This is a genomic window from Amycolatopsis xylanica, from assembly GCF_900107045.1.
Taxonomy (GTDB): Bacteria; Actinomycetota; Actinomycetes; order Mycobacteriales; family Pseudonocardiaceae; genus Amycolatopsis; species Amycolatopsis xylanica.
In genome coordinates this window covers 115,344-173,014 of the sequence record NZ_FNON01000011.1, presented here as the reverse complement: position 1 = coordinate 173,014, position 57,671 = coordinate 115,344, and the positions used below count along the sequence as shown (strand labels likewise).

Annotated in this window: 39 protein-coding genes (2 of these 39 cut by a window edge); 14 read left to right on the top strand and 25 right to left on the bottom strand. The window is 70.5% G+C overall.

Features of this window, described 5'->3' with window-relative positions:
- The 3 genes in view from BLV57_RS37225 to BLV57_RS37215 are tightly spaced (at most 14 nt apart) and all read left to right on the top strand, a layout consistent with a single transcriptional unit that may run on beyond the window.
- Positions 1 to 17,664 carry the 3' portion of a type I polyketide synthase gene (locus tag BLV57_RS37225; protein WP_176968984.1) on the top strand. 2,139 nt of this gene lie to the left of the window's left edge, so 17,664 of the gene's 19,803 nt are visible here — the last part of the coding sequence; its start codon lies off the left edge, out of view; its stop codon occupies positions 17,662 to 17,664.
- Between the two features lie 14 nt (positions 17,665 to 17,678).
- Positions 17,679 to 19,847, top strand: a complete 2,169-nt coding sequence (locus BLV57_RS37220; protein WP_218134965.1) for a thioester reductase domain-containing protein — start codon at positions 17,679 to 17,681, stop codon at positions 19,845 to 19,847.
- Positions 19,847 to 20,959: an alpha/beta hydrolase gene (locus BLV57_RS37215; RefSeq protein WP_091297873.1), complete on the top strand. Its 1,113-nt coding sequence runs from the start codon at positions 19,847 to 19,849 to the stop codon at positions 20,957 to 20,959. Before BLV57_RS37220 ends, BLV57_RS37215 begins: the two co-directional genes overlap by 1 nt.
- 131 nt (positions 20,960 to 21,090) lie before the next feature.
- Here the strand turns inward: BLV57_RS37215 and BLV57_RS37210 are convergent, their stop codons facing one another.
- Together BLV57_RS37210 and BLV57_RS37205 are read right to left on the bottom strand one after the other, a co-directional pair.
- On the bottom strand, positions 21,091 to 21,393 hold the full coding sequence (locus tag BLV57_RS37210; protein WP_091297872.1) for a hypothetical protein: 303 nt from the start codon (positions 21,391 to 21,393) through the stop codon (positions 21,091 to 21,093).
- 35 nt (positions 21,394 to 21,428) lie between these two features.
- Complete coding sequence (locus BLV57_RS37205) at positions 21,429 to 21,896, bottom strand: hypothetical protein (RefSeq protein WP_091297869.1); 468 nt, start codon at positions 21,894 to 21,896, stop codon at positions 21,429 to 21,431.
- 189 nt (positions 21,897 to 22,085) lie between these two features.
- On the opposite strand from BLV57_RS37205, the gene murJ reads away from it, so the two are divergent.
- Together murJ and BLV57_RS37195 are read left to right on the top strand one after the other, a co-directional pair.
- A complete protein-coding gene (gene murJ, locus BLV57_RS37200) occupies positions 22,086 to 23,861 on the top strand; it encodes a murein biosynthesis integral membrane protein MurJ (RefSeq protein WP_091297867.1) in 1,776 nt (591 codons plus the stop codon).
- A 44-nt stretch (positions 23,862 to 23,905) separates the two neighbouring features.
- The gene (locus BLV57_RS37195) at positions 23,906 to 24,229 is read left to right on the top strand and encodes a helix-turn-helix domain-containing protein (protein ID WP_091297864.1); all 324 of its coding nucleotides are present in this window, start codon (positions 23,906 to 23,908) and stop codon (positions 24,227 to 24,229) included.
- Here BLV57_RS37195 and BLV57_RS37190 read toward each other — a convergent pair whose 3' ends face one another.
- From BLV57_RS37190 to BLV57_RS37150, 10 genes are all read right to left on the bottom strand, one after another.
- Complete coding sequence (locus BLV57_RS37190) at positions 24,230 to 24,820, bottom strand: ClpP family protease (protein WP_091297863.1); 591 nt, start codon at positions 24,818 to 24,820, stop codon at positions 24,230 to 24,232.
- Positions 24,817 to 25,425 carry a ClpP family protease gene (locus BLV57_RS37185; protein WP_091297860.1) on the bottom strand — a complete coding sequence of 203 codons (609 nt, stop codon included), beginning with the start codon at positions 25,423 to 25,425 and terminating at the stop codon, positions 24,817 to 24,819. The genes BLV57_RS37190 and BLV57_RS37185 overlap by 4 nt, the downstream gene beginning before the upstream one ends.
- Before the next feature lie 97 nt (positions 25,426 to 25,522).
- Positions 25,523 to 26,464 (bottom strand): ornithine cyclodeaminase family protein, encoded by a 942-nt coding sequence (locus BLV57_RS37180; protein WP_091297857.1) that lies wholly within the window; start codon positions 26,462 to 26,464, stop codon positions 25,523 to 25,525.
- Complete coding sequence (locus BLV57_RS37175; protein WP_091297854.1) at positions 26,461 to 27,315, bottom strand: HpcH/HpaI aldolase/citrate lyase family protein; 855 nt, start codon at positions 27,313 to 27,315, stop codon at positions 26,461 to 26,463. Before BLV57_RS37175 ends, BLV57_RS37180 begins: the two co-directional genes overlap by 4 nt.
- Positions 27,312 to 28,541 carry an 8-amino-7-oxononanoate synthase family protein gene (locus BLV57_RS37170; RefSeq protein WP_091297852.1) on the bottom strand — a complete coding sequence of 410 codons (1,230 nt, stop codon included), beginning with the start codon at positions 28,539 to 28,541 and terminating at the stop codon, positions 27,312 to 27,314. Before BLV57_RS37170 ends, BLV57_RS37175 begins: the two co-directional genes overlap by 4 nt.
- On the bottom strand, positions 28,538 to 29,353 hold the full coding sequence (locus tag BLV57_RS37165; RefSeq protein ID WP_218134964.1) for a cupin-like domain-containing protein: 816 nt from the start codon (positions 29,351 to 29,353) through the stop codon (positions 28,538 to 28,540). Before BLV57_RS37165 ends, BLV57_RS37170 begins: the two co-directional genes overlap by 4 nt.
- Complete coding sequence (locus BLV57_RS37160; RefSeq protein WP_218134963.1) at positions 29,350 to 30,537, bottom strand: MFS transporter; 1,188 nt, start codon at positions 30,535 to 30,537, stop codon at positions 29,350 to 29,352. The genes BLV57_RS37165 and BLV57_RS37160 overlap by 4 nt, the downstream gene beginning before the upstream one ends.
- A 1,240-nt stretch (positions 30,538 to 31,777) precedes the next feature.
- Entirely contained in the window at positions 31,778 to 33,040 is a 1,263-nt protein-coding gene (locus tag BLV57_RS37155) for an HNH endonuclease signature motif containing protein (protein ID WP_091297850.1), read from the bottom strand.
- A gap of 524 nt (positions 33,041 to 33,564) precedes the next feature.
- Positions 33,565 to 33,720, bottom strand: a complete 156-nt coding sequence (locus BLV57_RS43520) for a hypothetical protein (RefSeq protein ID WP_176968983.1) — start codon at positions 33,718 to 33,720, stop codon at positions 33,565 to 33,567.
- Positions 33,721 to 33,739: 19 nt separating this feature from the next.
- Positions 33,740 to 34,162, bottom strand: coding sequence for a VOC family protein (locus BLV57_RS37150; RefSeq protein ID WP_176968982.1), 423 nt, complete (start codon positions 34,160 to 34,162; stop codon positions 33,740 to 33,742).
- Positions 34,163 to 34,280: 118 nt separating this feature from the next.
- Here BLV57_RS37150 and BLV57_RS37145 point away from each other — a divergent pair, with 118 nt between their 5' ends.
- A complete protein-coding gene (locus tag BLV57_RS37145; protein WP_091297847.1) occupies positions 34,281 to 36,986 on the top strand; it encodes a helix-turn-helix transcriptional regulator in 2,706 nt (901 codons plus the stop codon).
- Here BLV57_RS37145 and BLV57_RS37140 read toward each other — a convergent pair.
- Complete coding sequence (locus tag BLV57_RS37140; protein ID WP_091297845.1) at positions 36,962 to 37,888, bottom strand: helix-turn-helix transcriptional regulator; 927 nt, start codon at positions 37,886 to 37,888, stop codon at positions 36,962 to 36,964. The genes BLV57_RS37145 and BLV57_RS37140 overlap by 25 nt on opposite strands.
- Before the next feature lie 63 nt (positions 37,889 to 37,951).
- Between BLV57_RS37140 and BLV57_RS37135 the strand changes: the two genes are divergently transcribed.
- Positions 37,952 to 38,500: a DinB family protein gene (locus BLV57_RS37135; protein ID WP_091297842.1), complete on the top strand. Its 549-nt coding sequence runs from the start codon at positions 37,952 to 37,954 to the stop codon at positions 38,498 to 38,500.
- Between the two features lie 51 nt (positions 38,501 to 38,551).
- Positions 38,552 to 40,021 carry a M1 family metallopeptidase gene (locus BLV57_RS37130; RefSeq protein WP_091297841.1) on the top strand — a complete coding sequence of 490 codons (1,470 nt, stop codon included), beginning with the start codon at positions 38,552 to 38,554 and terminating at the stop codon, positions 40,019 to 40,021.
- A gap of 122 nt (positions 40,022 to 40,143) precedes the next feature.
- Here the strand turns inward: BLV57_RS37130 and BLV57_RS37125 are convergent, their stop codons facing one another.
- Together BLV57_RS37125 and BLV57_RS37120 are read right to left on the bottom strand one after the other, a co-directional pair.
- The gene (locus tag BLV57_RS37125; RefSeq protein WP_091297838.1) at positions 40,144 to 41,457 is read right to left on the bottom strand and encodes an alpha-lytic protease prodomain-containing protein; all 1,314 of its coding nucleotides are present in this window, start codon (positions 41,455 to 41,457) and stop codon (positions 40,144 to 40,146) included.
- 87 nt (positions 41,458 to 41,544) lie between these two features.
- Positions 41,545 to 42,525: a LysR family transcriptional regulator gene (locus BLV57_RS37120; protein WP_091297835.1), complete on the bottom strand. Its 981-nt coding sequence runs from the start codon at positions 42,523 to 42,525 to the stop codon at positions 41,545 to 41,547.
- A gap of 446 nt (positions 42,526 to 42,971) precedes the next feature.
- Between BLV57_RS37120 and BLV57_RS37115 the strand changes: the two genes are divergently transcribed.
- Positions 42,972 to 44,390 carry an alpha/beta hydrolase gene (locus BLV57_RS37115; protein WP_091297833.1) on the top strand — a complete coding sequence of 473 codons (1,419 nt, stop codon included), beginning with the start codon at positions 42,972 to 42,974 and terminating at the stop codon, positions 44,388 to 44,390.
- Here BLV57_RS37115 and BLV57_RS37110 read toward each other — a convergent pair.
- Genes BLV57_RS37110 through BLV57_RS37100 form a run of 3 tightly spaced genes read right to left on the bottom strand, consistent with a single transcriptional unit; the run spans position 44,368 to position 46,665 of the window.
- Positions 44,368 to 45,027, bottom strand: a complete 660-nt coding sequence (locus BLV57_RS37110) for a response regulator (RefSeq protein WP_091297831.1) — start codon at positions 45,025 to 45,027, stop codon at positions 44,368 to 44,370. The genes BLV57_RS37115 and BLV57_RS37110 overlap by 23 nt on opposite strands.
- Positions 45,024 to 46,124, bottom strand: coding sequence for a sensor histidine kinase (locus tag BLV57_RS37105; RefSeq protein ID WP_176968981.1), 1,101 nt, complete (start codon positions 46,122 to 46,124; stop codon positions 45,024 to 45,026). Before BLV57_RS37105 ends, BLV57_RS37110 begins: the two co-directional genes overlap by 4 nt.
- 7 nt (positions 46,125 to 46,131) lie before the next feature.
- On the bottom strand, positions 46,132 to 46,665 hold the full coding sequence (locus BLV57_RS37100; RefSeq protein WP_091297829.1) for an alpha/beta fold hydrolase: 534 nt from the start codon (positions 46,663 to 46,665) through the stop codon (positions 46,132 to 46,134).
- An 80-nt stretch (positions 46,666 to 46,745) separates the two neighbouring features.
- Here BLV57_RS37100 and BLV57_RS37095 point away from each other — a divergent pair, with 80 nt between their 5' ends.
- The 3 genes from BLV57_RS37095 to BLV57_RS37085 all read left to right on the top strand — a co-directional run bounded on the left by BLV57_RS37095 (position 46,746) and on the right by BLV57_RS37085 (position 49,778).
- Entirely contained in the window at positions 46,746 to 47,348 is a 603-nt protein-coding gene (locus BLV57_RS37095) for a TetR/AcrR family transcriptional regulator (RefSeq protein WP_091297827.1), read from the top strand.
- A 115-nt stretch (positions 47,349 to 47,463) separates the two neighbouring features.
- Complete coding sequence (locus BLV57_RS37090; protein WP_091297824.1) at positions 47,464 to 48,795, top strand: serine hydrolase domain-containing protein; 1,332 nt, start codon at positions 47,464 to 47,466, stop codon at positions 48,793 to 48,795.
- Between the two features lie 95 nt (positions 48,796 to 48,890).
- A complete protein-coding gene (locus tag BLV57_RS37085) occupies positions 48,891 to 49,778 on the top strand; it encodes an endo-beta-N-acetylglucosaminidase H (protein ID WP_091297821.1) in 888 nt (295 codons plus the stop codon).
- On the opposite strand, the gene BLV57_RS37080 is transcribed toward BLV57_RS37085, so the two are convergent.
- The 5 genes from BLV57_RS37080 to BLV57_RS37060 are packed head-to-tail and all read right to left on the bottom strand — an operon-like array spanning position 49,775 to position 53,883.
- Positions 49,775 to 51,010, bottom strand: coding sequence for a ComEA family DNA-binding protein (locus tag BLV57_RS37080; RefSeq protein ID WP_091297819.1), 1,236 nt, complete (start codon positions 51,008 to 51,010; stop codon positions 49,775 to 49,777). The genes BLV57_RS37085 and BLV57_RS37080 overlap by 4 nt on opposite strands.
- The gene (locus BLV57_RS37075; RefSeq protein ID WP_091297816.1) at positions 51,007 to 51,456 is read right to left on the bottom strand and encodes a hypothetical protein; all 450 of its coding nucleotides are present in this window, start codon (positions 51,454 to 51,456) and stop codon (positions 51,007 to 51,009) included. Before BLV57_RS37075 ends, BLV57_RS37080 begins: the two co-directional genes overlap by 4 nt.
- Positions 51,453 to 52,055, bottom strand: a complete 603-nt coding sequence (locus tag BLV57_RS37070) for a 4Fe-4S single cluster domain-containing protein (protein ID WP_091297815.1) — start codon at positions 52,053 to 52,055, stop codon at positions 51,453 to 51,455. Before BLV57_RS37070 ends, BLV57_RS37075 begins: the two co-directional genes overlap by 4 nt.
- Positions 52,043 to 52,258 (bottom strand): DUF2997 domain-containing protein, encoded by a 216-nt coding sequence (locus BLV57_RS37065; RefSeq protein WP_091297813.1) that lies wholly within the window; start codon positions 52,256 to 52,258, stop codon positions 52,043 to 52,045. The genes BLV57_RS37070 and BLV57_RS37065 overlap by 13 nt, the downstream gene beginning before the upstream one ends.
- Positions 52,255 to 53,883, bottom strand: coding sequence for an AAA family ATPase (locus BLV57_RS37060; RefSeq protein WP_091297809.1), 1,629 nt, complete (start codon positions 53,881 to 53,883; stop codon positions 52,255 to 52,257). The genes BLV57_RS37065 and BLV57_RS37060 overlap by 4 nt, the downstream gene beginning before the upstream one ends.
- Before the next feature lie 148 nt (positions 53,884 to 54,031).
- On the opposite strand from BLV57_RS37060, the gene BLV57_RS43515 reads away from it, so the two are divergent.
- On the top strand, positions 54,032 to 54,190 hold the full coding sequence (locus BLV57_RS43515; protein ID WP_176968980.1) for a hypothetical protein: 159 nt from the start codon (positions 54,032 to 54,034) through the stop codon (positions 54,188 to 54,190).
- Here the strand turns inward: BLV57_RS43515 and BLV57_RS37055 are convergent.
- The gene (locus BLV57_RS37055) at positions 54,143 to 56,872 is read right to left on the bottom strand and encodes an AfsR/SARP family transcriptional regulator (RefSeq protein ID WP_091297806.1); all 2,730 of its coding nucleotides are present in this window, start codon (positions 56,870 to 56,872) and stop codon (positions 54,143 to 54,145) included. The genes BLV57_RS43515 and BLV57_RS37055 overlap by 48 nt on opposite strands.
- Positions 56,873 to 56,972: 100 nt before the next feature.
- On the opposite strand from BLV57_RS37055, the gene BLV57_RS37050 reads away from it, so the two are divergent.
- Positions 56,973 to 57,557 (top strand): LuxR C-terminal-related transcriptional regulator, encoded by a 585-nt coding sequence (locus tag BLV57_RS37050; RefSeq protein WP_245757668.1) that lies wholly within the window; start codon positions 56,973 to 56,975, stop codon positions 57,555 to 57,557.
- A gap of 3 nt (positions 57,558 to 57,560) precedes the next feature.
- On the opposite strand, the gene BLV57_RS37045 is transcribed toward BLV57_RS37050, so the two are convergent.
- Positions 57,561 to 57,671, bottom strand: the 3' portion of a protein-coding gene (locus tag BLV57_RS37045; RefSeq protein ID WP_091297803.1) for a TauD/TfdA dioxygenase family protein. Its footprint extends 816 nt past the window's final position; only the last 111 of its 927 coding nucleotides appear in the window; its start codon lies off the right edge, out of view — the gene reads right to left on this strand; the stop codon is at positions 57,561 to 57,563.

The window sequence follows — 57,671 nt, the reverse complement described above, 5'->3', positions numbered from 1 at the left end:
TTCGGCATCTCCCCGCGCGAGGCGCTGACCACCGACCCGCAGCAGCGGCTGCTGCTGACCACTGCCTGGGAGGCGTTCGAGAGCGCGGGCATCGATCCGGCGTCCGTGCGGGGCAGCCGGACGGCGGTGTTCGCGGGCACACTCAACCACGACTACATGCCCAGGGTGCACACCGTCCCCAAAGGACTCGAAGGCCACCTGATCACCGGAAACACCTCCAGCGTGGTGTCCGGGCGGCTCTCGTACTTCTTCGACTTCCGCGGGCCCGCGATCACGGTCGACTCGGCGTGCTCGTCTTCGCTGGTCGCGATGCACTTGGCGACCCAGTCGCTGCTGCGTGGCGAATGCTCGCTGGCGCTGGCTGGCGGCGTGACGGTCATGGCGACGCCGGAGATGTTCATCGAGTTCTCGCGGATGCGGGGGCTTTCGCCGGACGGCCGGTGCAAGCCGTTCGCGGCCGCCGCGAACGGCACCGCCTGGGCCGAAGGCGCCGGGCTGCTCGTGCTGGAGCGGTTGTCGGACGCCGAGCGCAACGGGCACCGGGTGCTCGCCATCGTGCGCGGCTCGGCCGTCACCCAGGACGGCGCGTCCAACGGCATTTCCGCGCCGAGCGGGCCCGCGCAGGAACGGGTCATCCGCGACGCGCTCGACAGCGCCGGGCTGACCCCGGCCGACGTCGACGCGGTCGAGGCGCACGGCACCGGGACCCCGCTCGGCGACCCGATCGAAGCGCAGGCACTGCTCGCCACCTACGGCCAGGACCGCGAGCGCCCGCTCCTGCTCGGCTCGCTCAAGGCCAACATCGGGCACGCCCAGGCCGCGGCCGGGGTGGGCGGTGTGATCAAGATGGTGCAGGCGATGCGGTACGGGCTGCTGCCCAAGATCCTGCATTTCGACGCGCCGAGCCCGCACGTCGACTGGGCGAGCGGGCAGGTCGCGCCGCTCGCCGAGCACACCCCGTGGCCGAAGTCCGATCGGCCGCGCCGCGCGGCGGTGTCGTCGTTCGGCATCAGCGGCACCAACGCGCACGTGATCCTCGAACAGCCGCCCGCCGAACCACAGCCCACGCGCCGGGTGCTGCCGCTGGTGCTCTCGGCCAAGACCGAGGTCGCGGTCCGCGAGCAGGCGGCCCAACTCGGCGAATGGCTCGAAGGCGACCCGGAACTCGACCTCGCCGACGCCGGGTTCACGCTGGTGACCGGCCGGGCGAGGTTCGACCACCGCGCGGCCGTCGTCGGCCGGGACCGTGACGAGTTCCTCGCGGGATTGCGCGCGATCGCCGCGGGCAAGGCGGCGGCCGGTACCGCGGTCGGCCGGGCCCACGGGAGCAGCAGTCCGGTGCTCGTCTTTCCCGGGCAGGGCACGCAATGGGTGGGCATGGCGGTGGACCTGCTGCGCACCAGTCCGGTCTTCGCCGAGCAGATGGCCGCCTGCGAGCGGGCGCTGGGTGAGTTCGTCGACTGGTCGCTGACCGAGGTGCTCGCCGACGAGACCGCACTGGAGCGGGTCGACGTCGTCCAGCCCGCGCTGTGGGCGGTGATGGTCTCGCTGGCCGCCACCTGGCGGGCGCACGGTGTCACGCCTGTTGCGGTCGTCGGGCACTCGCAGGGTGAGATCGCGGCCGCGACCGTCGCGGGTGGACTGTCGCTTTCGGACGGTGCGCGAGTGGTCGCGTTGCGGAGCAAGGCGATTCGCGCGTTGTCTGGCCAAGGAGGCATGGCTTCGGTCGGCCTTTCCCGGGCTGAGGTCGATGCCAAGATCGAGCGATGGGCGCCACGGCTGTCCGTCGCGGCGGCCAACGGCCCGGCGTCCACTGTGGTCTCCGGCGAGCCGACGGCGCTGGACGAGTTCGCCGAGGCGCTGGCGGCCGACGGCGTGCGGGTGCACCGGCTGCCGGTGGACTACGCGTCGCATTCGCCGCAGGTGGAGCAGCTGCACGAGGTGTTGCTGCGTGAGCTGGGCCCGATCGTGCCGCGCACGAGCGAGGTGCCGTTCCACTCCACGCTGACCGGTGAGCTGATCGACACCGCCGGGCTGGACGCCGAGTACTGGTACCGGAACCTGCGCAATCCGGTGGAACTGCACCGGGTGCTCGGGGCGCTCGCCGAGAAGCACGCGTTGTTCGTCGAATGCAGCCCGCACCCGGTGCTCACCGTCGGCGTGCAGCAGATCCTCGAAGAGAAGGCACGCGACGGGCACGCGCTCGGCACGCTGCGGCGCGGCGATGGCGGCCTCGACCGCTTGCTGCTGTCGCTGGCCACCGCGCACGCGCATGGCGCGAACGTCGACTGGGGCACGGTGTTCCCGAGCGGCAGGCAGATCGACCTGCCCACCTACCCGTTCCAGGTCGAGCGGTTCTGGATGGTGCCGACGCCCGCGGCGGCCGCGGGCACCTCGGAGCACCCGCTGCTCGACACCGTGATCCCGCTCGCGGGCACCGAGGGCTTGGTGTGCGCGGGCAAGCTGTCGCGGCAGAGCGCTCCCTGGCTGACCGACCACGCGGTGACCGGGACGGCCCTGCTGCCGGGAACCGGGTTCGTCGAGCTGGCACTGCACGCCGGTGAGCTGACCGGCTGCGCGACGGTCGAGGATCTCGTGCTCGAACACCCGCTGCGGATCCCCGAGCGGGGTGCGGTCGAATTGCAGGTGGTCGTCGGCGGACCGGCCGCCGACGGCAGGCGGGACGTGACCGTCCACTCGCGACTGGACGACGAGCCGTGGACCCGGCACGCGACCGGGACACTCGCCCCGGCGGTTACGGCAGGGGATGCGCTGACCGCCTGGCCGCCGCCGGGCGAGGTGGTCGCGCTCGACGACGCCTACGAAACGCTCGCCGACCTCGGTTACGAGTACGGTCCGGCGTTCCAGGGACTGCGCGCGATGTGGCGCGACGGCGACGACTTGTACGCGGAGATCGCACTGCCGCCGGAAGCGGGCGACGCCGAGCGGTTCGCGATCCACCCGGCGCTGCTCGACGCCGCGCTCCACCCGGTCATCATCGCCGCGCCCGATGAGCTGCGGCTGCCGTTCTCCTTCGCGGACGTGTCGCTGCACGCACGCGAAGCGACCATGCTGCGGGTGCGCTTGTCCGCTGTAGGTGGGGCTTTCGCGATCACGGCGGCGGATGGGGCCGGGGCGCCCGTGTTCAGCGCGCGGTCGCTCGCGCTGCGGCCGATCTCGGCGGAGCAGCTGGGTTCGGCGGAGCGTGGCCATCTGCGATCGTTGTTCAAGGTCGAATGGAAGCCGGTGTCCAGCACCGGCGATTCCGAGGGCGATGTGGTGATCGCGCACGTTCCCGCTGAAGGCGAGGTACGCGACCGCGTCGGGCATGTGCTCGGGCTCGTGCAGGATTGGCTCAACGACAAGGGTTCCGACTCGAAGAAGCTCGTCGTGGTGACCAGTCGCGCGGTCGCGACGGACGACGTCGACCTGGCGAGCGCGCCGGTCTGGGGACTGCTGCGCACCGCCCAGTCGGAGAACCCAGGCCGGTTCGTGCTCGTCGATCTCGAGGAACCGGCGCCCGAACTGCTGCGTGCGGCCGTGGCCACGGGGGAGCCGCAGGTAGCCGTGCGCGACGAGCGGCTGCTCGCCCCGCGCCTGGTCAGGGCGGCCGTCCCGGACGACGCGGCGCCGACGGCGCTCGACCCGGCCGGAACCGCGCTGATCACGGGCGGGATCGGCACGCTGGGCCGGTTGTTCGCGCGGCACCTCGTCACCCGATACGGCGTGCGGCACCTGGTGCTGACCGGCAGGCGCGGGCGTGACACCGAGGGCGCGGCCGAGCTGGAAGCGGAGCTGACCGGCCTCGGCGCGCAGGTGACGATCGCGGCGTGTGACGTCGCGGACGCCAACCAGCTGGCCGGGGTCCTGTCCGGTCTCGAACACCCGTTGACCGTGGTGATCCACGCGGCGGGCGTGCTCGACGACAGCACGGTCGCCGCGCTCGACGCGGAGCGGTTGGACACCGTGCTGCGCCCGAAGGCCGACGGCGCCTGGAATCTGCACAAGCTGACCGAGCACCTCGATCTCGGCGCGTTCGTGCTGTTCTCGTCGGTCGCCGGGATCGTCGGCAACCCGGGGCAGGCCAACTACGCCGCCGCCAACACCTACCTCGACGCGCTGGCCGCTCACCGGCGGGCGGCCGGGCTGCCCGCGACGACACTGGCGTGGGGGTTGTGGGCGCAGGACACCGGCATGACCGGGCATCTGAGCGCGCTCGACCGGACGCGGATGGCCCGCAACGGCCTGGTCCCGATGGACGCGGAACTCGGCCTCGCGCTGTTCGACGCCGCGCTCGCCTTGGACGAGGCGCTGGTGGTGCCCGTCCGGCTCGACCTGGGCGCGCTGCGGGAGGCGGCCAAGTCCGGCACACGGCCGCCGCTGTTCACGGAACTGCTGGGCACCGTCCGTGCGCCCGCCGCGGGGCAGGCGGCGTTGACCCCGGTCCGTGACGAGAAGGCGATGCTGGACCTTGTCCGCGCGACGACGGCCACCGTGCTCGGGCACGGCCCGTCGGACTCGGTGAGCGACGATCAGGCGTTCGGCGAGGCGGGCATCAACTCGTTGTCCGCGCTGGAATTGCGCAACGAACTCAATGCCGCGACCGGACTGCGGCTTCCGGCGACCGCGGTGTTCGACTACCCGACTCCGGCCGCGCTGGCGAGCTATCTCGCCGACCAGACTTGGGGATCCGCACCCGCTGTCGTGGCGGAGCGGCCGCGCGCGTCCACTTCGGACGAACCGATCGCGGTCGTGTCCATGGCTTGCCGGTTGCCGGGTGGAGTGTCCGATCCAGACGGTCTGTGGCGGCTGGTGGCGGAGGGCCGGGACGCGGTGGGGCCGTTCCCGGCCGGACGCTGGGACGTGGAGTCGCTCTACGATCCGGATCCGGACGCGCCGGGGAAGTCGTATGCGCGGCATGGCGGGTTCCTGGATGACATCGAGTCGTTCGACGCGGGCTTCTTCGGTATCACGCCGAAAGAGGCCGCCGCGATGGATCCGCAGCAGCGGTTGCTGATGGAGACGACGTGGGAGGCGCTGGAGCGAGCCGGGATCGTGCCCGCGTCGCTCGCGGGCAGTGGGACCGGTGTGTATGTCGGCATGATGGCCAGCGATTACCTGGTCGGCTCGCGGCTGGATCAGCTGGACGGGTATGTCGGCACCGGGTCCGCGCTGAGCGTGGCTTCTGGGCGGTTGGCGTATGCGCTGGGGCTTCATGGGCCCGCGTTGACGGTGGACACGGCGTGTTCGTCGTCGCTGGTGGCGGTGCAGTTGGCGGCGCAGGCTCTGCGGTCCGGGGAATGCGATCTGGCGCTTGCCGGTGGTGTGACGGTCATGGTCACGCCGCAGCTGTTCGTCGAGTTCAGCCGGTTGCGTGGGTTGTCGCCGACGGGGCGTTGCCGGTCGTTCTCGGATGACGCTGACGGCGCTGTCTGGGCTGAGGGCGCGGGAATGGTCGTGCTCAAGCGGTTGAGTGACGCCCAGCGAGACGGTGACCCGATTCTGGCTGTGTTGCGCGGGATCGCGGTCAATCAGGATGGCCGGAGTCAGGGGCTGTCGGCGCCGAATGGGCCCGCGCAGGAGCAGGTGATCCGGCGGGCGTTGGCGCAGTCCGGATTGGAGCCGGGTGATCTCGACTACGTGGAGGCGCACGGGACGGGCACGCCGTTGGGTGATCCGATCGAGGCGAACGCGCTGGCGCAGGTCTTCGGCGACCGGGAGCGGCCGCTGTACGTCGGCTCGCTGAAGTCGAACCTCGGGCATGCCCAGGCGGCGGCGGGTATCGCGGGGCTGATCAAGGTGGTGCAGTCGCTGCGCCACGAGACATTGCCCGCGAGCTTGCACGCCGAGACGCTGAGCCAGCACGTGGATTGGGACGGCAGCGGTCTGCACGTTCTCCGGGAGGCGACCGCGTGGCCTGCGTCCGGCCGGGTCCGGAGGGCTGGGCTCAGCTCGTTCGGGATCAGCGGCACCAACGCGCACCTGGTCATCGAAGAGGCGCCCGAAGTGACGGCCGGGTCGGTGCCGGACTCGCCGGTGACCCTGTTCCCGTTGTCCGGACGTACTCTTCCCGCTCTGCGAGGGCAGGCGAGGCGGCTTCGCGAGTTCCTGGAAAGCAGGCCTGAGCTGGCGTTGTCTACGGTCGCGGCGACGTTGGCCCATCGCCGGACCCACTTTGACCACCGCATCGTGGTGCGGGCGTCCAGCCGGGACGAGTTGCTGGCGGGCTTGCGGGAGCTGGCCGACGGGGGAGCCGACGACTCGATCGGGACCATCCGGCAGCCGGGCAAGATCGCGTTTGTTTTCCCCGGTCAGGGCGCGCAGTGGGCCGGGATGGGCCGGGACTTGCTCGAGACCGACGCCGTCTTCGCGGAGACGGTCGAGCGCTGCGATGCCGCGTTGAGTTCCTTTGTGGACTGGTCGGTGCGGGCCGTGCTGCGGGGTGACGCAGGCGCACCGTCGTTGGAACGCGTGGACGTCGTCCAGCCCGTGCTGTTCACGGTGATGGTGTCGCTGGCCGCGGTGTGGCGGGCCCGTGGGATCGAGCCGGAGGCCGTGGTCGGGCACAGCCAGGGCGAGGTCGCCGCGGCCTGTGTCGCCGACGCGCTGAGCCTGGAGGACGCGGCGGCGGTCGTCGCCGTGCGCAGCCGGGCGTTGACCGAGTTGTCGGGCACGGGCGGCATGGCCGTGGTCGCGCTGTCCCGTGCCGAAGTCGAGTCCCGGCTCGCCGGGCGGGCGTCGATCGCCGCCGTGAACAGCGGCCGGGCGACCGTGATCGCCGGGGACGACGAGTCGCTGGCGGAGCTGCTCGCCGAGTTCGCGCGGGACGAGATCTTCGCGCGCCGGGTCGACGTCGACTATGCCTCCCACAGCCCGCTGGTCGAGCCGGTCCGCGACCGGATCACCGCCGAACTCGATGGCATCGCCCTGTCCGCGCCAGAGATCGCCTGGTACTCCACGGTGACCGGCGAGCAGGTCGCCGGGGACTCGGACGGCTACTGGTACGAGAATCTGCGTCAGCCTGTCCTTTTTGGACCGACCGTCGAACGGATGGTCGCCGAGGGCTACCGCCACTTCGTCGAGCTGAGCCCGCATCCGGCGTTGCTGACCGCGCTGGAGACCATCGACGACGAGCTGGTCGCCGTCGGTTCGCTCCGCCGCGATGAGGACGGCATGGCCTGCCTGGACCGCGCGCTCGCTGAGCTTCACGTGCAGGGACTCGCGATTGACTGGCGGCGCTTGGTTCCTGAAACGGGCACCGTGGATCTGCCGACCTACGCCTGGGACGGCCAGCGCCACTGGCTCGAACCCGAGGCGGCCGCTGACGGGCCCGGCCTGTTCGATCGCGCGGCGCATCCGCTGCTCGGGGTTCAGGTGCAGTCGGCCGACGAGAGCCGGTGGACCTTCCGTAACGAGTGGTCTCCGTCCACAGTGGACTGGCTGCCGGATCACGCGGTGTTCGGGCGGATCGTGGTGTCGGGCACGACGTTGCTGGAGCTGTGCCGCGCGGCGCTTGCCGTCGCCAGGCCGGATGACCCGGCCGATGTGGTCGACCTGCTGCTGATCGCGCCGGTCGTGCTGAGCGGGCCCGTCGAGGTGTCCGTCGAGGTGATCATCACCGAGGCGGCGCCGGAGATCACCGTCCACAGTCGACTGCGTGGCGAGCCGTGGACCCTGAACGCCACCGCGTCCGCGGCCGAGGCGGCCGTGACGACCGGGCGTCCGCCGGTGTGGCCGGAAGCCGGGGAACCGGCGTGGGGCCCGGAGACCTACGACGAGCTGACCCGGCTCGGGCTCGGCTATGGCCCGGCCTTCCAGTGCGTGCGGGACGTGGTCGTGACCGGCGAGGGTGAGCTGCTGGCCCGGCTTTCGCTGCCGTCGTCGGCGCGGGACGTGGCCGACCCGTATCCGGTCCACCCCGCGCTGCTGGACGCCGCGTTGCACGTGTCGGCGGCCTTCGAAGGCGGTATCGCCGCTGGTGGCCGGGTGCAGCTGCCGGTCTCGATGGGGCGCGTGAGTCTCGCGCGCGCTGGGGGACATGACCTCGTCGTGTCGGTGCGGCGAACCGACTCCGACGGTGATCTCACGCTGGACGTGACCCTGTGGGATGCCGACGGTTTCGCTGTGGGGCGCCTGGAGAACGTGCGATCGCGGTCGGCGAGTCCGGTCGACCTCGCCGAGGGTTCGGGCAACGGGCGGCACCTGTACGAGGTTGCCTGGACGGCCGTGCCCGAGCAGCCCGCCGAGCCATCGGGGGAATGGACGGTCCTCGGCGACGCGGCGATTCGGAGCGAGATCGAGGCAGCCGGAATCCGGGTAAGCGACACGGGCGGCGAGGTCGTGGTCCGGGTGTGGCCGCAGGGCACGGCGCGGGAGCTGGCCGAAGCGGGTCTCGCCGAACTCCAGGCGTTGATCGCCGCGGGCGAGGACGCGCCCAGCCGGACCATCTGGGTGACCGACGGCGCGCTCGCGGCGGGCGACGGCGACACGGTCCCGAACCTGGAGCAGTCGGTGCTGTGGGGCCTGGCCCGCACCGCCCGCGCCGAACACCCAGACCTCGGCCTGACCCTGGTCGACGGCACGAACTCGCTGGTCGCGGCCCTGCTGCAGGCCGACGAGCCCGAGCTGGCCGTCCGCGCGGGCACCCTGCTCGCGCCCCGGCTGGTCCGCGCCCTGGGGGTCGTGAGTGATGCCGACGGTTCTAACCGTTCGGATCACTCACGACCCCAGGGTGAGGGTGCCGTGCTGATCACGGGTGGGTTGGGCGGTGTGGGCCGGAATATCGCCCGGTTGCTGGCCGAGCGCGGGGTTCGGAAGCTGCTTCTGACGTCGAGGCAGGGGCCTGCTGACTCGCGTGCCGCCGAGATCAGCGCGGAGCTGGGCGCTCTCGGGGCCGAGGTCGAGGTGGTGGCGTGCGATGTCTCGGTAGAGGCAGAGGTCGCCGAGGTGCTCGGGAGCGTTGAAGCGCTGCGGGGTGTCGTGCACTGCGCGGGCGTGCTGGATGACGGGGTCGTCGCCGACCTGACGCCCGAACGGCTGGCCAAGGTCATGGGGCCCAAGGTCGACGGCGCCGTTCACCTGCATCGGCTGACCGCCGGGCTGCCGCTGGAGATGTTCGTGCTGATCTCGTCGGTCGCCGGGGTGATCGGGAACGCGGGGCAGGCCAACTACGCGGCGGCCAACGTCTTCCTCGATCAGCTCGCGCACCAGCGGCGGGCGGCGGGGCTGCCGGGTGTTTCGCTCTCGTACGGCGCTTGGGCCGACGAGGGGCTGGCCGTCGATCATGCCGATCTGAAGCGGATGGCGCGGTTCGGGTACGGCGCGTTCAGCTCGGAGCAGGGCCGCGATGTCACCGAACTCGCGCTGCGGCACGGCGGTTCGCACGTCGTCGCCTGGAACCTCGCGGTGTCGCGGCTGCGTGCCACGCCGTTGTTGCGCTCGCTGCTGCCTGCCCAGCGCGTTGAGAAGGATGACAGCCTGGCGGACCGTCTCTCGGGGTTGTCGGAAGCGGAACGCGCCGAGCGCGTGCTGGCGCTGGTGCGCGAGGAGACGGCTCGTGCGCTCGGTTTGCGGTCGACGGATTCCGTCCGGTCCGACCAGCCGATCCGCGAGCTGGGCATGGACTCGCTGACCGCGGTGGAACTGCGGAACCGGATCGGCGCGCGCGTCGAGTCCCGGCTTCCGGCGACGCTGTTGTTCGACCATCCGACGCCGGCGCGGCTCAGTGAGTACCTGCTGAGCACCGTGTTCGCGACGAACAGCCGACCGGTCACTGTGGAGCGACCTCGGGTGTCCACTTCGGACGAACCGATCGCGGTCGTGTCGATGGCTTGCCGGTTGCCGGGCGGGGTCAGCGATCCCGAAGGTTTGTGGCGGCTGGTGGCGGAGGGCCGGGACGCGGTCGGGCCGTTCCCGGCCGAGCGGTGGGACGTGGAAGGGCTCTACGACCCGGATCCGGACGCGCCGGGGAAGTCGTATGCACGGCATGGCGGGTTCCTGGATGACATCGAGTCGTTCGACGCGAGTTTCTTCGGTATCACGCCCAAGGAAGCCGAGGCGATGGATCCGCAGCAGCGGCTGTTGCTGGAGACGACCTGGGAAGCCTTGGAGCGGGCGGACATCGTGCCCGCGTCGCTCGCGGGCAGCGGCACCGGCGTGTACGTCGGCATGATGGCCAGCGACTACCTGGTCGGCTCGCGGCTCGACCAGATGGATGGCTACGTCGGGACCGGGTCCGCGTTGAGCGTGGCCTCGGGTCGGCTCGCGTATGCGCTGGGGTTGCACGGTCCCGCGTTGACGGTGGACACCGCGTGTTCGTCGTCGCTGGTGGCGGTGCAGTTGGCGGTTCAGGCGCTGCGCTCGGGGGAGTGCGACTTGGCGCTCGCCGGAGGCGTGACGGTCATGGTCACGCCGCAGCTGTTCGTCGAGTTCAGCCGGTTGCGGGGGCTCTCGCCGTCCGGTCGTTGCCGGTCGTTCTCCGATGACGCCGACGGCGCTGTCTGGGCCGAGGGTGCCGGGATGGTCGTGCTCAAGCGTCTGAGCGACGCGCAGCGAGACGGCGACCGGGTTTTGGCGCTGCTGCGCGGAATCGCGGTCAATCAGGACGGCCGGAGCCAGGGGCTTTCCGCGCCGAACGGGCCAGCGCAGGAGCAGGTGATCCGGCGGGCGTTGGCGCAGTCCGGGCTGGAGCCGGGCGACCTCGACTACGTGGAAGCGCACGGCACCGGCACTTCGCTGGGCGACCCGATCGAGGCCAACGCGCTGGCGCGGGTCTTCGGCGATCGGGAGCGGCCGCTGTACATCGGGTCGCTGAAGTCGAACCTCGGCCACGCTCAGGCGGCCGCGGGCGTCGCCGGGTTGATCAAGGTTGTGCAGTCGCTGCGCCACGAGACCCTGCCCGCGAGCCTGCACGCCGACACACTGAGCCGCCATGTCGACTGGGACGGCAGCGGCCTGCACGTGCTTCAAGAAGCGACTGCGTGGCCTGCGTCGGGCCGGGTCAGGCGAGCCGGGCTCAGCTCGTTCGGGATCAGCGGCACCAACGCGCACTTGATCATCGAAGAGGCGCCGCCGGAGACCGTCGAGCCTGTGGACAGCGTTCCTGGCCAGCGGCTTTACGTCGTGTCGGGCCGGAGCGAGTCCGGGCTGCGCGGGCAGGCCGCCCGGTTGGCCGAGTACTTGACCGAGGACACCGACTTGGCGGGCGTCGCCGACGCACTCGCGTGCAACCGCAGCCACTTCGAGTGGCGATCCGCGATCGTGGCGGGTGACCACGCGGAACTGCGCGCGGCGCTGAACCGGGTGAGCGAAGGCAGGATCACGCCGCCCCGTGAGGAATCGGGCAAGGTGGCGTTCGTCTTCTCCGGGCACGGCGGCCAATGGCCCGGCATGGCGGTGGACTTGCTGAAGGACTCCGAGGAGTTCCGCGCCGAGCTGAGCCGGATCGACTCGGAGATCGAACGGCAGGCGGGCTGGTCGGTCCTCGAGGCGCTGCGCGAGGGTCTGCCCGACGGGACCGAGTACCTGCAGCCGGTGTTGTTCGCGGTCAACGCCGCGCTGGCCGCCGCTTGGCGACCGCTCGGAGTCACCCCGGACGCGGTGGTCGGCCACAGCCTCGGCGAGATCGCCGCCGCCTATCACGCGGGTGCGCTGGGCCTGGAGGACGCCGTCGCGGCGGTGCTCGGGCGAGCGAACGCGGCGGCCCCGCTCGTCGGGCAAGGCGGCATGATCTCGGTCGCGCTGCCGGTGTCCGAGACCGAAGAACTGCTTGCCCCGTATGCGGATCGGCTGTTCATCGCCGCGGTCAACAGCCCCAGTGCGACCGCCATCGCGGGCGACGCCGACGCGCTGGCCTCGTTGCGCGCGGAGCTGGAACAGCAGGGCATCGACGTCCGAGTGCTGACGACTCCGTTCGCTTCGCACACCCCGTTGATGGAACCGGCGCGCGAGGTGCTGCTCGATCAGCTCGCGGGTGTTCAGGGACAGGCCGTGCCGACCCCGTTGTACTCGACGGTGCTGGCCGAGCCGGTCACCGGTGATCGGCTGGATGCCGAGTACTGGTACGGAAATTTGAGCAAGCCCGTGCGGTTCGCCGACACGATCCGGCGGATGCTCGACGACGGCTATCGCTACTTCGTCGAACTCAGCCCACATCCGACCTTGCTGTCCGCCATCGAGGCGACGGCGGCCGAAGCCGGGATCGAGGCGATCGGCGTCGGCTCGCTGCGCAAACAGCAAGGCCGCGAGGCATTGCTGCGAGGGCTGGGGGAGCTGTACGTCGCCGGGCACACTCCACAGTGGACGAGCCAGGGCAGGCGCGTCGACCTGCCGACGTACGCCTTCGCCACCGAGCGCCACTGGCGCACGCCTGTGGTGGCCACCGGCAGCGGCTCAGAGCTGCTCGGCACGCATGTCGAGTCCAGCGACGAGCCAGGCCGTCACCTCTACCAGTGCGAGATCGACTTGCGGGACAGCCGGTTCGGCTACCTGGCGGAGCATCGGGTCAACGGCGAGGCTTGGCTGCCCGGCGCCGCTTTCCTCGGCATGGCACTGGAAGCCGCCGGGCCCGGCGCGCATCTCGTCGACGTGCAGTTCGTGCGGCCGCTGGCACTCGACCCGGAAAAGCCCGTCCGGCTGCAGCTGGTGTTGCGGCCCGCCGGTGAGTTCACCATCGCCTCCTCAGCGGGCGAGGGCTGGGAGCGGCACGTCAGCGGACGCGTCGAGACGAGCGGCGAGGAGTTATCCGACCTGCGGCTCGACGCGGTGCGCGCGGAGTGCGCCGACGAGGTCGACCTGCCTGCCGTGTACGCGGGGTTGAGCGCGCGCGGAATCGAGTACGGACCGGTTTTCCGGGCTCTGGAGCAGGGAAAGCGGGGACCCAAGACGGCCGTGGGGCGGCTGGAATCCAGGTCCGCACCGGGCTACCTGGTGCACCCCGCGATCCTCGACGCCGCGTTCCACACGGCCGTCCTGCCCGGCGACGCGCCGACCGGGACGTTCGTGCCCGCCGGGGTCGGACGGCTGCGCTTCACCGGCCTCCGGGGCGCTCCGGCGTGGGTGAGCTGCCGCCTGCGGTCCGTGTCCGAAGACTCCGCCATCGTCGACTTCGGCATCTGGGACGAGCACGAAAACCTGTTGCTGGAGATCGAAAACCTGCGGCTCGCGGCGCTCTCACCGCTCGACGGCGCGTTGTTCGAGACGCGGTGGCAGCCACGGCCGGTCGCGCAAGGCACGTCCGTTGACGGTCCCTGGCTGATCCTGGCCGACGAAACCGGAGTGGCCGACGAACTCGGCGGCCGTCTCCACACGGCGGTCATCGCCCGTCGCGGCTCGGCCTTCGCCATCGAGGGACCGGATCGTTACGTCGTCGATCCGACCGATCCTGGGCACCTGGAACGGTTGCTGCGAGAAGCTTTCGCCGACGGCCCGCCCGCCAGAATCGTCCAGCTGACCGCGCTCGACGCCCCGGCGATCGAGGACGCCACGTCCGCCGAAGAGGCGGCGCGGCTGTGCTGCCTGAGCACGCTGAACCTGGTGCGTGCGCTCGACAGCCGCGCTCCGCGCCTGTTCGTGGTCGTCCGCGGCAGCCAGACGGCCGGGGACAGCACCTCGGTCACGAACCCGCAGCAGGCGCTCGCCTGGGGTTTCGGGCTCGCGGTCGCGCAGGAGTACCCGGAGCTGGCGACCACGCTGATCGACCTGCCACCGTCGGAAGGCATCGACGAGTTGTGGACCCAGCTGTGGCACGCGGACGACGAACGCCTGGTCGCGCTGCGCGGGTCTTCGCGACTCGTGCCGAGGCTGGCTCGTACGCAGCCTGACGGCGGTGACTTCTCCGCGGAGGGCGTGCACCTGATCACCGGTGGCCTCGGCGGTCTCGGTCGCGTCGTGGCCGAGCGGCTGGTCCGGCGGGGTGTCCGCAGTCTCGCCTTGGTCAGCCGTGGCACGCCCGACGCGGAAACCGGTGAGTGGATCGCCGGGCTAGAACGGCAGGGCGTTAGAGTCCACTTAGGACGTGCTGACGTCGCCGACCGTGAGAGTCTCGCTGCCGCGCTGGATGCGTTGCGGCGCAAGGCAGGTCCGATCAGCACGGTCGTGCACGCGGCCGGTGTGCTCGACGACGCGACGATCGCGAACCTGACCGAGGAGAACGTCCGGCGCGTCCTCGCGCCCAAGGTTCTGGGCACCGCGCTGCTCACCGAGCTGGTGCCGGAGTCGGAGAACCTGGTGCTCTTCGCCTCGGTGGCCGGACTGCTCGGCTCGGCGGGGCAGAGCCCGTACTCGGCGGCGAACGCGTTCCTCGACGCCTGGGCGCATCACCTGTCGCGCACCGGCCGCCGGGCGTTGAGCCTGGACTGGGGCGCCTGGTCCGGCGTCGGCATGGTCGCCGACTCCGGCGCAGAGCTGAGCCGGTCCGGCGTGCTCGCCTTCTCCCCGCAGGAGGGCGGCGACCTGTTCGAGCGGGTGCTGACCACCGGCCGCCGCCAGCTCGCGCCACTCGCGCTCGACACGCGGCTGCTCGACGCCCGGCCGATCCTGGACGACCTGGTCACCGCCACGGCCGCCTCGGACGACCTCGCTTCGCACGTCTTCGAGGCGACCACCGACCAAGACCGGATCACCCGGCTCGACGCCTATGTCCGGGCCCGGGTGGTCGACGTGAGCGGGGCGGCCGGTTCGTCGACGCAATCGTTGAAGGAACTGGGTTTGGACTCCCTGATGGTCGTCCGGTTGCGCAACGCCTTCGTCCGCGACCTGGGCGTCGAACTCCCGGCAGCGGAGGTGTTCGAGGCCGACGACATCAGCGCCCTGGCCCGGACGTTGGCCCAGGCTCTTCCCGAGCGGGCGGTCCGGCCGGAGGCGGCCGTGAGCGCGGCCGAGGTGCCCGACCCCGACGTCCGGCCCGCGACCCGCGATGTCGTGCGGCTGCTGCGCAGCGCTCAGCCGGGCATGCCCGCCGCGGCGCACGGCGTCGGCCTCGCGCTGCGGTTGACCACGCCGACCAGCCGCGACGAGCTGAGCGGCATCCTCACCAAGCTCGGTGCCCGGCACGCGGCGCTGCGCACCGGGATCGTGCCCGCCGAGTCGGGCGGCTGGGAGCTGAAAGTCGACCGGAAGGTGGCCGACCTGCTGTATTGGACGGTCGCCGCGGGCGAGCTCGACCCGGCCGAGCGGCTGCGCACGCTGCTGGAACCGCCGTTCGACCTGGCGCAGCCGTCGTTGTGGCGGTTCGAGCTGGTCGACGCCGGCGAGCAGGGGCAGGTCCTGGTGTTCGGTGCGCATCACGCGGTCAGCGATCTCCAGTCGCTGCTGTTGATCGCCGGGGAAATCGACGCCGGGCTGGGTGGCGCGCCGCTCGACGGCACGATCACCAACCGCGATCTCGACCTGCTCATCGAGGCCCAGCAGGGCGGCGGCCGGGCGACCGCGGAGTGGCGCGAGCTCTTCCACGGCAGCAAGCGGCTTGACCTGGAACTCGCCCAAGCCCGGCCGCCGGTGCGTTCCTACCGCTCGGGCAGCGCGAGTGTGCCGATGCCCGCCGAGCTGATGGACCGGGTCACCGCCGCCGCGAACCGGCTGTCGATCACCCCGGCCGCGTTCTGTCTCGGGACGTTGACCGTGCTGCTGGCCAGGAAGCAGGAACGGGAGCGGTTCGTGCTCGCCGTGCCCGTGGACACTCGCATCCACGCCGACGCGTACGACGCCGTGGGCTTCTTCGGGGTGCCGGTGCCGTTCCCGGCCGAGGCACGCGCGGGTGAGCCGGTCGCCGAGGTGCTGCGCCGCACGGATGGGCGGCTGCAACGGATCCTCGACCGCGGCGCGATGTTCTCCGACGTGCTCGCCACGCTCGCGCGTCAGGGTTTGCGCCGCGAGAACGCGCCGCTCGTGGAGGTCTACTTCAACTACATCCGGTCGTCGGGACGGCTGAGCCAGGTCGAGGTGCTGCCCGCGGGCACCGGCTATTCCGACCTCGATCTGATGATCACCATGATCCCGGACGCGGCGCTGATCCGGCTCGACTACAACCTCGACATCCTCGACGCCGCAACGGGTTCCGGGCTGGGTGAGGAGTTCGTCCGGCTGCTCGGGGAGCTGACCGAGGACACGAGCGAGCGGACGTCCGCTCCCGAGTTGGCGCTCGCGGCCACCTTCGCGCTCGGCACTCTGCCGTTGCTGTGCTCGGCGGCGCTCGGAGCGGACGGGCCGAAGATCGCCGAAGCGCCGTATCACCAGGTTCTCGCGGCGCTCAAAGATCCCGCCGGGGTTTTCGCGGCTGCGGAGATCGGGATCGTGCTGCTGCGGGCGGCCGACCTCGGCCGGTTCGGCCCGGTGGACGACGCGATGCTCGCCGAGTTGCGCACGGCGTTCCCTGCGGCAATCAAGGCGAGTCGTAAGCCGCTGATCGTCGGCTTCCTGCCCACCGCGGGCCAGGAAGAGCGCTTCACGCACTGGGAACGTGAGATCGCGGCGGAACTCTCGGAGCTGCCGGGCATCGCGGTGCTCGACGACTGGGACCCTGGCACCAGGGAGCGTTTCGACGAGCGGACCGACCGGCTGGCGCATCTGCCGTTCACCGCGCCGTTCCAGGCGGCGGTGGCGTTGCGGCTCGCCGAAGTGGTCAAGGCGGTGCGGCGGCGCGCGCCCAAGGTGATCGCGGTCGACGGCGACGAGACACTGTGGGGCGGGGTCGCGGGCGAGATCGGGCCGGAGGCCGTCGATCTCGGCGGGCCGCGTGCGGTGCTGGCGCGCAGGCTGCTGCAGTGGCGGCAGGCGGGCGCGGTGCTGATGCTCGTCTCCAACAACGACGAGGCCACCGTCCGCGCGGTGCTCGACCGTCCCGACAGCGTACTGAAACCAGAGCATTTCAGCGTGTTCTCGGCCGCGTGGGGTCCCAAGCCCGAGCGGCTGGCCGAGGCGGCGCGCACGCTCAACCTCGGTGTCGACAGCTTCCTGTTCCTCGACGACAACCCGGCTGAGATCGCGAAGGTGCGGGCGGCGCTGCCCGAGGTCCTGGCGGTGACCTGTCCGCCAGCGGACGAGCTGGCCGAGTTCCTGGCCAGGCTGTGGCCGCTCGTCCCGGCGGCGGCGACCGCCGAAGACGCGTTGCGCGCCAAGTTCTACGAGCAGGAGCGCGAGCGGGACGCGGCCAGCGCGCAGGCGGGCTTCGAGCAGTTCCTCGCCGAGCTGGACCTGGAGGTCGACATCACGGCCGTGTCCGATGTGGACATACCGCGAGCGGAGCAACTTGTCAGCCGTACCAATCAGTTCACGTTGCGCGCACGCTCGGCGGACGGCGGCGACGTCGCGCGCTGGCGTGAGCGGGGTGAGCTGTGGATCGCCGCGGCGCGTGACCGTTTCGGGGACTACGGGCAGATCGGTCTGCTCGCGGTCCGTGCCGAGGAGGGGCACTTGGACGTGATGGCGTGGCAGCTCAGCTGCCGGGCGCTCGGGCGTGGTGTCGAGGAACGCCTGCTGGAGTGGCTGGCAGGCCGCGCCGAGGAACTCGGGTGCGCGACCGTCCGGCTGACCGCCGAACGCACCCCGCGCAATGTGCCCGCCCGGCGGCTGCTGGCCGCGCTCGGCGGCGGTCACTCTGGCGATGAGCGGCTCGAGGTCGTCCGCACCCCGGATGAGCTGCGGGTATTCCGCTCTTGGGAGCAGTGATGACTGGAGGAGAGATGAGCGAGCAGCGTGCGACGGCCGAGTCCATCGAACGCGGCGGCGGGCTCAGCGTCGACGAGCTGCTGGCCAGCGTGACCGGCGTGGCCGCGGCTCCGCGCCCGGCGGCGTTCCCGCGGGACGTCGAGGGTGTCGCCGCCGCCATCGCGGCCGCGGCGGGCCGTCATCTGCCCGAGGGGGAGCTGGCGACGGACGCCGACTTCTTCAACGCCGGCGGCACGTCGTTGCAGGCCGTGGATCTCGTCGCGGAGCTGGAGGCCGAGCTGGGCATCGAGTTCGACCTCGACGAGGTGTTCGCCGATGCCAGGCCGATCAGCCTCGCCCGGCGCTGGGCGGACAGCGCCGGGGTCGCGCCGGACCACACCAAGGCCCGGCCTGACGACCTCAAGCAGATGCTGGCCGATCTGGCACTGGCGGACCGGTTGCCGTTCCTCGATGTGCCGGAACCGTTGCCACCAAAGCGAATACTGCTCACCGGTGCCACGGGGTTCCTGGGCAGTCACATGTTGCTGGACCTGCTCCGGCACAGCGACGCGCACGTGTATTGCGTGGTCCGCGCGGCCGACGAGGAGTCGGCCGTGGCCAGGCTCGGCGACGCGCTCCGGAGCTTCCGGCTGCCCTGGTCGTCGGAGCTGCGCCGCCGGGTGACCGTGCTGCCCGGCGACATCCGGGAGCCCCGGCTCGGCCTGACCGAACAGCGCTGGCTCGCTCTGGCGTCCGAAGTGGACAGTGTCGTCGGCGTGGCCGCCGCCGTTGACTTCTTGCGTGGCTACCAGTCTTTGCGTTCCGCGAACGTGCTCGGCGCGCTGACGCTGGCCGAGTTCGCGGCGACCGGGCGACCCAAGCCGTTGCACCACATTTCGTCGATCGCGGTGTTCAACGAGGTCGGCATCACCGCCATGGGCGAGGACGACCCGCTCGCGCACGCCGACCGGCTGATCTCCGGCTACGACCAGACGAAGTGGACGGCCGAGGTCGCACTCCGCCGGGCCCGCGACCACGGCCTGGTCGTCACCGCGCTGCGGCCCGGCGGCATCGGCGGCCACACGAAGACCGGCGCGCACAACCCGCAGGACCTCAGCAGCGGGCTCCTGTCGATCTTCGCGCGCTACCGGACCGTGCCGGGCTTCCGCTACCTGAACGCGGCGCCGGTCGACTGGGTCAGCCGGGTCGCCGCCGCCGTGGTGTGCGAACCCGACGCGTGGGGTTTCGACTACAACCTGACCGGGATTCCCGCCACGCTCGACGACGTGGTCAGCGACATGGCGTTGAGCGGCATGCATCTGCGCGTCCAGGACTGGGACGAATGGCGTGTTGAGACCCTGGCCCGCCTCGAAGCCGACCCCATCCCGGAACTCGCCTTCATGGCCAGGGTGTTGCAGAGCCCGACGGCTTTGAAGCTCTGTGAGGCGACCTTGAAGGGCCCGGCGGCCCGAGCCGACCGGACGAACGCGCTCGTCGAGGCGCTCGAACTGCCGCCAGCGACAGTCTACAGTGGACAAGATCAGCTGAAGGCGTTCGAGGAGCTGGCCGAAGCCGGTCTCGCCAGGTTGCCGCAGAAGGGCGACGAGCCGTATCTCTGGTTCTCCGAAACCACCGAAGGGTTCGTCGGCGACGCCCCGTGCTCGATGGCGTTGACGCTGTCGATCGCGAGCATGTACCAGCTGGTGCGGGAACGGCGGGTGGACGTGACCGGGGAGATCGTCTGCCCCGCCGTCCACGCCGCGCCGTTGACCGTCGAGAGCGGTGATCTCTGGGTCCGCCCGGAGGAGAGCATTCCTTTGCAGGATGGCCTGAAGCATCCGCTGCTGCGCTACCACCTGCGCCTGCGCGACGCGGATGGCGGCGTGTGGCGGCTCGAGGGCCACAAGTATTCGCACGTCCATTGGAACGTGTGGCGGCAATGCACGACGTTGACGGTCGAGATCAGCCGCGAAGGCTCGCGTTTCACCGGCGAGGTCGTGGTGCCGCGCTCGTCCTATGTCCGCGACCAGATCGACGGCATCAAGGTCAACCCGCGCCTCACCGGCCGCGAACAGCGGGCCGCCAAGCTCACCTGGCTCGCCTGGTTCGGCATGGAGATGAGCCGTGGCCTGCTGCCGCCGTTCGCCCGCGCCGCCGCGGACCTGCTCGACCTCCGCCGCGCCCGAGCCACCGAGGAGCACTGATGACCAGGACCCCCAAGCTGCGCCGGGTCAGAACCGACGCGGCACTCCGCCCGCTCAGGCACCGGCTCGCGGACGTCGAGGAGATCCCGTTCCACGCGGCCGACGGCGTCCGCCTCGGCCTCACCCGGGTCGGCACCGGCTCGACCGACCGTCCCGCGGTCCTGCTCCTGCACGGCCACACCGCGTCCGCCGACATGTTCCTGGTGCCCGAGATCCGGAACATGGTCGACGTCCTCGTCGACAACGGCTACGAGCCGTGGCTGCTGGACTGGCGCGGCAGCTGCCGCCTGCCCTACAACGAAACCGGCCGCCGCTACACCTACGACGACGTGGCCCTGCACGACATCCCGGCCGCGGTGTCGTACATCCGCGGCCGCATCGGCGACCGCCCGCTGTTCGCGGTCGCCCACTGCATCGGCTCGATCGCGTTGTCGATGAGCATGACGGCCGGCCTCGTCCCGGGCCTGGCGGGCGTGGTGTCCCAAGGCGTGTTCCTGACGCCGCGGCTGCCCGGCCGGATGTCGCGGCGGATGACGGTGGCGGGCGAGCTGATGAAGAACCGCTTCGACCACATCCCGGTCGACTTCCGCAAGGTCGGCCTGTGGTCGAAGTACACACCCCTGTTCGCGCTGGCCGCCCGCAAGGCCCAGTGCCCCGACCCGACCTGCCAGATCCTGCACAACTCGGCGTGGGGCATGGGGATTTCGCTGTTCGTGCACGGCAATCTGTCGGAGACCACGCACGACCGTCTCGCGGATCTGTTCGGCCCGGCTCCATTGTGGATACTGCCGCACCTTCGCCGGATGGCGCTGGCGGGCAGCGTGGTCCGGTGGAACGACACCGACCATCGCTACGGCGCGCTGCCCGTCAACGCGCTCGACGCGGCCGGTCGCATCGACACGCGGGTGCTGCTGCTGGCGGGTTCGGAGAACGGGCTTTGGCAGGACTCGCAGAAGGTCTGCCGGGACGTGCTGGCGAACCGCCAACCTCAGCTGGATGTGTCGTACGTCGAGATCCCGGGCTATGGGCACCTGGACACGTTCATCGGCCGGGGCGCGGCCTTGGACGTGTTCGGCCACATCGTCGACTTCCTCGACAAAACCAGGTCGTGAGTGTTGCGGGCGGTTAGAACCGCCCGCAACACCCTGACACTGTCCGACACTCTCGTGCTCAGCCTGGATCCGCAGAAGATCCTTGATGAACCCGTCGTGACATCGCCGTATCGCACACTGCGATCGCAGTGTCAGCAGGGGCGCACGGAGAGGGCGAGAATGTCCACCCACCCCGATTCCTGGTCGTTGTCGCCGGTCAGCCAGTACCCTTTTTCCTGAACGTGGACGGTGACCCATTTGCCGGCCGCCAACGGCCGGAGTGGGTATTGGGTGCTCGGCGTGGTGTACATCGTGGTGTCGTATTTGACCACGGCTGAACAGCCTTGCACGGTGGCGGGCGCCGCACCCGAGGCGGACGCGGGGGCCGCCCCGAGGCCGGCCAGCGCGAACGCCGCGGCGGCGGAAGCCACCACGCCACGCATCACCTTGCTCATGTTGTTTCCTTCCAGGCCTGGTGCGGAGCGGATGACTAGAAGCGGACGAAAGACAGGGGGATCAGCCCTCCGCCGTAGCAGGCTCCGACGTGGCCATACTGGCCGACGGTGAACCAGTGCGTCATCTGGACACCGGTGAGCCAGCGGCGCGGGTAGAACGTCGCCCGTGAGTTCGGGTTGATACCGGTCAGTGGCAAGCCGAAGGAGCCGCCCTGGTCCTGGGAGGAGTACTGCCCGAACTGCAGCGAGAAATTGGTCTCGTTGATGACGTCGATTCGGTCGACATAGAGATTCGACCCGGTGAAATTGCCCCATACCTGGGTTCGCATGGACCAGTCGGCGACATCGCCCAGCTCATCGCACGAGTCACCCCACGGCGCGATGATCGATGAAGCGATACCTTCGTAGAAGTAGTTTCCGCCGCCTCGCTGGGCGAACGCGGGCTGAGTGGTGGCGACGATCGCCGCGATGAACACCATCAGCACCGAAAGCGTGCGTCGCATTACGCGACCGCGCGCACCTTTGAATCGTTTGAGCATACTGCGCGCCTTTCTGGTGAAAAGATCACATAGTTCGCTGGCGAGTGTGGTGGCGGGCAAACCGCGCGGCAAGGGTTTTCAAGCGGGCGTGAAATCCCTTGACCGTGTCGTGCGGCCGACCCGGCGACCCCGGGGTGGTGGCAGGATCTGGGCATGCCCGACGACGATCGACCGCCTGCCGGAGCCGATGAGGCGACGGCGTACATCGCGTTCGATCCGAGGCTGCCCGCCGGCGCGCACTGGCCGACCCGTGACCCCGACGTGCCGCGGACGTATACGCAGATCGCGGTGCAGGTGGCCGTCCGGCCGCCGCCTCCTTCGCCCATCGCGGAGCCGCGCTCGCTCGCCCAGTCGAGCGGGCGGCTGGCGATCGCCGCCGTGATCAGCAGGCTGACCGGGTTCGGGTGGAAGGTCGCGCTGGCCGCGGTGATCGGGACCGGGGTGGTCAACGACGCGTTCAACGTCGCCAACAACCTGCCGAACATGGTGTTCGAGCTGCTGCTCGGCGGGGTCCTCTCGAGCGTCGTGATCCCGCTGCTGGTGCGCTCGCACGATGACGCGGACGGCGGCGAGGCCTACACCCAGCGGCTGATCTCCATGGCGCTGGTGCTGCTGACGCTCGGGACCGTGGTCGCCGTCGCCGCCGCGCCGCTGTTCACCGCGCTGTACGTCGACCGGTCTTCGCCCGACGCCAATCCGGCGCTGGTGACCGCGCTTGGCTACCTGCTCTTGCCGCAGATCCTGTTCTACGGGCTGTTCGCGCTGCTCTCGGCCGTGCTGAACGCGAAGAACGTGTTCGGGCCGCCCGCGTGGGCGCCGGTGCTGAACAACCTGGTCGTGTTGGCCGCGCTGGCGGTGTTCTACCTGGTGCCCGGCGAGATCTCGCTCGATCCCGTCCGGATGGGCGACACGAAACTGCTCGTGCTCGGGCTCGGTGTGACGCTGGGCATCGTCGTGCAGGCGGTGGCGCTCGTGCCGCCGTTGCTGCGCAGCGGGTTTCACTTCAAGTGGCGGTGGGGTGTCGATCCCCGGCTGAAGGAATTCGGCAAGCTGGCCGCCTGGATCCTGGGGTACGTCGCGGTCGGGCAGGCCGGGCTGCTGGTCAACACGCATGTGCTGACCAGCGGGACCAGCGGTGGCGTGACGGCGTACACCTACGCGTGGCTGCTGTTCCAGCTGCCGTACGGCATCATCGGCGTCTCGCTGCTCACCGCGTTCATGCCGAGGATGAGCCGCGCCGCGGCCGACGGCGACATCCCGAACCTCGTCGGCGACCTGTCGTACGCCGCGCGGCTGTCGACCGTGCTGCTCGTGCCGTGCTCCGCGGTGCTCGCGGTCATCGGGACCCCGATCGGCATCGCGATCTTCACACTAGGGCGAGGCACCCTGGAGGACGCCGACCGGCTCGGGCAGACGCTGGCGATCTCCGCGCTCGGGCTCCTCCCGTACGCGATGACGTTGCTGCAGCTGCGGGTCTTCTACGCGCTCAAGGACGCCCGCACGCCGACGCTGATCATGATCGTGATGACCGCGGTGAAGATCCCGTTGCTGTTCCTGTGCCAGGCACTGCTCGACCGGGACCAGCTCGCGCTCGGCGCGATGCTGATCAACGGCGCGACGTTCGTCGTCGGCGCGATCGTCGGCCAGGTCTGGCTGTGGGTCCGCATCGGACACTTGCGCAGCAGGCGCGCGCTGCGCGTCATCATGATCACGGCGGCGGTCAGCGCGCTGGGCGCCTGCGCGGCGCTCGGTGCCGGGCTGCTCGTGCCCGGCTCGCTCGGCCCTTCTATACAGGCGTGGGTCCGGCTGCCGATCGAGGGCGCGGTCGGCGTGCTCGTCTCGTTCGGGTTGCTGGCGGCGTTGCGGATCCCCGAGTTCGAACCGGTCACCCGCCGGATCACCGGACTGTGGCACGCGTTCCGCCGGTAGCGGAATGAACCCCCGCGCGGCCCGGTCGCTGTCAGTATGACGGCATGGCGGACATCCTCCCTTTCCAGCCGAAGCGTGCCCCGGAACCGCTGTGGCGCGAGGCGCTTGGCCGCAACCTGCGCGCCACCAGGGAAGAGCAGGGCGACCGCCTCGTCGACATCGCCGAGCGGGCGGGCATCTCGCCGCAGTACCTGTCCGAAATCGAGCGCGGACGCAAGGAACCGTCGAGCGAGATGATCGCCGCGGTCGCCGGCGCGCTCGGCGTCGGGCTGGCCGACCTGCTCGTCGACATCGCGGGTGACGTGCGGCAGCGGATCGGCACGAGGCCCGCGTCCCGTCCCGCGGGCCCCGTGCTCATGGCCGCCTGATCACTCCCGCTGGTCGAGCACGTGGTCGGCGAGCCCGTAGCCCACCGCGCCCGCCGCGTCGAACACGCGGTCGCGATCGGTGTCGTGCCGCAGATCCGCGATCGCGCGGCCGGTGTGCGCCGAGAGGATCTCCTCCAGCTGGGTGCGGACGCGCACGATCTCGTCGGCCTGCAGGATCAGGTCGGGGATCGTGCCGCGGCCTTCCGCCGCGGGCTGGTGCAGCACCACGCGCGTGTGCGGCAGCACGGCGCGCCGTCCGGCCGCCCCCGCGGCCAGCAGCACCGCGCCCGCCGCGACCGCCTGGCCGACACAGGTCGTCGCCACCGGCGCCTTGATGTAGGTCATCGTGTCGTAGAGCGCCAGCGTCGCAGCCGGGTCGCCGCCCTCGGAGTTGATGTACAGGTTGATCTCCTGCTCCGGGCTCTCCGATTCCAGGTGCAGCAGCTGGGCGATGAGCGCGTTCGCCACCCCGGAGTCGATCGCGGTGCCGAGATAGACGATCCGCGACGACAGCAGATGCGAGTAGACGTCCATGATCCGCTCGCCGCCGGGACCGCGCGTGATCACGTTGGGAATGGTGTAGGTGCTCATGCGCCGACTCCCATCTTGTGGCCGCGCACGGGCACGACCTGTCCGAGCTCGCCGACGATGTGGTCGATGAAGCCGTATTCGCGTGCCTGTTCGGTGGTGAACCAGCGATCATGGAGCGAGTCGGTGAAGATCCGCTCGAGCGGCTGCCCGGTGTCGGCCGCGATGATCCCGAGCACGGTGTCCCTGGTGTGCCGCAGGCTGTCCGCCTGCACCTCCACCTCGACGGCCGACCCACCGATCCCCGCCGAACCCTGGTGCATCAGGATCCGCGCGTGCGGCAGCGCGAACCGCTTGCCCGGTGTCCCCGCCGACAGCAGGAACTGCCCGGCGCTGCACGCCAGCCCCAGCGCGAGCGTGGCCACATCACACGGCACGAGCCGCATCACGTCCCGGATGGCCAGCATCGACGGGACCGAACCGCCCGGCGAGTGAATCCACAACGCGATGTCCTTGCCGGGATCATCGCTCGCCAGCGAAAGCATCTGCGTGATGAGGACGGTGCCGTTGTCGTCGTCGAGCGCGCCGTCGAGCACCAGCACCCGCTTGTCGAAGAACCGTTCGCGGAGCCGGTGATCGAACAGCGGCTGTTTGTCGTCGTTGGTCATGCTGCGAGCGTGCCTCCGCGGCGACGCCGTCCGCCCGCTTCTCTGCTGGTGGCAGATCCGCCCTGGGCAGCGCGGGGGTCGTGAGTGTTTTGACCGGTTAGAACCGGCCGGAACACTCACGACCGAAGTCGTGGAGGGCGGCCGCGGCGGCCGTGTCTTCGATGGCCATGCCGACGCCGCGGAACACCGAGGTGCCGGTGCGCGGACGGACCGGGGTGCCCAGTTCGTGCAGGTCGTTTTCCGTGATCAGGCCCCGGGTCAGCGCGGCGCGGACCTCGCCGCAGTCCTCGAGCGCGGCGGCGCGCTGCTCGACCAGGACGAACGCGTCCGCCAGCAGCGCCGGGTCGAGTTCGATCGCGTTCTCGTCGGTTCCGCCGATGACGTTGACGTGGGCGCCCGGTGCCACCCAATCGGCCATGACCAGCGGGGTCGAGTCGCCGGTGGACGTCGCCGTGCACACGATCGGGGCGTCGGCGACGGCGGACTTGATCGAGTCGCACACCGTGACCCGGTGGCCGAGTGTGGTGCGGACCCAGTCCGCGAAGGTCTCGGCGCGGCCTCGGGAGAACACGCGCACCGAGCGGATCGGGCGGACCGCCGACACAGCGCGGACGGCGGCGCGCGCTTGCACGCCCGCGCCGATGATGGCCAATTCGTCCGCGTCGGCGGGCGCGCACAGCCGGGTCGCCAGGCCCGCGACGGCTCCGGTGCGGACGGCGGTCAGCTCGGCGCCGTCCAGCACCGCGGTGATCTGGCCGGTTTCGAGGTCGGTGAGAACGACCGTGCCGTGGATCAGCGGCAGGCCGCGGCCGGGGTTGTCCGGGGTGATCGTGGCGATCTTGACGCTGCCGACGCCGCGCCGTTCCCAGACCGCCGCACCGGCGAGGAGCTGGCGGGCCGGGCCGTGGTCGATGACCGTGCGCGACGGTGACACCGTCCGGCCGGAAGCCAGGTCGGTGAACGCGTCGGACAGCGCGTCGATCACGGCCAGCAGGCGGTCCGTGCCCGCCATGTCCGCCGCGCCGATCATGACCGTCATGACGCGCGGCCGAAGCGGGCCGCCCAGGCGTCGCCGAGTTCGGTGGCGGCGCGGGCCATGCGCGCGAACGGCGGGCCGACCATGGTGCCGTCGAGCACGGCTATTCCGCCGTTGGCCGCTCGCACGGCTTCGGTGATCCGGCGGGCGGGGCGGAGCTTGGCGAGGTTGGGGCGGAGCGCGCGGTTGATCGTGGCCAGCTCGCTCGGGTGGACGGTCGCCTTGCCGTGGAAGCCGAGTTCGCGGACCCGGGAGATCTCCTCCTCCAGCACCGACGGCTCGGCGAGGCGGAAGTTGGGGGTGTCGATGCAGGCGATGCCGTGGCGGGCGGCGGCGAGCACCATCGCCTGGCGGGCCGCGAGCGAGCCCGCCCAGGTGATCTCGATGCCGAGCGCGGCGGCGAAGTCGGCCGCGCCGAAGAGCAGGCCGTCGGCGGCCGCGGCGATCGCGTCGATGCCGAGGACGGCCTCGACCGTCTCCACGATCACGAAGATCTCCGGGTGCGCGCCCGCCGACGCGAGGATTCCGCGCAGCAGCGTCACTTCGGCGGCGGACCGCACCATCGGCAGCAGGATGTAGCCCGGCTTGACCGGGCATTCGGCGAGCGCCAGCAGGTCGCGCACCGCGTCGATCGTGCCGAGTTCGTTGACGCGCACGGCGAGGTCGGCGGGCGACGGCGCCTGCTCCAGCGCCGCCCGCAGCACGGTCCGTCCGGCGGGCTTGGACGGTGGCGGGACGGCGTCTTCGAGGTCGATCAGGTGCACGTCCGCGTCGTAGGACCAGGCCTTCACCACCTGCTCCAAGGACAACGCGGGCGTGAACAGGATGCTGCGCGGGATCGCACGGACGGTCATTCGCCCACCGCCTGAGGTAAGGCGCCCACCTCGATGAGCACTTCGCCCAGCGCGTGGATCTGCTCGGCGGTCTGCCCGGCGCGCAGCATCACCCGCAGCCCGGCCGTGCCACGGGGGACGATCGGGAAGAACACGGGGGAGACGTAGAACCCGCGCTCGTACACTCGGCGGCCCGCGTCGATCACCGTCTCGTCGCTCATCGGCACGATCCGGATCGGATAGGAGGTGCCGGTCTGGTCGGTCTTGACCAAGCTGTCGAACAGCTCGATGTTGGCCCGCATCCGCTGTTGCAGCGTGGTCAGCTCTTCGGTGCGGTGGATCTCCGCCGACGCCAGCGAGGCGCCGACCGCGGCGGTGTTGACCGGCTGCGAATAGCTCAGCGCGCCGGCGAACCGCTCGATGATCCGCAGCGTCTCCTTCGGGTAGCCGTCGAGCATGATCGCCGCGCCGCTGGACCCGAACGCCTTGTTCAGCGTCGCGACGGTGATCGTCCGCTCGTCGAGCACCGGGCAGTGCGACCGGATGTAGCCGATCCCGCGCTCGCCGTACGCGGAGATCGAGTGCGAGTCGTCGTAGAACACCAGCAGGCCGTATTTCTCTTGCAGCACGGCGAGTTCCTCGACCGGCGCGTACCCGCCGAGGCTGTCCGAGCCGTCCACGACGTAGCAGACGCGCTCGTACTGCTTGCACTGGTCTTCGAGGAAATCGAGGTCGTGATGGCCGCACGTGACCACCTCCGACTCGTCGGCGCACGTCGGCTTGGCCGCTGCCAGTGAGAGGTGCGCGTACTTGTCGAACACCATCAGCGGCCGGACACCGTTGCCCAGGTGCCCGGAGGCGATCAGCGGCAGCAGACCCGCGCTGGCGACTCCCGCCGAGATAGCGCTGACCACGTCCGCGCCGAACAGCTCGCCGAGCGAGGCCTCCAGTTCCAGCAACGCCGGGATCTGCACCCGGCCGCGCGGGATGCAGTGGTCCAGCACGCCGAACCGGCGCAGCGCGGCGACCGCGCCCTCGATGACCTGGGGGTGCGAGTCCAAGTCCAAATAGGAGCAACAGGTGAAGTTCACGAACTCGTGCCCGGATTCGGTGCGCAGCACGCCGTTGTCGAGTTCGGCCACGATCCCGGCGAGTCCATTGTGCTCGGACAGGTCCCAGAACGCGTTGCCGACGCCGATCGCCTTGTCGTTGTTGCGGTACAGGTTGGCTGGCTCGATGCGCTTCATGAGGCGGCCTCGGTGGGTTTGTAGTTGTAGACGCCGTTGAGTTTGCGGTGCGCGGCCGTGCAGAGCGCCACGCCGAGCACGTGCGGCCTGCGGAGGATCTTCAAGTCGCGCAGCCAGAAGTTCAGGTTGATGTTCATCTCGTCCAAGGATTCGACCTGATGCCACCAGCCGAGCGGCACGTAGAGCATCTGCCCGGGTTCGAGGATCAGCTCGCGGCGCTCGGCCAGTCTGGCCGCCAGCTTGGGAAAACGGCGCGGGTCGACGTCGTCGAAGTCGAACGCCCGCGACTTGTCACCGAAGCCGCGCAGCAGCGAACGGGGGTAGTACCCGCGCAAACCAGGCGGCGCCAGCACGAACCGCTTGCGGCCCTCCAGCGCGATGTTGAAGTTCTCCAGCTCGTCGAAATGGCTCTGCGTGAACACGCCCTGATGGCTGATCCACAGGTTCGCCGCGTTGAGCGAGTGCCGGTAGTCGAACAGCGCCTCGGCGTCGAAGCCGAGTATCGCGTCGACATCGGCCGGGTTGTCGCGGATGTTGGACACGACACGGTTCCAGGAACCGGGTGCCGGTTCGTTCTCGAAGAACTCGCGGAGCCGGATCTCCCTGGTGGTCCACCGCTCCGGGTTCTGCTTGTCGCTCGGCTCGGTGAACAGCGTGACCATCATGCTCCCGAGCCGGTCGGCGACACCCTGCCTGCCCAGGCCTTGGACGCCGCCCGGCAGCGTGATCACCACCGGGACGTCGGCCCGGATCAAGGCCCGCTTGCCGAAGGCCATGAACTCGTCGAACGACAGACGGGGGACTGCGTTCACGTTCGCTCCAATGCTTTCGCGCGCAGCGCGGGCTGACCGGCGACGCTCGCTCCCAGCGCGACGACGCCGCCGCCCGCCGCCGTCCACACCGCGGCCGCGAAGCCGCCGAGTTCGGCCAGCCGCCCGGCCACCGCCGCGCCCAGCGCGATGCCGAGTGCTTCGGCGCTCGTCAGCCACGAGAACCCTTCCGCGAGGGAACCCTGTGGCGACAACGACTTCAGCACCGAGTTCCCCGCGATCAGCACCGGGGCGATCGAGACGCCCGCGACGACGGCGAGAATCGCCATCACGACCGGGGAACCGGCGAACCCCAGCGGGAGCACGCCGAGCGTCAGCGCGCAGGCGGTGACCGAGAGCAGCTGTGACTGGGACAGCCGCCAGTCCTTCGCGCCATAGAACAGGCCGGCGCTCAGGCTGCCCAGTGCCGTCAACGCCAGGAACACGCCCGCGAGCCCCGGAGCCGACCGTTCTCTCGCGAACGCGATCATCGTGACGTCGACCGAGCCGAGCAGGAACCCGATCCCGGCATAGACGACGACCAGCACGCGAAGCCCCGGCACCCCGATCACCCGTTCCTGGCCACGGCCGGGCGCGGGCTCGGAACGTGTGTGCAGCGCGAGCACGACGGAGCCGACCGTGGTGAGCGCCGCGCAGGCGAGCAGTCCCGCGGCCGGGTGCACTGCCGAGGCCAGCAGGGTGACCAGCAGCGGTCCGAGCAGGAAGATCATCTCGTCCAGCACGGATTCCAGCGCGTAGGCGGTCCGCAGCAAGCCGTGGTCCACCAACGCCGTCCAGCGTGCGCGGAGGAACGAGGTCATCGAGATCGTGCTGAGCCCGGTCGCCACCGCGATGACGAGCTGCGGCCACAGCGGAGTCCTGAGCACGATCGAAGCCACCAGCGACGTCATCCCGAGCGCGTGCAGCAGGCACGTGACGAGCAGAATCCTCCGCTGGCTGAGCCGATCGGCGAGCCGTCCGAGCAGCGGGCCGGCAAACCCCTGCGAGATCATCAGCGCCGCCGCCACCGCGCCCGCGTCGGCGAGCGAGCCGGTCGCGGCGGACACCAGCAGCAGGCAGCCGATCGACCGCATGGCCATCGGGAACCGCCCGGCCACGCCCCAGAACGCCAGCGCGGGCGCGCCGGGCGTCCGCAGCAGCGCCCGATACGACCCGAACCCGGACATGCCACCCAGGATCTCCGGGCGCCGGCCGCGCTTCCACTCACCAACTGCGGTGTTCGCGGGGCCGGTCGAAGCCGTGCAAGGGACCCCGGCGACGGTGCGCGGCCTCGGCGAGGTGTGGCGGAGGGCCGTCATACGCACGCGGTCTTGCAGCGCACCTTGGAGCTGTTGGAGGGTTTGGTTCCGGGACTGCACGAGGAGTACGCCGAGGCCGGGGCTTATCGGGGGCGGCGTGCACGGTTGTCAGCTGTGTCAGACGCCGATCGGCTGTGATCGTCGGGCGTGGTCGCCGTGCTCGACGACTTTGGCAGGAGATCGGCGCTTTTCAGTTCGGCAGCGACCTGCTCGGCATCTGGGGCGATGAGCGTGTCATCGGCAAACCGGCCGGTTCGGACCTCGGGCGTCTCAAGAAGACCTTGCCGATCGTGCCCGCGCTCGGCTTGGGGCCTGGGCTGAGGGCTCTATACGCGACCGATGTCGACTGCCGCGGTCGGATTCCCGCCTGGCGGTGTCGCTGGTGGGCCGTTCGGGAGCCCGCTCGTGGGCGGAGGGCGAGATTCGGCGTCGCCTCTCTCTCGCATGCCTGTGTCGCTCTCGCTCTGCGCTACTACCAGGACAGTGTGGGTCGTAAGCGCTGTTCCGCTGGACAGGGGAATCGGCTTGGCGGAGGGATTCTTCAGCGAGCGATGTGTGGTGAGTTAGGAGGGCACTTGGCGAGCCTTGGTGAAGGAGTCCCTGATCAAGCCGGGTTGTGCGTCTCGCCTCGGGTTTGGGTCTGTTGGGGTCGGATCTAGGGCGGTCCCGTATGGAAATTTCCGCTCGTGGGGTCGGGTGGTGTTTGTGGTCGCCGCGGAAATATCCATACGGACCGGGGCACTGTGGCCACAACTCCGCTTGGGCTCGCCAGAAGCTCCGGCCGGTACTTGCTGCCCGACTTGGCGCTGGGTTGGGCTGCCGTGGTCGTGGGGTGCGATGGGGGCAGTGAGGGTGATCGGGTAGGTGGTCGGCGGCATGGTGGTTCGGCCGAGGTTTGCGAGGGGCGGCCCCGGGATGGTTGATGGCTGGGCTTTCGGCCGCTGGGTGGCCGAAAGCCTGCGCGGCGGCGGGGTGGATTCCTGGGCTCTGCGCCCGTGCCCGTGGCTGTAGCCGGGGGTCGCGCGGCGAGGGGCGTTTCCGGTCTCTGCTGCGCACGTGTTGGAAGCATCGCGCCGAGTGCGGGTGAAGGCCACCGGCTTGCTTGCGATCAGGTTGTGGTGGTGTGCATGGTGTTGCGGCGGGGTGTGCGTGCGGGGTCGATGAACGCCGGGGGAATGAACTCGGGATATCCGTCGCTGGCGATGCGTACGTCCCAGTCGCTGTTGTGGATCAGCCGGTGATGCCGTCCGCAGAGCAGCACGAGATTGTCGATCCGGGTTTCTCCGTGGTGTGCCCAGAAAACGATGTGGTGTGCGGTGCATTGCTGCGGCGGCGCATCACATCCCGGGAAGGCGCACCCACCATCGCGGATGGCCAACGCGCGCCGTTGTGCCGGTGTCGCCAGGCGTTGCGCCCGGCCCACATCCAGTGGTTCGCCGTGAGAGCCGAGGGTGACCGGGATGACTTTGCAGTCGCAGGCGAGCAGGCGTGCTTCGGTGGCGCTAATGTCTCCGACCAGATCGAGGCAGGCGCGTCCGATGCCGGTCTTGAGTTCGTCGAGGCCGACGGTGACGACGACATGCACACTGTCCCCGGCCTGGCTCGGGATATCGGGGTTGCCCATGCCGATACGGACGAAGGTGGCGAACGCATCCCCCAACCGTTCCCATTGCGAGCGGGTGTCGCGGCCTTCTTCTTCAGACGCGGGGCGGGGTTTGGCGAGTGGGTCCAGGGTGGCTTTGAGCCGGGCGATGGTGTCCGCATCGGTTTTGATCTTTATGCCGTGGGTGCCGTCGCGATGGGTCACGAACCCGAGTTCATGACGCGGCTCGGCCGGATCCGGGTCTTTCGGCTCGCGCCCGTCCGGGTCGAGCCGATCCCGCAGGTTTTTCGCCGCGTGGCTGATCTGCCGAGGCCCTGCGGTGCGGGCGAGATTCACCAGAATCTGCTCACCGGTGTCGCGGTCTTCGGCTGAGATTGTGGGTGGTAGTGCGCCCAGGGCGGCGATGATCGGATCCAACTGCGCCGCCCCGAGATCACCATTCAATGCCGCGGCCGCGGCATGCGGTGCCAGCGCGGGAATCCGGGTGCCGCCGTCCTGCCGGGGGTTCAGGGCTCGGGCACGGTCGACGCGGGCTTTGGCTTCGGAGTGCTTGATCTGCACCCAATCGACCAGCATCCCCGGCACCGTCGCGTAACCGGTCACCTCCTTCACCCCACGAGACTCGATCTCGGCGAGGATCTGCCCCTGCTCGGCCTCCAGGCGCCGTTTCTCCCGCTCCCGGGCGACGTAGGCGAGCAGCAGCGTGTCTTTGTCGCAGCGCCACCACTCCGGTGGTGCTGCGGTGTCAGGACTTTCGGTGCTGATCATGCCTTCCATGCTACGCGTGTTCAGAGTCATATGCCACTAGACACACCGGGGCTTTCTTCGTTTTCCGCTTCAACCTTGAAGCAGTCTCCTTCTCGAGGTTCTCAGCGTCCTATTTGGACAGAAAGGGCGGTTGACCTTCCAGCAGCTCATGAACCGGAAAGACGTGGGAATGTATGCAAAGCCGGAAGGGTGCGCTTGGAACCCCTGGTGGGCAGAAGTAAGCGGGCTCCGAGGAGCGGCCTGGATCGGCTGGTTTCCGTGGAACGACGCCGATGCGGTCACGAAGGACGGCAAGTACCTCGGCACTGTTGTTCGCGAAAAGCAATCCACTGGCCATTCGGACCAGCGACCGTAGTCGTTACGGTCGGCTGCGGGTCCGTGCGCGGCCGACGGTGAAAGTCCAGCTGGAGAGCGCGAATGAGCGGCAGTTCTCGTCCCCCGCTGAGGAACCCACAGCGAGGCGACAGACAGGGCAGGGTGTATTCGCTGGGGCACCTCCCTGGCGGAGGTGCCCCAGCGCGGGGTCACGGCTGGGCCTGTTCGCGGGCCATGTATTCGGCGTACCAGACGGGCCAGGCTTCGTCGTAGTGGCCGAGTTCCTTTTCGTGCTCGCCGTGGGCGGTGGCCGCCCGGCGGAGGGCTTGTTCGAGGTCGGTTGTGGAGGTGTAGACCACGGTCATGGCCAAGGGTCCTTTCGGGTCAGCGGCCGGGGAGGCGCTCGGTGATCTCCTGGAGGAGCCAGGAGTTGCCGTCGGGGTCGGAGAAGGTGGCGAAGGAGTTGTAGCTGCGGCGGTCCGGGTCGGGGCCGGGGGCGTTGGCGCCGGTGGCGTCGCGGTGGTAGATCTCGGAGACCGTCACGCCGTGCTCGGTGAGCTCCGCGGTGGCCTTCTCGATGTCGGTGACCACCAGGTAGAGGTTCTGGGTGGAGCCGGGCTCGGCGGTGGTGATGCCGATGCCGAGGTGGATCGAGGTGGGGGAGCCCGGCGGGGTGAGCTGGACGACGCGGTTGCCGTTGCCGAGGGGGAAGTCGGCGTCCTCGCGCCAGCCGAGTGCCTTGTAGAAGTGCTTGGCGCGGTCGACGTCGGTGACCGGCAGGACCACTGCTTCGAGCTTCATGTCCATGGTGTTTCCCTTTCTTCTGGAGCGGTACGACAAGCGTGGCTCCGCCAGGGGTGCGCTCGCGCCAGTGAGACACACTGGCCAGGGTGCGGGGGACACTGGCCGCGCTAGGGTTGCGGGCATGTCGGAGCTGGTCGGCCGGGACGGCGAGCGGGAGATCCTCGATCGGCTGCTGGACAGTGCGCGGGCCGGTGCGGGGCGGGCGCTCGTGCTGCGGGGTGAGGCGGGCATCGGCAAGAGCGCGCTGCTGGACTATCTCGCGGCGCGTGCGGTGGACTGCCGGGTGGCGCGGGCGACCGGGGTCGAGTCGGAGCGGGAGCTCGCCTACTCCGGGCTGCATCAGATCTGCGCGCCCTACCTCGATCGGATCGAGGGGTTGCCGGGGCCGCAGCGGACGGCGCTCGGGACCGCGTTCGGGCTGACCGACGGGGCAACGCCGAACCGGTTCCTGGTCGGACTGGCCGTGTTGACCTTGCTGGCCGAGGTGGCCGAGGACCAGCCGCTGATGTGCCTGGTCGACGACGCGCAGTGGCTGGACCAGATGTCCGCGCAGATCCTCGCGTTCGTCGCCAGGCGGTTGCTGGCGGAGCAGATCGCGCTGGTGTTCGCGTTGCGGGAGGCCAATCCCGAGCTGGATCTCGCGGACCTGCCGCAGCTGGAGGTGCGGGGACTCGGCGAGCCGGAGGCCCGTGCGCTGCTCGACTCGGTGATCAAGGGGCCGCTCGACAGCCGGGTTCGCGATCGGATCGTCGCCGAGACGCACGGAAACCCGCTCGCGCTGCTGGAGTTGCCGCGGGCTTGGACGGCGGCCGAGCTGGTCGACGGGTTCGAGCAGCCGGATTCGCTGGCGGGGCGGATAGAGCAGTGCTTCCTCAAGCAACTGGAACCGGTGCCCGCCGACACTCGCCGCTTGCTGCTGACCGCCGCGGCCGAGCCGCTGGGTGACGCGACGCTGTTGTGGCGTGCGGCGGGTTTGCTGGGGCTGGGCGCCGATCCGGCGGCGGCCGCCGAGGCGACCGGGTTGATCGAGTTCGGGTCGCGGATCCGGTTCCGGCATCCGCTGGTGCGGTCGGCGGTCTACCGGTCGGCGACCCCGGCCGAGCGGCAGGAGGTGCACCGCGTGCTCGCGGCGGCCACCGACGCCGAGGTCGACCCCGACCGCCGGGCCTGGCATCGCGCGCAGGCCACGGTCTCACCCGATGAGGACGTCGCGGCCGATCTCGAACGGTCGGCCGTGCGGGCGTCGGCGCGGGGCGGGCGGGTCGCCGCGGCGGCTTTCCTCGAGCAGGCCGCGTTGCTCACGCCGGAGCCCGCGCGCCGCGCGCGGCGTGAACTCGAAGCGGCCAAGGCGAAACGTGAGGCCGGGGTGTTCGAAGCGGCGCTCGGACTGCTGGTTTCGGTCGACGCGGGGCCGCCCGACGCGCGCCGGGACGCCGAGGTGGAACGGCTGCGCGGGCAGATCGCGTTCGATCAGCGGCGGGGGAGCGACGCGGCCCGGCTGTTGCTGCGCGCGGCCGGGCGGCTCGATGAGCGTGAGGCTTATCTGGAAGCGCTCGGCGCCGCGATCTGGGCGGGCACGGGGATGGCGGAAGCGGCGGCAGCCGCGCGGTCCACGCCGTCCGGCCCGCCGAATGTCGTCGACCTCGTGCTCGACGGGCTCGCCACCCGGCTCACCGACGGCTACGTGGCCGCGGCGCCGGTGCTGACTCGAGCGCTCGAAGCCGTGCGCGCGCTGGACGACGGCACCGAAGACGTCGGCCGGATGCTGTGGCTGCTGGGGAACCGGGCGGGCGGGACCATCGCCACGGAGGTGCTGGATTTCGAGGCGGGGCACCTGTTCGCGACCCGTCAGGTCCGGCTCGCGCGGGAGAGCGGTGCTCTCGTGCAGCTGCAGTTCGCGCTCAACTTCCTCGCCAACCACGAGGTGCTGGCCGGGAACCTGGCGGCAGCGGAGGCGTTGATCGGCGAAGACCGCCTGGTCGCCGAGATGACCGGCGGCGAGACGGTCGGGTTCACCGCGATCCTGCTCGCCGCGTTCCGCGGTCACGAGGACGCGAACGGGCACATCACGGCCACCGCGCGGCAGGCCAGCGCGCGAGGTCAAGGCCGTGTGGTGCTCTTCGGTGACTACGCGAGAGCGGTGCTCTGCAACGGACTCGGGCGCCATGACGAGGCGCGGGACGCCGCCCGGCGCGCGTTCGAGCGCGACGCGGTCGGGCATCAGACGCTCGTCGCCGCCGAGCTGGCCGAGGCGGCCAGCCGGACCGGGGACAAGGAACTGCTGGCCGCCGCATGCACCCAGGTCGGCGAGCGCGCCCAGGCGATACCGACCGCGTGGGCGCTGGGCATCGAGGCTAGGGTCAAGGCGCTGACCGGTGAAGGCGAGCCCGACCGGTTGTATCGCGAGTCGATCGACCTGCTCGCGCGCACGCCGGTGCGCACCGACCTCGCCCGCGCTCACCTGCTCTACGGCGAATGGCTGCGCAGGGAAGGCCGCCGTGTCGACGCCCGTGAGCAGCTGCGGAAGGCCCACGACCTGCTGACCATGCTCGGCCTCGACGCCTTCGCCGACCGCGCGCGGCGCGAGCTGGCCGCCACCGGGGAGACCGCGCGCAAGCGGACCGTCGAGCCGACCGACGAGCTCACCGCGCAGGAGGCGCAGATCGCCAGGCTCGCCCGCGACGGCCTGTCCAACCCCGAGATCGGCACGCGGCTGTTCCTCAGTCCCCGCACGGTGGAATGGCACCTGCGCAAGATCTTCGGCAAGCTCGGGATCACCTCACGCAAGCAGCTCCGCGACGCTCAGCCGGACGCGGCCTGGGCGTAGCGGCTCGCCAGCGTCGCGAAGGCTTCGCGCAGTTCTGCGGGTCCGATGACTTCGAGGTCCGCGTCGAACCGGCCGAGTGTCGCCGCGAGCGCCGTCCATGACCAGGAACCCAGTGTGAGCCGGCAGCGGCCGTCGGCGAGTTCTTCGAGGACGCCGTCGCCGGCGAAGCGGGTGACCTCGGCGGCAGGCCGGTCGAGTATCACCTCGCCGTAGCAGGGCCAGCCCGCTTCGGAGCCTTGGAAACGGCTGGCCACGAACGCCGTCACGTCTTCGAGGTCGCGCGGGGTGAAGCGCGGCCCGGTCGGCGTGCGCGGCTCGATCTTGTCGGCGCGGAAGATGCGCCAGTCGTCGCGGTCGAGGTCCCAGGCGACGAGGTACCACCGGCCCGCCCTGGTGACCAGATGATGGGGCTGCACCTTGCGCCGCTGCTGACCGTCGTAGTCGAACCGCAGCACCTCGCAGGCGTGGACGGCGGCGGACAGCGTCATGAGCACGGCGCTGTCGGCCTGCTGCGGCGGGGCGATCGCGGTCACCTGGAGCAGGTCGATGCGATGACGCAGCCGCGCGGGCATGACCTGCCGGACGGTGGTCAACGCCCGCGCCGCGGCCTCCTCGATCCCGGCGCCCGAGGTGGTGGCGATCTGGAGCGCGACGGCGAGCGCGACCGCCTGGTCGTCGTCGAACAGCAGCGGCGGCAGGTCCGCGCCCGCGTCCAGGCGATACCCACCGTCGGGGCCCTTGATCGCCTGGATGGGATAGCCGAGTTCGCGCAGTCGGTCGACGTCGCGGCGCACCGTGCGCTGGCTGATCTCGAGCCGCTCGGCCAGCAGCGCGCCCGGCCAGTCCCGGCGCGCTTGCAGCAGTGAGAGCAGGGACAGCAGCCGTGCTGAAGTTTTCGGCATGAATTCGATCCTGCCATGAGAAGAGGCCACACCCTGTCCTCTACCTCTGCGAAGGTTCCTCTCATGACACAGAACGAACGAGCCGACCTCATCGCCGAACTCGCGGAAGCCCGATCCGCGCTGATCAAGACCGTCCAGGACCTCGGCGATAACCAGCTCGGCGAGCGTCCGACGGTCAGCGCGCTGTCACTCGGTGGACTGATCAAGCACGTCGCGTCCATCGAAGAGTCGTGGCAGCGGTTCATCGTCGAAGGGCCGTCTGCGATGAACTTCGACCTGCCCGAAGGCGTCACCTGGGCCGATTTCGCGGCGGGCACCGCGCGCGAGTATCCGCAGTGGGCGATCGACCATCAGAACGACTTCCAGATGCTGCCGGGTGACACGCTCGCCGGGATCCTCGCCCGCTACGAGAAGGTCGCGGCGCGCACCGAGGAGATCGTCGAGACTGTCGACTTGTCGGCCACGCAGCCGCTGCCGGACGCGCCGTGGAACGAGCCGGGCTCGGTGCGCAGCGCCCGGCGGGTGCTGCTGCACGTGATCGCCGAAACCGCGCAGCACGCCGGGCACGCCGACATCCTGCGTGAGTCGATCGACGGCCGAAAGGCGACCTGACCCGGCCGATCGGCCGATACCGCGGTGGTGGGGCGCCGACAGGCTCGTGGCATGAAAAGAAAACCATGGGCACTGGGCACGATCGTGACGGCCTTGCTGCTCACCGGGCCACCGGCGTTCGCGTCGCCCACCCCTGGCGCGCCAGGGGTGGGCGACGCGCTGTGGCCGAACGCGGGCAACGGCGGCTACCGGGTCGAACGGCAGCGGCTGTCCTTCGACTTCCCCGCGGACCTGGAGACCTACACCGCGACGTCGGTGCTGAGCCTGCGCGCGACGCAATCGTTGTCCCGCTTCGATCTCGACCTGCTCGGCCCGCGGGTGCGCGAGGTCAAGGTCGACGGGAAACCGGCGACCTGGCAGTCCACTTCGGACGGTGAACTGGTCATCACCCCGCTGCGGCCGATCCGCGACGGGGCCCGGTTCACCGTGAGCGTCACGGTCTTCAACACCGCGCCGGACCTGGAAAAGAATCCGCCGAGCAAGCCCGAAGACCTCGTCAACGGCATGTGGCGTGCCGGGAACTACATCCAACTCCACAACCAGCCGGTCGGCGCGCGGCGGGTGCTCGCGGTGGACGACCATCCGTCGGCGAAGGCGCCGACCACGGTCTCCATCACCACTACGGGATCGGCGAACTCCGTCGCGAACGGGAAACTCGTGTCGACCACGGTGTCGGGGGAGCGCACGACGCGCGTGTTCGACGAACCCCGGCCGCTGGCCACCCAGCTGCTGCAGGTCGGGGTCGGCCCGTTCACCGTCGTGCACCGGAGCGGCCCGGACGGGATCGACCTGCGGTACGCGGTGCCGTCGGACCTGGCCGACGCGGTCCTTCCCCAGCTGGACAAGACCTTTCCGGAGGCGATCGAATTCCTCGAGCGGCGGCTGGGCCGGTTTCCTGGCTCGATAGCGGGTGTCTACGCGACGCCGACTGGCGGTGCGCTGGAAACCCAGGGACTCACGTGGCTCAGCGCCGGTCAGCTCACGCCGGAGAACTACGAGGCCAATGGGGTCGACGGCACGGTCGCGCACGAGATCGTGCACGAGTGGTTCGGCGATTCGGTCGCGCCTGCCCGCTGGTCCGATCTGTGGCTGAGCGAAGGCCACGCCAGGTTCTACGAATGGGCGTGGAACGAAGCGCATGGCCGCTCGACCGTCGAACAGAACGCGCGCCACGCCTATGAAGTGCATCGGAAGCACTGGCTCGAGAAGTACGGGCCGGTCGCCGCGCCCGACCCGGCGAGTTTCGGCGGGTCCGACGACCGGCCGTTCTCCGAGGGTGTCTACGCGGGCGGCGCGCTGACGCTGTACGCGTTGCGGCAGCAGGTGGGCGACGCGGTGTTCGAGCGGATCGAGCGGGCGTGGGTGACCGAGAACCACGACAGCACGGGCAGTACCGAGCAGTTCATCGCGACCGCGTCACGGGTCGCCGGTCAGGATCTCGGGCCGTTCCTGCGGAGTTGGCTCTACGGCAAGGGAACGCTGCCGCCGATGCCGGGACATCCGGACTGGCGCGCCGCCTAGCGCACCCGGGATAAAGCGGGCTTTATCTCAGTCCGGGATAAAGCGGGCTTTATCTCAGCGTGGGATAAAGCGGGCTTTATCCCGGAAAAGCACCGGGATAAAGCCCGCTTTATCCTGCCCCTCTAGATGCGCGCCCAGAGCGCGGGGGTGTTCGGGGGCTCCCAGCCCACCTGCGAGGTGTGCGGCTGGAGCACCCGGTAGGAGGCGCCGTCGTAGGTGACGGTCGCGCCCGAGCCGTAGTACGTGTTCGGCGCCCAGGTGCCGCTCGGCGGGTTCTGGGTCGTCGTGGTCTGGCTGGTCGGCGTGGTGGTCGTGCTGCTCGGCGGAGTCGAGCCCGAGGTCACCAGGCGCAGGCCGTAGGTGCTCAGGATCACCGACACCGGCTGGAAGTAGAACGTGCCGCCGGAGGTGCAGTTGCCGGAGCCACCGGAGGTGACGCCCTGCGCCTGGTCACCGGAGAGCCACGAGCCGCCGGAGTCGCCGGGCTCGGCGCAGGCGTTGGTCCTGGTCAGGCCGGTGACGGTGCCCTGCGGGTAGGTGACGGAGGCGTTCTTCTGCTGGATGGTGCCGCAGTGCCAGCCGGTGGTGGACCCGGAGCGGCAGACCGAAGCGCCGATCGCGGCCTCCTGCGAACCGGCGACCGGCACGGTGCCGGGGTAGCGGTTGACCAGGCCACGCGGGGTGTTGCCGGCGTCGGCGCGGACCCAGGCGTAGTCGTTGCCGGGGAAGACCGAGGCGGCGACCGTGCCGCTCGGGTTCGAGGTGCGGGTGCCCGCCGTGCCGCAGTGCCCGGCGGTCACGAAGCCGCCTTCGACCGAGAAGCCGATGGAACAGCGGCCGGAGCCGAAGGTGTAGGCGTTGCCGCCGATGATGTCGATCAACGGCACCGGCTTTTCATTGGTGGTCTCGACGCGGACCAGGTCGGCGCGCACACCCGACTTCGCGGCCCATGCCTTCGCCGCGGCTTCGGCGCCGGGGTTGGCCGAGACGACCACCTTGTTGGTGGTGACGTCGACGTACCAGCCGGGCACCGACGGCGGGACGTCGGCGGATTTGGTGTCCAGCAAGGCTTTCGCGGAGTCCAGCTGGGCGGCGCCGACGGCGACGGGCTGCGCGATGGCGCCGGCCGCGCGTACTTTGGCTTCCTGTGAGGAATCCGCGACCGCCACGGTCAGCGTCGTGCCGGTGGAATCAAGCCACGAGCCGCCATAAGCGGCGCCTAGTTGGCTCCGCAGCGCGCTGTCGGTGGTCGCGGCGTGCTGCTCGGCGGCGAGGCGGGCCTGCGCCTGCTGCGGGGTGAGGTTCAGGTCGCGCGCCATGGCGGTCAGGATTTCCGACTGCGCGCCGGCGTTCGCGCTCGGCGTGAGCGCCAGTGCCGTGACCAGACCGGCTCCGGTGATGGCGGCCGCGGCGGCCGCTACGATTTTCCGTTTCATTGTTCGAGCGCTCCTCGGGCGGGGGGAGGTGGATCTCGGTCCCCGACCGTACGAGGCCGCTCACCCAAGTGGTACATACCATTTGGGTCATATCGCCGAGTCCGCGTAGCTCACCCCCCATTCCGGGTTGGCTTCGAGGAAACGCGCGTAACTCGGCCGGTGCTCGGACAGCTCACGGTAGACCGCGCGGGACAGCGCGATCATCTCGGCGGCGAACAGGCCCATCTCGCCGCGATGCGACCAGCCGATGAGATGCCGCCAGCTCAACGGATTCCCCGCGATCGGCACCGCGACGACGCCGGGGAACTCGCGGAACGTGGGCTGGCACAACACGACCGCGTGGCCGGACTCGACCATATCGACGCAGGCCAGCACGTCCGTCTCGTACAGATTGCGTGGCGTGAACCCGGCTTTCGCGCAGGCGGACACGAAGCAGTCGGCGAAGCAGCCGTCGCCGGGGGTGGCGCACCAGCGTTCGTCCGCGAGCGCGGCGAGCTCGACCGCGTCGTCCTTCGCGTGCGGGTGCCGCGTGGAGAGCAGGACGAACACCGGATCGGTCGCGAGCGTCTGCCAGCGCACGCCCGGTTCCGGGGGCGGCGGGGCGTCACCGCAGACGCCGATGAACGCGAAGTCCAGACTTCCGTCGGACAGCAGGGACGCGAGTTCGTTCGCCGACCACGACGCGTGCGGGGCGACGTGGGTCTCCGGATGCAGGGTGCCGAGGCGTTGCACGAGCCCGCCGAGCATCGGGCCGGACGTCGAGCCGAGCCGTAAGGTCAGCGGCTCGCCGGAATGGATGTGCTGGGCCAGCCGCGCCGCCTCGTCGTGCAGCGCCGAGACGGCGGGCAGCAGCATCCTCGCCCGGTCGAGCACGAGCTTGCCGAGCGCGGTCGGGCGGGTGCCCGCGTGGTCGCGCAGGAACACCGCGCCGCCGAGGGTGCGCTCGATGCGCTTGAGCTGGGCCGTGAGCGCGGGCTGCGCCATCCCGAGCGTGTTCGCGGCCTTGGTGATGCTTCCCAGTTCGGCGATCGCGCACACGATCCGCAAATGGCGCAGCTCCAGCTCCATCCGTCTACGTTAGATCCGATTAATGGTCCCGGCCAAGCGACGGAAGTTACCCGGTAATGGGCGGAGTGAACGCCGCGCCGCCAATTCGGGCCCTTTCTCGTCGTCCAGCGCGAGCGGCGCAGTGGTATAGACCGCGCGTCGTCGCAGGTCCGGGGCGGCGTCGACGCCGGACGCGGAGCCGAGGTCGTGCCCCATATGAGGCCGCCGCCCGGGAGGAGCGTGGTCGCCAATCCGGAAGAAAGACAGTGCACTCCCGTCGCGGGGCAGGGCGGACAACTCGGCCTGCTGGTCCGGTGGGAGCAGCTCGCCGCGGAAGTTGTCCAGGTCGGACGGTGTCCGGCAGGACGCCAGGGAGAGTGGTCTGGACCCGTTCTCTGTCTTCAGAGGGATCAGGATCCGTTCTCACGCCAGATGGCGGGCGGTCTCCGGACGCTTAGTTTTCGCCTATGATCAAACACCTTCTGGCCATACCGATCTTGGCGGCGGCGCTCTGCCCGCCTGTTCGGCCCGCGATCGCGTGGCATTCCTGCGAAGACACCCGGCTGGCCGCGGCGGGCGCGCGGTGCGGTGAGATCCGCGTCCCGCTCGACTATCAGGGCGACCGGACGATCTCGGTGGCCGTGGCCCGGCGGCCCGCGACGGGCCACAAGCGCGGAGCGCTGATGGTCAACAACGGCGGGCCGGGGCCGTCGCTCGACGCGGTGCTGCTCGACGGCCCGCTCGCAGCCCAGTACGACCTGATCGCGATCGATCCGCGGTTCTTCGGGCGGAGCACGCCGCTGGAATGCGGCTGGACGACCGGCGACTACCTGCGCAGCGCCCAGTTCGCGAGCCCGGACCGGCCCGCGTTCGAGCAGAGCGTCGCGGCGGCGAAGAGCCTCGCGGCACGCTGCGCGCCGGATCGCGAGCTGCTGCCACACGGGTCGACGCGGAACATCGCCCGTGACCTCGATGCCGTGCGTGCCGCGCTCGGCGAACCGCGCATCTCGTATCTGGGCTGGTCTTACGGCGGCTATCTCGGGGCTGTCTACCTGCAGATGTTCCCGGGGCGCGCGGACCGCGTCGTGCTCGACAGCCCGGTCGGCCCCGATGCCTACGGCCCCGCGCTGACCAGGGAAACCGGGCCCGCCGATGCCGCGGCCTTGGCCGATTGGGCCACCTGGGCGGCGGTCCACAATGGACAGCTGGGCGCCACGGCGGCCGATGTTTTGTCCACTGTGGACGAGATCGCCGCGCGGACGCCGTTCCGGCTGGGGGAGTACCGGATCGATGCCGCCATGCTGCCCGGACTGCTGCTGACGGCCGTCGACAGCGACGCGTTCTACGCCGAACTGACCGCGCAGGTGCGCGTGCTGCGTGACGCGGCGCGTGGTCTCGCGGTCACTCCGACGCCGGATCAGGCCGAGCGGCTCGCCCTTTATCGCAGCCAGGACGTCGTCGCCGAGTTCGGTTTCAGCGCCGGGGTCGCCAACCGGTGCGCGGACCGGGCGGCGGCACGGGATCCCGAGACGTACTGGCGCGACATGGAAGCGCATCGCGCGGCGGAGCCGTTCTTCGGCTCACTGGCTCGCCAGATCACGCCATGCGCGTTCTGGCCTGCTCAGCCCGCCGAGCCGCCGACCAGGGTCGACGTCACGCATTCCGCGCTCGTGGTCGGCGCGACCGGCGATCCGGCGGCGCCGTATCCGGGACAGCAGGCCATGCACGGCGTGATTCACGGCTCGCGCATGGTCACGCTCGGCGGAGCTTTCCGCCATGGCGTTTACCGGTCCGAGGGCACGCAATGCGTCGGGGACCTCGTCGAGCGCTATCTGCTCGACGGCATGCTGCCCGGCGGGGATGTCACGTGCGCTCGCCCGGCTTGACCAGGCCCGCCTCGTAGGCGGTGATCACCGCCCGCACCCGGTCACGGACGCCGAGCTTCGCCAGCACGCTGCTGACGTGGGTCTTCACCGTGCCCGTCGCGACCACCAGGCGGTCGGCGATCTCGGCGTTCGACCAGCCCTTGGCCATCTCGACCAGCACCTCCCGCTCCCGCTCGGTCAGCCCGCCGACCAAGCGCTCGGCGGCCGGATCGAGCCCGGGGGACAGCCGGTCGAGCAGCCGCCGGGTGGTCGACGCGGCGAGCACGGCGTCGCCCGCGTGCACGGTGCGCACCGCGGCGAGCATGTCCTCGGGCGGCGCGTCCTTGAGCAGGAACCCGCTCGCGCCCGCCCTGATCGCCGCGAGCGCGTGCTCGTCGAGGTCATACGTGGTCAGCACCAGCACTTTCGGCGGCTCGGGCGCCGCGAGCACGCGCCGGGTCGCCTCGATGCCGTCGAGGATCGGCATCCGCACGTCCATGACGATGACATCGGGCCGCAGCCTGCGGGCCTCGCGCACCCCGGCGAGCCCGTCACCCGCCTCGCCGACCACGGTGAGATCGGGCTGCGAGTCGATGACCATCCGGAACCCGGCGCGGACCAGCGCCTGGTCTTCGACGAGCAGCACCCGGACCGTCATAGCGGGATCCGGGCGCTCAGCACCCGCCCGCCGCCGGGCCGAGGCTCCAGGGTGACAACGCCACCGTAGGCATTCGCACGTTCTCGCATTCCCACCAATCCGTAGCCGCTCGTGGCCGTGCCGGGCGTGCCCCGGCCGTCGTCGCGCACGTCGATCTCCAGCTGCCGTGGTCCCCAGCGGACCGACACCTCGGCTTCCGCGCACGGGCCCGCGTGCTTGAGCACGTTGGTCAGTCCCTCCTGCACAATCCGGTAAGCCACCAGGCCGAGCCCTGGCTCGACGTCCGGCGGGGCCTCGATCTCGAGGCTGACGGCTAGCCCGCCCGAGCGAACCTGCTCGACCAGCGCGGGAACGTCCCCGAGACCCGGCATCGGCTCGGTCGTGGGCCCGTCGCGCAGCACTCCGAGCACTCGCCGGGTCTCGGCGAGCGCCTGCCTGCCGTAATCGGCGATCGTGGTGAGCGCGTTCGCGCGTGCCTCGGGCGAGGTGGCGTAGCGGCCGCCGTCGGCCTGGGCGATCAGGACTGCGAGGGAGTGCGCGACGACGTCGTGCATTTCGCGGGCGATCCGCGTCCGCTCGAGCAGCCGCGCGCGGTCCGCGAGCGTCTCGGCCTGCCTGCGGCGCACCCCGGCGAGCGTCCCGATCGCCCAGGCCGCGACGACGACACTGGTCAGGAACGCGCCGGTGAGCAGGTGCGCTTCGGCCGAGGTGGCGAGCTGGGGCCAGCTGAGGCCGCCGAGGACCGCGCCCGCCAGGCCCACCCCGAGCGCGCCGTTGCTCGCCCACGGCTTGCCGTACGCCGCGGCCGCGTGGATCACGATCGGCACCGCGAGATCGGCGGGGAGCGCGCCGATGGTGTCGCGCACGGTCAGCCACTGCACGAACGCGACGGCCAGCACGACCCCCGCGACCGGCGCCGGATACCGCCTCCGCACGGCCAGCGGCAGCAGCAAACCCAGCGTCAGCAGGAAATACGCGCCGTCCCCGCGGACGGCCACGCCGAACAGCGTCCAGCAGGCGACGAGGACCGCGGTCGCGGCGGCATCGACGAGCGGCTCATGCCCGCGCATCCAGGAATCGACCCGTTCACCGAGCACACCGCGACTATAGGGACCCGCCCTGGGGGCCGGCGTCTGTCTCGCGGGTTAGGCCGAACGCGAGGATCCGCGCGGTGATGAGCTCGGCCTTCTCCAAGGACAGGCCGTGGCCCGTCTTCGGGACCACTTCGGAGCTGATGTTCGGATTGAGCTTCTTGAGGCGTACCAGCACTTCCCGGGAATCGTGGATGACACTGCGCTCGCCGAGCACGATCCGGGTCGGCACGGTGATCGAGCGCAGTTCGTCGTCGGTGAACAGGTGTTGAGGCACCGGTTGCATCCGATACTTGAGGCCCCGCAGCAGCAGTGGCCGGAACGAGCGCCGGACCACCGGGTCCCCGGCCGCGACCAGCCGCAGTAGTGGCAGCGGCAGGAACCAGCGGAAGATCTCCGTCATGCTCCACCAGACAAACCGCTTGCCGATCAGCCCGAAGCCCGCGGGTTCCAGCTCCCGTGCCGGTACCGGCCACTTCTCGAGCAGGGCGTCATAGGTCGCGAAATACCGGTTCCTCGCCTTGTCGTTCACGAACTCGCCGAGCATGGGACCTCCCCAGGTTTTTATAGTGCACTTGCACTATAACCGCTCGTGACCACCGCTGCCAGGTGTGGCACAGTGATCGCGTGCCCAAACGCGTTGACCACGACCAGAGAAAGCGCGAGATCGCGGAGGCCCTCTACCGCATCGCCTCGGCGCAGAGCCTGCAGGCGGTCACGTTGCGTGCGGTCGCCGCCGAGGCGGGCATCTCGATGAACCTGGTCCAGTACTACTTCCAGACCAAGGAGGAGATGCTGCGTTTCGCCTGGCGGCGCATGGTCGAGCTGAGCGGCGAACGTGCGGCGGACGGCGTCGGCCACGCGCTGCGCACCGGGGACGAACGCGCGGTGGTGCGTGCGTACCTGTCCGGCGTCCTGCCCTCCGACGAGCGAAGCCGCATGCTCTGCGCGGTCCAGATCGCCTACTTCGCCGTCGACGTCACGCGTGGGCGCCAGGACCCCGACGAAGAAGCGCTGCTCCCGCATCTGGTGCGTGCGCTGGCCGAGCAGCTCCGGAAAGCCCAGGCGGGCGACCGTGTTCCGGCCGATGTCGATCCCGGCTTGGAGGCCGACGCGCTCGCGGCGATGGCCGCCGGGCTGGTCACCGGGATCTTGGTCGACGCCTACACCGCGGAACAGGCGATGGCGATCGTGGACTATCGGCTCGATCGGCTTTTCTCCGCGGCCTGAGTGGTGCGGGCCGACGAATCTCGGCCGCGGTGTCCGTGCGTGTGGACGAACCGGCGGCGTCGTCGCGGTGCCACGGTGAGGGGAACCGCACCGCGACGCACGAAGAGGGACGAGGATGAATCGGGAACTGCAGCCATTGCTCGACGAGTGGGCGCGCGAGGCCGGCGTGCCGGGTGCCTCGGTGGGCATCCTGCACGACGGCGAAGAGTCGCTGCTCACCACCGGGGTGTCCAGTGTGGACACCGGGCAGGCGGTGGAGCCGGGCACGCTGTTCATGATCGGCTCGACGAGCAAGACGTTCACCGCGGCCGCGGTGCTGGCGCTGGTCGAGGACGGCGTGCTGGATCTCGACGAGCCGGTCGCGAAGTACCTGCCCGAGTTGCGGCTGGCCGATCCCGTCGCGCGCGACACCATCACCACGCGGCATCTGCTCACGCATTCCGCCGGGTTCCTCGGGGACGTGGACATCGCCTCCGGGTGGGGTTCGGACGCGCTCGCCGCGGCCGCCGCGCGCTTCGACGAGCTGCCCCAGGTGTTCGGGGTCGGCGAGGTTTTCTCCTACAGCAACTCGGGTTTCCTGCTGGCGGGCCGGGTGGCCGAGGTGGTTTCGGGCCTCGGGTACGAGGATCTGGTGCGGGAACGGCTGCTGGAACCGCTGGACATGACCGATTCGTGGTTCCTGCCATGGGATGTGCTGACCAGGCCGCACGCCGTCGGCCATGTGCTGCGTGACGGGAAGTCCGAAGTGGCGCACGACATCGGCCTCACGCGCTCGCTCAATCCCGGTGGGGGACTGTGGTCGACGGCGGCCGACCAGCTGCGGTGGGCGAGGTTTTTGCTTACTGGGCAAGCGAAAGACGCGCCACCGCTCAGTGACGCGACCAGGGCGCTGTGGCGGACCCCGCAGCGCGCGGCCGCGTGCCCGATCGAGCAGATCGCGCTGGGCTGGATGGTCACCCGGCATGGCGACGCCGAGATCGTCCGGCATGGCGGCAACGTCAGCAACCTGCAGCTGTCCGACTTCATCACCGTGCCCGCCGAGAACTTCGCGGTCACCGTGCTGACCAACGGTGTCGGTGGCGGCGTGCTGGGGCCGAAGGTGGTCGACTGGTGCCTGGAGAACCTGGCAGGCCTGCCCGCGCTCGAAGCCAAGCCGGTCGTGCCGACCGACCCGGCGGAGTACGCCGGGAGCTTCCCGACCGGTGATCTGGGGTTCGAGTTCACCGTGCGCGACGGCGGTTTGTGGGCTCGGATGGTGGCGACCGACGGCACGATCGAGACCCCGCCCGCCTTCGAGGTCGCCTTCGTGGCCGAGGACGTGGTGGCCAGGGCGGCCGACACACGCAGGCCGCTGGCCCGGTTCCTGCGTGACGAGCACGGCGAGGTGTCCGCCGTGGAGTTCGGGCTCCGTACCGCTCAGCGTGAGCGTTCCAGACTAACCGCGTAGGCCAACAGAGGTGAATCGATCACAATCCTTGACACCTAGGAAGAAAGGAACATACATAGGCTCGAGTTCACCCTATCGACGGGAGTTGATGAACGGTGTCCAAACTCGGCCGGATCACCGCGCTGCTGGCGGGCGTGGCCCTCCTCGCGGGCATGGCGACGAACACGGCGAACGCGGTGCCGGCGAAGACCGGGCCCATCTCCGTCGCCTACATCGAGGTCAACAACAACAGCATGCTGAACGTCGGCAAGTACGCGCTGCAAGGCGGCGGGAACGTGTTCGACGTCGGCGTGATCTTCGCCGCCAACATCAACTACGACACCACGAAGAAGGCCGCGTACCTGTACTTCAACCCGAACGTGCAGCGTGTGCTCGACAACGTGGCGACCCAGGTCCGGCCGTTGCAGGCCAAGGGAATCAAGGTCATGCTGTCGATACTGGGCAACCACCAGGGCGCCGGGTTCGCGAACTTCCCGACCAAGGCCTCGGCCGAGGCGTTCGCGAAGCAGCTGTCGGACACGGTGACCAAGTACGGGCTCGACGGCATCGACTTCGACGACGAGTATTCGGAGTACGGCAAGAACGGCACCGGCCAGCCCAACGCCAGTTCCTTCGTGTACCTCGTTTCGGCATTGCGCGCGGCGATGCCGACCAAGCTGATCTCGCTGTACAACATCGGCCCGGCCGCGTCGCGACTGTCCTATGGCGGCGTCGACATCACGTCGAAGTTCAGCTACGCGTGGAATCCCTACTACGGCACGTGGGGTGTTCCGAGCATCGCGCTCCCGAAGTCGCGGCTTTCACCCGCGGCGGTGCAGATCGGCGCCACGTCGACGAGCACCGCCGCCAGCCTGGCGCGGCGCACCGTGAGCGAAGGGTACGGTGTCTACCTGACCTACAACCTCGGCGCTTCCGACTCCCACACCTACATCTCCAGCTTCACGAAGGAGTTGTACGGCAAGGAAGCCGTCTACGCGGGCTAGATGTCCAGCTGGCGGATCCCGGTGCCGCGCTGCTCCACCCGGCTCGCGGTCGCCCGGCCACGCAGCCGCACGATCTCGTGCGGCTGCAGGCCGACGGCGACCCCGAACGCCTCCACATCGGCGAAACCGCCTTGCCGCTGCCGGAGTTCGACGGCCGACGCGGCGCGTTCCGGCGACATGCCCGGCAAGGCGGCCAAGTCGGACGGCGGGGCCGTGTTGACGTCCACGGGCGAACTCGGCGCCTCGGGAAGCGGCGGTGGAGCGAGCTGTTGGTCGGCTCGTGTTCCCGGTGCGGGCACATACGTTTCGACCACGTCGTTGGCCTGGACGTCCTGTGTGGACAGTCCCATGGTGAACACGCCGGTGCCGGAGCCCGCCGGGATGATCATGTTCCCCCTGGCCAGGGACGTGACCTTGATACCGGTGCGGACCACCGTGGAGGTGGTCTCCATGCCGACGCCGTTCGGGCGGATCAGCCGGGCCAGCGAGCCCGCGGTGAGCACGTTGCGGGCCATCTGCTCGGGCACCTCGACGGCGGCCACCGCCGAGCCGTCGCCCAGCAGGTTGACGCCGTGCACCACCGCGATGCCTTCGCGGTGCTCCAGGTACTCGCGGTCCGCTTCGGGATAGACGGCCAGCATGTCGCCCGGCATCGGCGGCGCGGCGCACTGGAAGCCGAGCAGCGCGGTCGCGTACTGCCCGGCGGGCACCTCGGGGATCGGCCCGGCCGGTCCCGACAGCCCGAGCACGCGCATCGGCGAGCCGATGACCTGGCCACCGCGGAAATGGCCGATCAGCGCGCCGTCGCGCAGCGTCCCTTCGTGCTGGCGCACCTGCGCGTGGAACCCGGTCAGGAAACTGTGCCCCGGCGCGTGCACCTGCGCGACGCCGACCTGGCTGCTCGTGTCGGGCCCGATCTCGTTGTCCGCGTACAGTTCCAGCGCGTCGCCGGGCACGATGTCGCGGCGCCCGACGGCGACGAAGACGTCACGCAGGAACCCGGCTTCCGTGCGCGGTTCCAGCTCGCTGGACAGGAACTTCTTGCGCAGCATGATCCCGAGGCGCAGATCCTCGGCGAGCACGCGGTCGTTACGCACAAGCCGGGCGCGGGCGCCGCGGGTCGCGCGGCCGACGCTCACCTGGCCACCGGGCAGCTGCCCGAGGCCCGGCACGGTGACCGTGTCGTTGAGCGCCTTGCCGAACTCGATCAGCCCCAGCCTGACCTCGGTCACGACATCGCGGCCAGCGTGATGCTGATCGACTGGTCGGCGTTGGTCCGCTCGGACTCGACGCGCATGCCCGACTGGGCCGCGCGTTGCTTGAGCCGCTCGTACACCTGGCGCTGCACCTCGGCCGCGTAGGCGTCGTCGACCGACAGCACCAGCTTCTCGGCCTCGGCCGGGGTGAGCCCCGGACCGTCCACATGCGCCACCTGCACGCCATCGGGGCCGTAGGTGAACTGGATCCGCCTGCCCGTCCACTGCGCGACCACGGTGTCGCCGGTCTCGCTGACCTGGGCGCGCAGCCCGGTGAGCGCGCGGGTGAGCAGGTCGCGGTGCCGCATCCGGGTGCGCACGGTGACCTGGCCGGCCTGCGCGTTCGCCTGGGTGTGCGCGGCGATCGTGGCGGCGTTGAGCTGGGCGAGCGCTTCACTGCGCAGCTTGAGCGTGACGCTCATCGGTGATTCCTTTCGGGCGCGAGCAGCGCTTCCAGCGCCTCGGTGGTGGCGAACCCGTTCAGCTCCACCGAGCCGTCGGTGGCGATCCGCAGTTCGAGCCGGTTCGGCGCGTCGAGCACGGACGGGTCGTAGCGGCCGGTCAGGAAGTGGAACCGCTGGTTGGCCGAGCCGACCCACGGCCTCGTCGGCTCCGGCTGGTCGGCCAGATACGGGCCGTCGACCAGGAGGTCCGTGGACGCGAGGAGTCCGGCGCAGTCCGGCCTGGCGCGCAGCTCCTCCAGGCGGTGCCCAGTGAACGTCATGACCGAAAGTCCCTCGGCGCGCACCGCGGCGGCCAGCGCGCCGAGCGGCTCGGGCTGGTCGAACGGTTCGCCACCGAGCAGGGTGAGGCCTTCGACGCCGTGCTCGTCACGGGCACGCAGCACCTGCTCCGCGACGTCCTGCCACGGCAGGCGGGTGCCGCCCTTGGTGGTCCAGGTCTGCGGATTGAAGCAGCCGGGGCAGCGCACCGAACAGCCTTGGGTCCAGACCGCGCAGCGCAGGCCGGGTCCCTCGGCCGCGGTGGCGTCGACGATCCGGTGCAGGTTCAGGAGTTCCACTGCGTCTGCTGCCGGGTCGCCGTGTTCTGCTCGGTCGTCTCGGTGCGCCGGTAGTCCTCGGTGAACTCCGAGGTGACCGTCTCCGCGCCGAGCATGTCCTCGAGGAGCGGGATGTAGTCGAGGCACTTCGAGCCGGTCACGCCGTGCGTCTCGGCGCTGATCGAGCCGTCCCTGCCGATGGTCACGGTCACGCGGTGCGTCATACGTCGATCGTCCTTCCCGTCGGGGCCTCCGGCGGCGCGGGCGGGACCGGCGCCGGGGGCTGGGGCGGCTCGGTGCCGTCGTCGGTGGCCGCGACCGCGCGGGTCTCGGCCCAGTTCCGGATGGCCGTGATCTCGTCGGCCTGGGTGACCGAGAGCGGGACAGTCGACTTCACCGCCCGCACCAGGTCCTCGCGGCGCAGCGGGCGCTTGTCGGCGAACGCGTCGACGAGCCCGGAAAGGACGGCCTGCTCGATCTCCGCGCCGCTGTAGCCCGCGCTGCAGTCGGCGAGTTCGGCGAAGAGCGCGTCGTCGAGGCGCAGCTCGCTGCCCACGAACGCGTCGGTGACCCGCTTGCGCAGGTGGATCCGCCAGATCGCGGCGCGCTCGGCCGCCGACGGCAGGTCCACGAAGAAGATCTCGTCGAACCGGCCTTTGCGGAGGAACTCGGGCGGCAGCGAGTCGACCTGGTTCGCGGTCGCCATCACGAACACCGGCGCGGACTTCTCCTGCATCCACGACAGGAACGTGCCGAGCACGCGGCGCGCCGTACCGCCGTCGCCACCGCCGCCCGCGCCCGCCAGGCCCTTTTCGATCTCGTCTACCCAGAGCACGCACGGCGCGATGCCCTCCGCGGTGCGGATGACCGTGCGCATGTTCTTCTCGCTGGACCCGACCAGCCCGGCGAAGATCCGGCCGAGGTCGAGCCGCAGCAGCGGCAGATGCCACATGTTCGCCACGCACACCGCGGACAGGCTCTTGCCGCAGCCGGGCACGCCGGTGAGCAGCAGTCCCTTCGGCGCGCTGAGGTTGTAGGCCGCGGCGGCCGGTGTCCAGGTGCCGGTGCGCTTGACCAGCCAGCGCTTGAGCCGATCCAGGCCGCCGACCGCGTCGAAGCTCGCCTCGGCAGGCACGATGTCGAGCATCCCGGACCGGCGCACGGCCTGCCGTTTCTCGGCGAGGATCAGCTCCAGGTCGCTGCGGTCGAGCCCGCCGCCTTCGACCAGCGCCCTGGCGAACGCGTTCTCGGCCTCGGGCAGCGTCAGCCCGCGCGCGGCGCCGACCAGCATGTCCCGCTCGTCGCGGTCGATGCTGATCCGCACGTGCGCGCGGTGCGCGGCGACCATGCCGTCGAGCAGCTCGCCGATCTGCTGCTGATCGGGCAGCGGGAAGTCGACGACCGTCGCGTCGTGCTCCAGCTCCGGCGGCACCGGCAGCGACGGCGAGACCAGGATGACGGTCAGCGGCACCGGCCGCGTCTTGAGCGCGCCCGCGAGCTCACGCAGCCGCCGCACGACCTCGGGATCCGGCCGGTTCCCGCCCTCGGAGACCAGCGACGGATGCAGGTCGACGAACACGAACACGGCGGGCTCGTTCCAGCCGTACACCCGCTCCAGCGCCGCCGACGCGGCCCGCGTGTCGTTGAGCGGCTGCCCGCCCGCCGGAGCCAGCCCGGTCGTCGACGACCACACGTACACCCGGCGCGGCGTCCGCAGCCGCGCCCCGTCCTCGGCGACCGCGCGGATCTCCCGCACGACCCGCTGTTCCTCGTGCGTCTCGACGACCAGCAGCGGATAGCGCGCCTGCAGCAACTGGGTCAGCTCGTCGCGAAACCCCTGGCCTGCCATCGGTTCCCCCTCGAAGTCCGCCCGGGATGCTACCAGCGGCCCGAGGCCGCGGCCCGGTTGCCCGAAAGGGCGGACTCTGGCTCCCCAACGGCCGTGCCACGTCACATCCTGGGGTCCATTGTGGCCTTTGTGCGGTTCAGTGGTGCCTATGAGTAAAGAGAATTTCCGCAGAGCCGCGCTGATGGCGCTGGCGGCGGTCGGGATCGCGCTGACCTCCGCCGTCGTGAGCCAGGCGCCCGCCAGCGTGCTGGCGTGTCCTTCAGTCGGGTGCACCGAGCCCGGACCCGACGGCGTCGAGCCCTCGTAGCTTGGTCCTGGTCTCGTCGGCGCGGGGATGCCTGAGCGACTCGAAGATGTCGAGCGCCGACGAGACACAGTCGCGGGCGAGCCCGGGTTCGCCCGCGGCGGTGTGGGTGTCGGCGAGGTGGGTGAGCGCGGTCGCCACGCCGTAGCGGTCGCCCAGCTCGTGATAGAGCTCGATGGCGTGGCGGTACGCGGCGATGGCTTCCTCGTGGTCGCCGAGGTGATGGCGGGCGTAGCCGACACTGTCCGAACTGGCCGCTTCGCCGACCCGGTTGCCGAGTTTGCGGTGTAACCGCAGCGCCTCGTCGCAGTAGGTCAGCGCTTCGGTGTAGGTCCCCAGGTTGGCGTGGTACCAGCCGACGTCGTTGAGAGCCAGCGCCTGGCCGGATTCGTGCTGCTCGGCTTGATAAAGCCTGAGCGCCTCCAGCGCGTGCGTGAGCGCTTCTTCGTTGCGTCCCTGCTGGCCACAGGCCCAATCGAGCTGCAGGTGGATGTCGGCCTGCGCGATCCGGTCACCGGCCCGGAGCTCCAGCGCGTGGCCCAGATGCGCGTGCGCGTCGTCGAACTCGGCCAGCCGGACGCTGCTGAACGCGATGCTGATGTGGCACTGCGCCTGGCCTTCGCGGTCGCCGGTGCGGCGGGCCGCGGCGAGCGCGGTGCGCGCGTTGGCGGCGAGGTCGTGCCAGAGGCCGCTTCGCTGCAGGAAGGTCACCAGGTTCCAGTGGATCCGCCAGGCGTGGCCGCCGAAACCGGTGTCCGCCGCCCGCTCGGTCAACGTCAGCAGCGCCGGGCGTTCCGCGCGGAACCAGTCCCAGGCCTTGTGATCGTCGGTGAGGCGCTCGAGTGTCATGCCGGGGCTCGGGATCGGCGGGGTGAGCCGGTCGCGGTGCGGGAACAGCAGCTGATCGGCGTGCTGCGCGGTGTGGAGGTAGTGGTCGAGCAACCGGAGCGACGCGTCGTCCCGGTCGTCGTCGGGCTGGCTCGCCGAGTAGGCACGCAGCAGGTCGTGCAACGCGAACCGGCCGGGCGCTGGCTGGGTCAGCAGATGCGCGCCGGTCAGCGTGCCCAGTGACACCCGCGCCTCGTCGAGCCGGACACCGGCGAGACTCGCCGCCGCCGTCGCCGAGAAGTCGGGGCCGGGATGCAGGCTCAGCAGGCGGAACATCCGCGCGTCCGCCGCGTCGAGGTGCTGATAGGACCAGGAGAACACCGCGCGCAGGTTCACGGTCGCCTCGCCCGCGTCGAAAGCGGCCATTTTGGCCGTTTCGTCGCGCAGTTCCTCAGCGAGCGCGGAGAGCGGGAAGTCCGGGTTGGCGGCGGCCCTGGCGGCGATGATGCCGAGTGCCAGCGGCAGTCCCGCGCAGTGGCGCAGCAGCTCGGTCATGGCCGCGGATTCGGTGGTGTGCAAGCGAAGCGCGAGCAGCTCGCGCGCCTCGGGCTCGCTCAGCACCTTCAGCGGAAGCGGTTTGGCGCCGTGCGCGGCGACCAGCCCGCCGAGCTGGCGGCGGCTGGTGATCAGCACGGTGCACCCGGCTTCGCCCGGCAGCAACGGGGTCACCTGATCGGTGTCCCGCGCGTTGTCGAGGACGATCAGCATCCGCTTCCCGGCGACCAGGCTGCGGTAGAGCCCCGCCTGCGCGCCTGCGTCCGCGGGGATCGACGTGGGCGGCACGCCGAGCGCGTCGAGGAAGCCGCGCACCGCCGTCTCCGGCGCCAGCGGCTCCCTCGACGGGGCGAACCCGCTGAGGTTCACGTACAGCTGGCCGTCGGGGAAACGATCGAGGTTGCGATGCGCCCAGTGCAGCGCCAGCCAGGTCTTGCCCATGCCGCCGGTCCCGCCGATCACCGTGATCGGCGCGGTCCCGGCGTCCAGCAGCTCCAGCTCACGCGCCCGCCCGGTGAACTGGGCAGGCGCCGCGGGCAGCTGGCGCGGCACCGGGAGCGCGGTCTCGGCGGGCGTCAACGCCTGATCCGCCGCGAGGATCCGCTGGTGCAGCTCCTGGAGCGGGGGAGAGGGGTCGACGCCCAGCTCGTCGCTGAGCCGCGTGCGCACGCGGCGGTAGGTCTCCAGCGCGTCGGCGCGCCGCCCGCCGCGGTACTGGGCGAGCATCAGCTGCCCGGCCAGGCGCTCGTCCAGCGGGTGATCCTCGGCCTGCGCGGTCAGCGAGGGCAGCAGCGCGGAGTGCCGTCCGAGCCTGAGCTGGACATCGGTCCGGTCCTGCTCGGCGGCCCGGCGCTCGGCGTCGAGGGTGCCGCGGACGGCGTTGATCCACGGCGTGTCCAAGCCCGCGAACGCCTCGCCGCGCCACAGGCCCAGCGCCTCGTCGAGCAGCTCAGCGGCCTTCGAGTCGTCGGCCGTGCCGCGGGCCAGCGCGACGAGGTCGCGGAAGTGGTGCAGGTCGACCGAACCGGGATCGGCGGTCAGCACATAGCCGCCGGAGCGCCTCGTGAGCGGCGTTTCGTCACCCAGCACCTGCCGCAGCCGCGTCAGGTAGCTCGACAGCGTGGTGCGTGCCTGCGCGGGCGGCCGGTCGCCCCACACCCGGTCGACCAGCTGATCGGTGCGCACGGCCTGGTTGACGTCGACCAGCAGCGCGGCCAGCACACACCGGCGGCGGGCAGGGCCGAGATCGACCTGCCGCCCGCCCGCGCGGACCTCGACCTCACCGAGAACCCCGAACTCCACATCCGAATACTGCCAGGTGTCAAGATCGGCACAACGCACGCGCAAACTTTCCACAGCGACGGCCGCGCAGAGTGTGGTTCCCGGGAAGTGTGGAGGGAACGTGCTCAGTCGTTCGGTCGTGATCGCCGATGGTTCGCCCGCCGTGCGCGACCGCCTGCGGATGTTGCTGGCAGGCGCCGCCGACCTCGACCTGGTCGGCGAGGCGGCGACAGGCGCCGAGGCGACCCGTGAGGTGCTGCGGCACCGGCCCGACGTGCTGGTGATCGATCTCAAGCTGGGTGTCTTCGTCGCGCCGGAGACGGCGACGCTGGCCTTCACCGAGCTAGCCGGTGATCTGTCCATTGTGGCCGCGATCCGCTCCGGCGTGCGCGGTCATCTGCTCAAAAGCGCCTCGGGCGAGCAGATCGTCCGCGCGATCCGCGGCGTGGCGGCCGGCGCCGCCGTGTTCGACACCGCGATCGCCGACCGCGTGCTCGCGCTGCTCACCGACCCCGACAGCCTGATGGCGTACTACCTCACCGCCCGCCAGCGCGAGGTGTTCGACCTGCTCACCATCGGCTTGCCGGACACCACGATCGCGCGGCGGCTCGGGCTCTCCCCGAAGACCGTCCGCAACCATGTCTCGACGATCCTGGCGAAGCTCGACGTGCGCGACCGCGCGGAGGCGATCCGGGCCTACGCCTGAGCCTCAGAACGGCCGGTCACCCGCGATGGCGACACGCTCGGCGACGCGAGCGTGCGGGTGGTAGTCGTTGACCGCGTAGTGCTGGGTGGCACGGTTGTCCCAGAAGGCGACCGA

Bases quoted from the DNA above. Each gene is read 5' to 3' on its own strand.
- BLV57_RS37115 (WP_091297833.1), top strand. From the start codon at position 42,972: ATGATCAAACACCTTCTGGCCATACCGATCTTGGCGGCGGCGCTCTGC.
- BLV57_RS37185 (WP_091297860.1), bottom strand. From the start codon at position 25,425: ATGACCAACGACGACAAACAGCCGCTGTTCGATCACCGGCTCCGCGAA.
- BLV57_RS37160 (WP_218134963.1), bottom strand. From the start codon at position 30,537: ATGTCCGGGTTCGGGTCGTATCGGGCGCTGCTGCGGACGCCCGGCGCG.
- BLV57_RS37065 (WP_091297813.1), bottom strand. From the start codon at position 52,258: ATGACGCACCGCGTGACCGTGACCATCGGCAGGGACGGCTCGATCAGC.
- BLV57_RS37100 (WP_091297829.1), bottom strand. From the start codon at position 46,665: ATGCTCGGCGAGTTCGTGAACGACAAGGCGAGGAACCGGTATTTCGCG.
- BLV57_RS37125 (WP_091297838.1), bottom strand. From the start codon at position 41,457: ATGAAACGGAAAATCGTAGCGGCCGCCGCGGCCGCCATCACCGGAGCC.
- BLV57_RS37060 (WP_091297809.1), bottom strand. From the start codon at position 53,883: ATGGCAGGCCAGGGGTTTCGCGACGAGCTGACCCAGTTGCTGCAGGCG.
- BLV57_RS37150 (WP_176968982.1), bottom strand. From the start codon at position 34,162: ATGGACATGAAGCTCGAAGCAGTGGTCCTGCCGGTCACCGACGTCGAC.
- BLV57_RS37130 (WP_091297841.1), top strand. From the start codon at position 38,552: ATGAAAAGAAAACCATGGGCACTGGGCACGATCGTGACGGCCTTGCTG.
- BLV57_RS37110 (WP_091297831.1), bottom strand. From the start codon at position 45,027: ATGACGGTCCGGGTGCTGCTCGTCGAAGACCAGGCGCTGGTCCGCGCC.
- BLV57_RS43515 (WP_176968980.1), top strand. From the start codon at position 54,032: ATGAGTAAAGAGAATTTCCGCAGAGCCGCGCTGATGGCGCTGGCGGCG.
- BLV57_RS37210 (WP_091297872.1), bottom strand. From the start codon at position 21,393: ATGAGCAAGGTGATGCGTGGCGTGGTGGCTTCCGCCGCCGCGGCGTTC.
- BLV57_RS37145 (WP_091297847.1), top strand. From the start codon at position 34,281: ATGTCGGAGCTGGTCGGCCGGGACGGCGAGCGGGAGATCCTCGATCGG.
- BLV57_RS37215 (WP_091297873.1), top strand. From the start codon at position 19,847: ATGACCAGGACCCCCAAGCTGCGCCGGGTCAGAACCGACGCGGCACTC.
- BLV57_RS43520 (WP_176968983.1), bottom strand. From the start codon at position 33,720: ATGACCGTGGTCTACACCTCCACAACCGACCTCGAACAAGCCCTCCGC.
- BLV57_RS37170 (WP_091297852.1), bottom strand. From the start codon at position 28,541: ATGAAGCGCATCGAGCCAGCCAACCTGTACCGCAACAACGACAAGGCG.
- BLV57_RS37075 (WP_091297816.1), bottom strand. From the start codon at position 51,456: ATGAGCGTCACGCTCAAGCTGCGCAGTGAAGCGCTCGCCCAGCTCAAC.
- BLV57_RS37140 (WP_091297845.1), bottom strand. From the start codon at position 37,888: ATGCCGAAAACTTCAGCACGGCTGCTGTCCCTGCTCTCACTGCTGCAA.
- BLV57_RS37120 (WP_091297835.1), bottom strand. From the start codon at position 42,525: ATGGAGCTGGAGCTGCGCCATTTGCGGATCGTGTGCGCGATCGCCGAA.
- BLV57_RS37155 (WP_091297850.1), bottom strand. From the start codon at position 33,040: ATGATCAGCACCGAAAGTCCTGACACCGCAGCACCACCGGAGTGGTGG.
- BLV57_RS37135 (WP_091297842.1), top strand. From the start codon at position 37,952: ATGACACAGAACGAACGAGCCGACCTCATCGCCGAACTCGCGGAAGCC.
- BLV57_RS37220 (WP_218134965.1), top strand. From the start codon at position 17,679: ATGAGCGAGCAGCGTGCGACGGCCGAGTCCATCGAACGCGGCGGCGGG.
- BLV57_RS37175 (WP_091297854.1), bottom strand. From the start codon at position 27,315: ATGACCGTCCGTGCGATCCCGCGCAGCATCCTGTTCACGCCCGCGTTG.
- murJ (WP_091297867.1), top strand. From the start codon at position 22,086: ATGCCCGACGACGATCGACCGCCTGCCGGAGCCGATGAGGCGACGGCG.
- BLV57_RS37205 (WP_091297869.1), bottom strand. From the start codon at position 21,896: ATGCGACGCACGCTTTCGGTGCTGATGGTGTTCATCGCGGCGATCGTC.
- BLV57_RS37180 (WP_091297857.1), bottom strand. From the start codon at position 26,464: ATGACGGTCATGATCGGCGCGGCGGACATGGCGGGCACGGACCGCCTG.
- BLV57_RS37190 (WP_091297863.1), bottom strand. From the start codon at position 24,820: ATGAGCACCTACACCATTCCCAACGTGATCACGCGCGGTCCCGGCGGC.
- BLV57_RS37090 (WP_091297824.1), top strand. From the start codon at position 47,464: ATGAATCGGGAACTGCAGCCATTGCTCGACGAGTGGGCGCGCGAGGCC.
- BLV57_RS37195 (WP_091297864.1), top strand. From the start codon at position 23,906: ATGGCGGACATCCTCCCTTTCCAGCCGAAGCGTGCCCCGGAACCGCTG.